The 57671-nt window shown below is 71.6% G+C and carries 43 protein-coding genes and 4 tRNA genes (1 of these 47 running past the window's edge); 19 read left to right on the top strand and 28 right to left on the bottom strand.

The annotated features are described in order from the left end of the window. A partial coding sequence (locus tag AB0B90_RS26490) for a sugar ABC transporter ATP-binding protein (RefSeq protein WP_362925315.1) occupies positions 1-1043 on the bottom strand: 1043 nt, incomplete at its 3' end. A 220-nt stretch (positions 1044-1263) separates the two neighbouring features. Next, positions 1264-2577 (bottom strand): ROK family transcriptional regulator, encoded by a 1314-nt coding sequence (locus AB0B90_RS26495; protein ID WP_350949030.1) that lies wholly within the window; start codon positions 2575-2577, stop codon positions 1264-1266. Positions 2578-2820: 243 nt separating this feature from the next. On the opposite strand from AB0B90_RS26495, the gene AB0B90_RS26500 reads away from it, so the two are divergent. Together AB0B90_RS26500 and AB0B90_RS26505 are read left to right on the top strand one after the other, a co-directional pair. Beyond that, on the top strand, positions 2821-4092 hold the full coding sequence (locus AB0B90_RS26500; RefSeq protein WP_350949031.1) for an ROK family transcriptional regulator: 1272 nt from the start codon (positions 2821-2823) through the stop codon (positions 4090-4092). 40 nt (positions 4093-4132) lie between these two features. After that, positions 4133-4636 carry an NUDIX domain-containing protein gene (locus AB0B90_RS26505; RefSeq protein ID WP_350949032.1) on the top strand — a complete coding sequence of 168 codons (504 nt, stop codon included), beginning with the start codon at positions 4133-4135 and terminating at the stop codon, positions 4634-4636. Positions 4637-4685: 49 nt separating this feature from the next. Here the strand turns inward: AB0B90_RS26505 and AB0B90_RS26510 are convergent. The 3 genes from AB0B90_RS26510 to AB0B90_RS26520 all read right to left on the bottom strand — a co-directional run bounded on the left by AB0B90_RS26510 (position 4686) and on the right by AB0B90_RS26520 (position 5188). After that, a tRNA-Leu gene (locus AB0B90_RS26510) sits at positions 4686-4758 on the bottom strand. 165 nt (positions 4759-4923) lie between these two features. Beyond that, a tRNA-Pro gene (locus tag AB0B90_RS26515) sits at positions 4924-4996 on the bottom strand. A gap of 120 nt (positions 4997-5116) precedes the next feature. Further along, positions 5117-5188 (bottom strand) — tRNA-Gly (locus AB0B90_RS26520). A 706-nt stretch (positions 5189-5894) separates the two neighbouring features. Here AB0B90_RS26520 and AB0B90_RS26525 point away from each other — a divergent pair. Continuing rightward, the gene (locus AB0B90_RS26525) at positions 5895-6866 is read left to right on the top strand and encodes an alpha/beta hydrolase (protein ID WP_350949033.1); all 972 of its coding nucleotides are present in this window, start codon (positions 5895-5897) and stop codon (positions 6864-6866) included. A gap of 25 nt (positions 6867-6891) precedes the next feature. Here AB0B90_RS26525 and AB0B90_RS26530 read toward each other — a convergent pair whose 3' ends face one another. Next, positions 6892-8208, bottom strand: a complete 1317-nt coding sequence (locus tag AB0B90_RS26530) for an FAD-binding oxidoreductase (protein WP_350949034.1) — start codon at positions 8206-8208, stop codon at positions 6892-6894. Positions 8209-8428: 220 nt separating this feature from the next. On the opposite strand from AB0B90_RS26530, the gene AB0B90_RS26535 reads away from it, so the two are divergent. Further along, positions 8429-9694: a glycosyltransferase family 4 protein gene (locus tag AB0B90_RS26535; protein WP_362925319.1), complete on the top strand. Its 1266-nt coding sequence runs from the start codon at positions 8429-8431 to the stop codon at positions 9692-9694. 247 nt (positions 9695-9941) lie between these two features. Next, positions 9942-13481, top strand: a complete 3540-nt coding sequence (locus AB0B90_RS26540) for a BTAD domain-containing putative transcriptional regulator (protein WP_362925321.1) — start codon at positions 9942-9944, stop codon at positions 13479-13481. Positions 13482-13516: 35 nt separating this feature from the next. Here AB0B90_RS26540 and AB0B90_RS26545 read toward each other — a convergent pair whose 3' ends face one another. Both AB0B90_RS26545 and AB0B90_RS26550 read right to left on the bottom strand, forming a co-directional pair. After that, on the bottom strand, positions 13517-14494 hold the full coding sequence (locus AB0B90_RS26545) for an aldo/keto reductase (RefSeq protein WP_362925323.1): 978 nt from the start codon (positions 14492-14494) through the stop codon (positions 13517-13519). Positions 14495-14569: 75 nt separating this feature from the next. Beyond that, on the bottom strand, positions 14570-14764 hold the full coding sequence (locus AB0B90_RS26550; RefSeq protein WP_350949038.1) for a DUF1918 domain-containing protein: 195 nt from the start codon (positions 14762-14764) through the stop codon (positions 14570-14572). A 163-nt stretch (positions 14765-14927) separates the two neighbouring features. Here AB0B90_RS26550 and AB0B90_RS26555 point away from each other — a divergent pair, with 163 nt between their 5' ends. After that, positions 14928-15344, top strand: a complete 417-nt coding sequence (locus tag AB0B90_RS26555; RefSeq protein ID WP_362925325.1) for a metalloregulator ArsR/SmtB family transcription factor — start codon at positions 14928-14930, stop codon at positions 15342-15344. 41 nt (positions 15345-15385) lie between these two features. On the opposite strand, the gene AB0B90_RS26560 is transcribed toward AB0B90_RS26555, so the two are convergent. From AB0B90_RS26560 to AB0B90_RS26575, 4 genes are read right to left on the bottom strand one after another with little or no spacing between them, the layout of a single operon-like run. After that, positions 15386-16312 carry an ABC transporter permease gene (locus AB0B90_RS26560; protein ID WP_362925327.1) on the bottom strand — a complete coding sequence of 309 codons (927 nt, stop codon included), beginning with the start codon at positions 16310-16312 and terminating at the stop codon, positions 15386-15388. Continuing rightward, positions 16309-17493, bottom strand: a complete 1185-nt coding sequence (locus AB0B90_RS26565) for an ABC transporter permease (protein ID WP_362925329.1) — start codon at positions 17491-17493, stop codon at positions 16309-16311. The genes AB0B90_RS26560 and AB0B90_RS26565 overlap by 4 nt, the downstream gene beginning before the upstream one ends. After that, complete coding sequence (locus tag AB0B90_RS26570; protein ID WP_362925331.1) at positions 17490-19217, bottom strand: ABC transporter ATP-binding protein; 1728 nt, start codon at positions 19215-19217, stop codon at positions 17490-17492. Before AB0B90_RS26570 ends, AB0B90_RS26565 begins: the two co-directional genes overlap by 4 nt. Before the next feature lies 1 nt (position 19218). Then, positions 19219-20328 (bottom strand): BMP family ABC transporter substrate-binding protein, encoded by a 1110-nt coding sequence (locus AB0B90_RS26575; protein WP_350949043.1) that lies wholly within the window; start codon positions 20326-20328, stop codon positions 19219-19221. Positions 20329-20731: 403 nt separating this feature from the next. Between AB0B90_RS26575 and AB0B90_RS26580 the strand changes: the two genes are divergently transcribed. After that, on the top strand, positions 20732-21217 hold the full coding sequence (locus AB0B90_RS26580; protein WP_350949044.1) for a ribosomal protein L7/L12: 486 nt from the start codon (positions 20732-20734) through the stop codon (positions 21215-21217). 152 nt (positions 21218-21369) lie between these two features. Here the strand turns inward: AB0B90_RS26580 and fdhA are convergent, their stop codons facing one another. From fdhA to selA, 3 genes are all read right to left on the bottom strand, one after another. Further along, on the bottom strand, positions 21370-22593 hold the full coding sequence (fdhA, locus tag AB0B90_RS26585) for a formaldehyde dehydrogenase, glutathione-independent (protein WP_362925334.1): 1224 nt from the start codon (positions 22591-22593) through the stop codon (positions 21370-21372). A gap of 174 nt (positions 22594-22767) precedes the next feature. After that, positions 22768-24768, bottom strand: a complete 2001-nt coding sequence (locus AB0B90_RS26590; RefSeq protein WP_362925336.1) for a SelB C-terminal domain-containing protein — start codon at positions 24766-24768, stop codon at positions 22768-22770. Positions 24769-24798: 30 nt separating this feature from the next. Further along, positions 24799-26097 (bottom strand): L-seryl-tRNA(Sec) selenium transferase, encoded by a 1299-nt coding sequence (gene selA, locus AB0B90_RS26595; protein WP_350949047.1) that lies wholly within the window; start codon positions 26095-26097, stop codon positions 24799-24801. A gap of 466 nt (positions 26098-26563) precedes the next feature. Between selA and AB0B90_RS26600 the strand changes: the two genes are divergently transcribed. Then, complete coding sequence (locus tag AB0B90_RS26600) at positions 26564-29866, top strand: glycoside hydrolase N-terminal domain-containing protein (protein WP_362925339.1); 3303 nt, start codon at positions 26564-26566, stop codon at positions 29864-29866. Between the two features lie 110 nt (positions 29867-29976). Here the strand turns inward: AB0B90_RS26600 and AB0B90_RS26605 are convergent. Continuing rightward, positions 29977-30069, bottom strand: a tRNA-Sec gene (locus AB0B90_RS26605). Between the two features lie 85 nt (positions 30070-30154). On the opposite strand from AB0B90_RS26605, the gene selD reads away from it, so the two are divergent. Next, entirely contained in the window at positions 30155-31201 is a 1047-nt protein-coding gene (gene selD / locus AB0B90_RS26610; protein ID WP_362925341.1) for a selenide, water dikinase SelD, read from the top strand. 150 nt (positions 31202-31351) lie between these two features. On the opposite strand, the gene nrfD is transcribed toward selD, so the two are convergent. The 6 genes from nrfD to AB0B90_RS26640 all read right to left on the bottom strand — a co-directional run bounded on the left by nrfD (position 31352) and on the right by AB0B90_RS26640 (position 39393). Next, positions 31352-32446 carry an NrfD/PsrC family molybdoenzyme membrane anchor subunit gene (nrfD, locus tag AB0B90_RS26615; protein WP_350949050.1) on the bottom strand — a complete coding sequence of 365 codons (1095 nt, stop codon included), beginning with the start codon at positions 32444-32446 and terminating at the stop codon, positions 31352-31354. Continuing rightward, positions 32443-33222, bottom strand: a complete 780-nt coding sequence (locus AB0B90_RS26620) for a 4Fe-4S dicluster domain-containing protein (protein WP_362925343.1) — start codon at positions 33220-33222, stop codon at positions 32443-32445. The genes nrfD and AB0B90_RS26620 overlap by 4 nt, the downstream gene beginning before the upstream one ends. After that, a complete protein-coding gene (gene fdh / locus AB0B90_RS26625; protein WP_362925345.1) occupies positions 33215-36406 on the bottom strand; it encodes a formate dehydrogenase in 3192 nt (1063 codons plus the stop codon). The genes AB0B90_RS26620 and fdh overlap by 8 nt, the downstream gene beginning before the upstream one ends. A gap of 38 nt (positions 36407-36444) precedes the next feature. Continuing rightward, positions 36445-36939, bottom strand: coding sequence for a flavin reductase family protein (locus AB0B90_RS26630; protein ID WP_362925347.1), 495 nt, complete (start codon positions 36937-36939; stop codon positions 36445-36447). A gap of 9 nt (positions 36940-36948) precedes the next feature. Further along, complete coding sequence (locus AB0B90_RS26635; RefSeq protein WP_362925349.1) at positions 36949-38172, bottom strand: styrene monooxygenase/indole monooxygenase family protein; 1224 nt, start codon at positions 38170-38172, stop codon at positions 36949-36951. A gap of 231 nt (positions 38173-38403) precedes the next feature. Continuing rightward, complete coding sequence (locus tag AB0B90_RS26640; protein ID WP_350949055.1) at positions 38404-39393, bottom strand: AraC family transcriptional regulator; 990 nt, start codon at positions 39391-39393, stop codon at positions 38404-38406. A 368-nt stretch (positions 39394-39761) separates the two neighbouring features. On the opposite strand from AB0B90_RS26640, the gene AB0B90_RS26645 reads away from it, so the two are divergent. Next, positions 39762-40691: a dienelactone hydrolase family protein gene (locus tag AB0B90_RS26645; protein ID WP_362925352.1), complete on the top strand. Its 930-nt coding sequence runs from the start codon at positions 39762-39764 to the stop codon at positions 40689-40691. 193 nt (positions 40692-40884) lie between these two features. On the opposite strand, the gene AB0B90_RS26650 is transcribed toward AB0B90_RS26645, so the two are convergent. Next, complete coding sequence (locus tag AB0B90_RS26650) at positions 40885-43029, bottom strand: glycogen debranching N-terminal domain-containing protein (protein ID WP_362925354.1); 2145 nt, start codon at positions 43027-43029, stop codon at positions 40885-40887. Between the two features lie 176 nt (positions 43030-43205). On the opposite strand from AB0B90_RS26650, the gene AB0B90_RS26655 reads away from it, so the two are divergent. The 6 genes from AB0B90_RS26655 to AB0B90_RS26680 all read left to right on the top strand — a co-directional run bounded on the left by AB0B90_RS26655 (position 43206) and on the right by AB0B90_RS26680 (position 49836). Further along, complete coding sequence (locus tag AB0B90_RS26655) at positions 43206-44420, top strand: LacI family DNA-binding transcriptional regulator (RefSeq protein WP_350949058.1); 1215 nt, start codon at positions 43206-43208, stop codon at positions 44418-44420. 50 nt (positions 44421-44470) lie between these two features. Further along, positions 44471-45742 carry an extracellular solute-binding protein gene (locus AB0B90_RS26660; protein ID WP_350949059.1) on the top strand — a complete coding sequence of 424 codons (1272 nt, stop codon included), beginning with the start codon at positions 44471-44473 and terminating at the stop codon, positions 45740-45742. A gap of 69 nt (positions 45743-45811) precedes the next feature. After that, positions 45812-46921 (top strand): sugar ABC transporter permease, encoded by a 1110-nt coding sequence (locus AB0B90_RS26665; RefSeq protein ID WP_362925356.1) that lies wholly within the window; start codon positions 45812-45814, stop codon positions 46919-46921. Continuing rightward, positions 46921-47808 (top strand): carbohydrate ABC transporter permease, encoded by an 888-nt coding sequence (locus tag AB0B90_RS26670; protein WP_362925358.1) that lies wholly within the window; start codon positions 46921-46923, stop codon positions 47806-47808. The genes AB0B90_RS26665 and AB0B90_RS26670 overlap by 1 nt, the downstream gene beginning before the upstream one ends. A gap of 100 nt (positions 47809-47908) precedes the next feature. Continuing rightward, the gene (locus tag AB0B90_RS26675; RefSeq protein ID WP_362925360.1) at positions 47909-48139 is read left to right on the top strand and encodes a zinc-ribbon domain-containing protein; all 231 of its coding nucleotides are present in this window, start codon (positions 47909-47911) and stop codon (positions 48137-48139) included. A gap of 167 nt (positions 48140-48306) precedes the next feature. Continuing rightward, a complete protein-coding gene (locus AB0B90_RS26680; protein ID WP_362925362.1) occupies positions 48307-49836 on the top strand; it encodes an N-acetylmuramoyl-L-alanine amidase in 1530 nt (509 codons plus the stop codon). Between the two features lie 20 nt (positions 49837-49856). On the opposite strand, the gene AB0B90_RS26685 is transcribed toward AB0B90_RS26680, so the two are convergent. Beyond that, positions 49857-50906: an aldo/keto reductase gene (locus AB0B90_RS26685; protein WP_362925364.1), complete on the bottom strand. Its 1050-nt coding sequence runs from the start codon at positions 50904-50906 to the stop codon at positions 49857-49859. Between the two features lie 100 nt (positions 50907-51006). Between AB0B90_RS26685 and AB0B90_RS26690 the strand changes: the two genes are divergently transcribed. Next, on the top strand, positions 51007-51450 hold the full coding sequence (locus tag AB0B90_RS26690; RefSeq protein ID WP_362925366.1) for a MerR family transcriptional regulator: 444 nt from the start codon (positions 51007-51009) through the stop codon (positions 51448-51450). Positions 51451-51670: 220 nt separating this feature from the next. On the opposite strand, the gene AB0B90_RS26695 is transcribed toward AB0B90_RS26690, so the two are convergent. Together AB0B90_RS26695 and AB0B90_RS26700 are read right to left on the bottom strand one after the other, a co-directional pair. Beyond that, positions 51671-52186 carry a hypothetical protein gene (locus AB0B90_RS26695; protein ID WP_350949066.1) on the bottom strand — a complete coding sequence of 172 codons (516 nt, stop codon included), beginning with the start codon at positions 52184-52186 and terminating at the stop codon, positions 51671-51673. A 37-nt stretch (positions 52187-52223) separates the two neighbouring features. Beyond that, positions 52224-52979 (bottom strand): transposase, encoded by a 756-nt coding sequence (locus tag AB0B90_RS26700; RefSeq protein WP_362925369.1) that lies wholly within the window; start codon positions 52977-52979, stop codon positions 52224-52226. A gap of 204 nt (positions 52980-53183) precedes the next feature. On the opposite strand from AB0B90_RS26700, the gene AB0B90_RS26705 reads away from it, so the two are divergent. Beyond that, the gene (locus AB0B90_RS26705; RefSeq protein ID WP_350949068.1) at positions 53184-54152 is read left to right on the top strand and encodes an aldo/keto reductase; all 969 of its coding nucleotides are present in this window, start codon (positions 53184-53186) and stop codon (positions 54150-54152) included. 13 nt (positions 54153-54165) lie between these two features. Here AB0B90_RS26705 and AB0B90_RS26710 read toward each other — a convergent pair whose 3' ends face one another. Together AB0B90_RS26710 and AB0B90_RS26715 are read right to left on the bottom strand one after the other, a co-directional pair. Then, complete coding sequence (locus AB0B90_RS26710) at positions 54166-56337, bottom strand: sigma-70 family RNA polymerase sigma factor (RefSeq protein WP_362925372.1); 2172 nt, start codon at positions 56335-56337, stop codon at positions 54166-54168. A gap of 48 nt (positions 56338-56385) precedes the next feature. Further along, positions 56386-56721: a YciI family protein gene (locus tag AB0B90_RS26715; protein ID WP_350949069.1), complete on the bottom strand. Its 336-nt coding sequence runs from the start codon at positions 56719-56721 to the stop codon at positions 56386-56388. Between the two features lie 660 nt (positions 56722-57381). On the opposite strand from AB0B90_RS26715, the gene AB0B90_RS26720 reads away from it, so the two are divergent. After that, positions 57382-57671 carry the 5' end (the start) of an SAM-dependent methyltransferase gene (locus tag AB0B90_RS26720; RefSeq protein WP_350949070.1) on the top strand. It continues 526 nt past the right edge of the window, so 290 of the gene's 816 nt are visible here — the first part of the coding sequence; its start codon is at positions 57382-57384; its stop codon lies beyond the right edge, outside the window.

The following is a 57671-nucleotide window of genomic DNA, read 5'->3' on the forward strand; positions in this document are numbered from 1 at the left end:
TCCTCGGGCGCCAACCCCATGCCCAGCCGCACCGCACCGGTCGTGCCACCGCCCCGGCGCACCACCTTGCCCTCCAGCATCACCTGCCCGGAGAAACGCCGCGCCCCGTACACCGCCTCGATGATCTCCGAACGGCCCGAGCCGACCAGACCGGCCAGCCCCACGATCTCCCCCGCCCGCACCGAGAACGACACATCGGAGACACGGCCGGGAATGCTCAGCTCGCTGACCCGCAGCACCTCCGCCTTGCCGTCGTGGGCGCCGGAGGCGGGACGCTCGGGGAAGACGTACTCGACGTTGCGGCCGGTCATCAGCGAGACCACCTTCGAGGTCGGCGTCTCCTTGGCCGGCAGGCCCACCGCGACCGTGCGACCGTCCTTCAGCACCGTCACCCGATCCCCGATCTCGCGGATCTCCTCCAGCCGATGCGAGATGTAGACCACCGCCACCCCCTGCGAGGTCAGCTCCCGGATGATCCGGAACAGGTTGCCCACCTCGTCATGGGCAAGCGCCGCCGACGGCTCGTCCATGATGATCAACCGGGTGTCGTGCGACAACGCCCGCGCCATGCTCACCACCTGCTTGGCCGCCGGAGACAACCGCCCCACCTCCAGCGACGGGCGGATCTCCGCGTGCCCCAGCCGCGCCAGCAACTCCCGCGTCGCCCGCGCCGACTCCCCCCGGCTCACGAACCCCAGCCGGGCCGGCTCATGCCCCAAGAACACGTTCTCGGCCACACTCAGCCCGTCCACCAGGTCGAGCTCCTGATAGATCGTGGAGATCCCGAGCCTGATCGCCGCGATCGGGCTCGACAGCCGCACCTCCTCGCCGTTCAGCGTGATCGTCCCCTCGTCGGGCTGGTGGGCACCGGCCAGGGTCTTGATCAGAGTGGACTTCCCGGCACCGTTCTGGCCGAGCAGACAGTGCACCTCGCCGGCACGGACCTCCAGGTCGACGCCGTCCAGGGCGCGCACTCCGGGGAACTGCTTGACGATCCCTCGCATTACGAGGAGGGGTGCCGAGTCGGTTGACGGCTCGGGCATGGGGGGCCTCCGTGGATCTTTACGACTGAATCTCGATGGGGACTTCGCTGGGAACTCGATAGAAGGGGACGATTGGGATCCCGCCCGTCCGGCCGGGCCGGACAGCACCAGCGTGGCGCCGCCGAGGTCGGCGTGAACGACGGCGTCACGAATCCGGTTCTCCAACCGGACGGACGGGATGTTCGTGGGGGCGATACCGGGTCTCACGAGATATGGCGTCTCATTCGCGCTCCTTCTCGGGTGCCGGTGCCGCCAGGCGGACGTCGATGGCAGTGGGGTTGGAGAGCACCCTCTCCGTGACGATCCCGGCGGCGCCGCGCGAGGCGGCGCCGAAGCCGAGATCGGAGGCGACGAATTCGCAGCGGGCGGCGGATCCCTCCACGCCCAGCCGCTTCAACTCCGCCTGCGCCACCGGGATGAGCCGGTCGGCGAGCTTGGCGAAGTAGCCGCCGATGACGATGACGCGCGGGTTGAAGAGGTTGACCAGGGTGGCCGATCCCCGCCCGAGCCAGCGTCCCACCTCGCCGATGGCCAGGTCGACCCGGGGGTCACCCGCGGCCCACCGCAGCTCGATCTCGGCCAGCCGCTCCTCCGGGTCGCGCATCACCCCGTCGTGCATGCCGTAGGCGTGGTCGGGGGTGGCCATCCGGACCAGCGCGGCCAGGCCGACCTTCGTCTCCCAGCAGCCGATCCGGCCGCAGCCGCAGCGCTCGCCCGAGGGGTCGACCATGACATGGCCCACCTCTCCCGCGAAGCCGTCGGCGCCGCTCAGCAGGCGTCCTCCGGAGATCACGCCGCCGCCGATGCCGACCTCGCCGGTGAGATAGACGAGATCGGACGTACCGGAGGCGATTCCGCCGGTGAACTCGGCGAGGGCCGCCAGGTTGGCGTCGTTGTCCACGCTGATCGGTACGTTCGGGGGAACTCCGGCGCGTACCAGCCACTCCGCCACCGGGACGCCGTACCAGCCGAGGTTGGGGGCGACGTCCACGGTGCCGGTGGCGGTGTCGACGAGACCGGGAACGGCCACGGTGATTCCGGCGACCTTGACCTCCAGGAGGTCGAGTTCGGCCATGGCCTCCCCGATCACCCGGGCCAACTCCGTCAGGGAACGCTCGGAGTCGCAGCCCATCGCGTCGAAGCTCACCCGCCGGTCGATCAGCACCCTGCCGCCCAGATCGGTGGCGAAGGCGGCGATGTAGTCGACGTTCACCTCAAGGCCGAGGGCTCCGACCCCCGCCCCGTCCAGCGCGAGGGCGAGCCCGGGGCGGCCGACGGCACCGGCGTGCTGGGGCCCGATCTCCTTGAGGAGGCCTCGGGCCTGCAGCTCGCTGACGAGGCTGGTGACCGTGGTCTTGTTCAGGCCGGTCTCCATGGCGACGACCGACCTGGACCGCGGACCGTACTCGCTGACGTGACGCAGCACCAGGGACAGGTTGGACCGGCGCACGGTGGCCTGGTCGGCGGGTGTACCGGCCGACCTGTTCGAGCTCGTCGAACCGCCGTTGCGACTGCCGGTCCAGCTACGGTGCACGTCACTCCCCTCAATTAATTTGCATGACTGGCCGAATTAAAGGCTCAGTCCAGGTTGGGGCGCAAGGTCCGAAACGTTTCGATCTGCGTAACGTTTTCGTAACACGGTCGCGCGTTTACGCGTGTACGTCACACGAACGACAGATACCGAGTCGTTACCGTCCCCCCCGGTGCGCGACAGGACACCTGTGTGTTACAAATCCAATTAATTTCTATCCGAGACAAATAAAAGCCAGGTGGCCGTGTGACCCAGGAGCAGCACCAGGCCCGCACGGTGGGCGGCACGCCTCAGGCCGCGGGTCCCGCCCTGCTCCGCAGGACGAACCTCTCCCTGGTCCTGCGCCACCTGCGCGAGCACGGGTCCACCTCCCGGTCCGACATCGCGGAGGCCACGGGCCTGCACCGGGCCACCGTCTCCAACCTGATGGTCGAGCTCCTCGACCGGCGGCTCGTCCAGGAGGTGGGCGTCGACCACGCCGGCACGGTCGGCCGCCCCCGGCGGGCGGTGGCGCTGCACGGCGCGCACATCGGTGCCCTCGGCCTGGAGATCAACGTCGACTACGTCGCCGTCCACGGCGTCGACCTCGGCGGCAACGTCCTGGTCGACCGCCGCCTGGGCTTCGACGCGGCGGGCAGCGGCGCCAGCCGCTCGCTTCGCGAACTCGGCCTGACGGCCCGCGAGGCCATCGAGGAGATGGCGCGCGCCGGGGCCGCGCCGGCGGGCATCGGAGTGGCGGTCCCCGGCCTGGTCGACGTCGACCACGGGGTGGTCGCCTTCGCCCCCAACCTCGACTGGCACGACGTGCCGCTCGCCGCCCGGCTCTCCTCCGCCCTCGGCCCGCTGCGCGTGCCGGTCACGGTCGACAACGACGCGAACCTCGCCGCTCTGGCCGAATACACCTCGGGAGTCGCCGCCGGTACGGCCGACATGGTCTACCTCACCGGCGAGGTCGGCGTGGGCGGCGGCATCGTCGTGAACGGCAGGCTGCTGCGCGGAGCGGACGGCTTCTCCGGCGAGGTCGGGCACCTGCCGGTCGACCCGAGCGGCGGGCGCTGCGGCTGCGGGCGGTTCGGCTGCTGGGAGACGAAGGTGGGCCTGGCCGCGCTGGTGCGCATGGCGACCCCCGAGCGGGCGTACGGGCTGGAAACGGTCCCGGTGCCCGATCCCGAGGAGCGGGTGGCCGAGATCGCCCGCGACCTGGCCGCCGGCGACCAGCAGACGCTGGTCGCGGTCGCGGAGGTCGGCCGCTGGCTCGGGCTCGGCGGCTCGATCCTGGTCAACCTCTTCAACCCGCGCGTGATCGTCGTAGGCGGTTACTTCGCCACCCTGGCCGCATGGCTGCTCCCCTTCGCCCAGGCGGAGCTGGAGCGTCTGGTCGTCGCCGGCCCCGCGGCCCGCTGTCGTTTCATCGCCTCCGACCACGGCTTCGGCGCCGCCTCCCGGGGCGCCGCGAACGTGGTGATCAACCAGATCGTCAACGACCCGGCCGCGATCATGCCGCCCGCCGGAGCCTGACAGCCCCGGCGGGCGGGCGGTCTCTTCTACGATCGAGGACGTGACCGCCCCGATCTCACGTCCCAGTGCCCGGATCCTGCTGGTCGACGCCGACGAGCGCCTCCTGCTGTTCCGCTGCCCGGCCCCCGCGCAGTGGCCCGCCGAGCACTGCTGGATCACCCCTGGCGGAGGGGTGCACGACGGCGAGACACTGACCGCCGCCGCGGTCCGCGAGATACGCGAGGAGACAGGGCTGGAGATCACGGAAGAACGCCTGGGGCCCGTCGTGGCCCGCTCCTCCGGCCTCACCTGGTTCGGAGACGTCCGGATCGCCGCGATCGACTCGTTCTTCTTCCTGCGTGTCGGCGAACACGCCGTCGACGTCTCGGGACAGGAGGAACTGGAGCGTTCGCTGATCTCGGCGCACCGCTGGTGGACCCGTCACGATCTCCTCACCACCGATGAGACGATCTTCCCCCTCAACCTTGGAGCCCTGTTGTCCGATCTCCTGGACGGAGACCTCCCCGCCGAACCCGTCCCGCTGCCCTGGCACCACGACGAGTAGTCCCCTGCCGACGGTGACGGGCGGGTGTGCCCGCCCGTCACCGTGTACGTGCCGCCCCGGGGATTCGAACCCCGAACCTCCGGTTCCTGAAACCGGCGCCTCTGCCGTTGGGCCAGAGCGGCCGGGCGTGCCGTACGCACGCCGATGTCACCGATGTCACCGATGTCACTGTGTCGCCTGTGTCGCCTGACCGTTCTCGCTCGACGTCCCGGAGCACTGCGCGTGGTGAGTGGTCGCGCCTCAGATCGTCGCGTCCGGGGTCGCCTTCGCTGGAAGTCACCGCTTCGTCGGAACGGCAGGGCTCGAACCTGCGGCCTTCCGGTCCCTGACCGGATGCTCTTCCTGCTGAGCTACGCTCCGTCACGCGTCCGGTCCGGTTGGCGTGGGCCGTACCGGACGCGCCGCGGGCCTGCGAACCGGGCGGGGGTCGCCACTCCCGTCGCCGAGTCCCAGTCCCATGCCCTTCTCCTGCCAGGGCAGAGCCGCAGCGGGGGTTCGAACCCCGTCCTGCCGGGTGGAAACCGGCTGCCTTACCGATTCGGCCTCTGCGGCGTGTCTTCCGAGATGAATCCTTTCCCCTTCCCACGAGAAGGCGTGAAAGCGTTAAACGTGCTGCGCCGTGAATTTATGGAGAGCGGGGAAACCGGCTTCCGCGCACGCTGGTCGAAGCAGCCTCCCATGGTTCAGGAAATGAAGAAGCCGCCTGGACCGATGTCTTGGGCGGCTCGGCGGTTTCCCTCGCAAGGACTAGCCGCCTGCCCCCTCGGGAGCCGGAGCACTGTCATTGAGCAGCGAAAACATCTCAAGGCTTCCCTGCCGCACCGATGACGCGCCGTACTTCATCGTCGATCCTTTCCGAGGTGCGGAGCGGATGCCCCGGCCTTTTCTCCATTGAAGTACAAAGGCGGCCTTCGATGCCAGTGGTTTTATCCGCGCTTTCCTCCCCCGAGGTTTTCGACGGCCGTTTTCCGCGGCTCGCGGAGAATTCGTCGTTCGTCGCGCGCCGGGCTTGCCGGGCCCGTACTCGCGTTCTTTCCGCCGCGAATCCGGGTGGCCCGATCCGTCCCGCCGATGCCCGGCCGCCCGAACGTCACCTCCTCACCGGGCTCCCACCGCGTGGGTGGCAGGCCGCGGAGCCGGGTGACGGCCTCTCGTCGCGACCACCTCGCGGTTGTGCGGCTGCGCGGGATCCCGTGTGATCGATGAGAGAGCCGATCGCGTGAACCGGCGTCCCTCGTCTTCTGGTTAGGTGAGCGACATGGCACTTCACCCCAATCTCGATCCCGGACTGGCCGCCGCCCTCGAGGCGAGTCCCCTGCCCGCCGCCGATTTCGGCGCCATGCGACTGGAGGACCTGCCCGACGTCCGTCTCCAGCTGGACGCGGCGCGTGCGGCGATGCCCCCGCTCGCTCCGGACGAGCGAGTCGTGATCGAGGACCGGACCGTACCCGGCCCCGAGGGCGATCCCGACATCCGGTTGCGGATCTACCGGCCCGCCGGGCAGGAGGGCGCCGTCCCCTGCCTGTACTGGATCCACGGCGGCGGGATGATCCTCGGCGACGTGGAGACGGAGGACGCGCGCCTCAACGAATACGTCGCGGCGCTGGGATGCGTGATCGTCTCGGTCGACTATCGACTCGCGCCGGAGAACCCGGACCCGGCTCCGGTCGAGGACTGCTACGCGGGTCTGCTGTGGACCGCCAAGAACTCCGCCGAGCTGGGCATCGACCCTGAGCGCCTCGCGGTGGGCGGGGTCAGCGCGGGAGGCGGGCTCGCCGCGGGCACCGTGCTGCTGGCACGCGACCGCGGCGGCCCGGCCCTCGCGTTCCAGCTCCTGATCTGCCCGATGCTGGACGACCGCAACACCACTCCTTCCAGCCACGAGTTCGTCGAGGCGGTCGTGTGGAACCGGTCGGCGAACCTCTTCGGATGGAGGGCACTGCTCGGCGAGCGATCGGGCGGCGACGATGTCTCCCCGTACGCGGCCCCGGCGAGGGCGACCGACCTGTCGGGGCTGCCCCCCGCGTACATCGACGTCGGCGAGCTGGAGGTCTTCAGGGACGAGTGCTTCGACTACGCCCTGCGGCTGGTGCGGGCGGGTGTCTCCACCGAGTTCCACCTCTACCCGGGGGCCTTCCACGGCTTCGACGGGATAATCCCCGAGGCGGAGATCAGCCGCAGGGCCGCCGCCGAACGGGTGGTCGCGCTACGCCGGGCCCTGCTGCGCTGACCGGGCCGGGGATCGAACGTCCCGCTCAGCGCAGCACCGGGTAGTTGGCGCGGATGAGGCCGTGCGGGTCGCGGGAGCGCTTGAGGTCGCGCAGCCGGGCCAGCACGTCGACGGGGAACGCGGCCGTGGCCCGCTCACCGGGACTCAGCGAGGTGTAGGGCTTGCGTCCGCTGCTCCACGGGACCAGGTCCGCTGAGATCTCGTCCTGGCGGGCCCGTACGGCGGTGGCCGCCTCGGGTGAGGGGGCGAGGCCCAGCATGGCCAGCATGTAGGGCTCGGCCAAGTGGCCGCAGGCACCACCGTTCGCGGCCGGGCGGGACAGGGCGCCGCCGAGGTGGCGGATCTGCACGCTCAGCAGCGGAGCGATCGGCGCGGTGAGCAGCGTCGCCACGACCTCGTCGGCCAGGTCGGTCAGCAGCTCTCCCCGGTTCACCCCCGCTCCGGGGGCGGTGGGCTCGGCGCAGACGGAGTCCAGCTCGGCCACCCGCAGCGGGCCCCTGCTGTCCGAGATCACTCCGTCGATCTTGTCCAGGCGGCGCAGCAGGTCCTGGGCCTCCCCCGTCTCTCCCAGGAACGTCGCGTCCACGGCGACCATGGGCGCCGCTCCGGGAAAGTGCAGCAGATCGAACCAGACGCTCAGCTCGTCGGGGGCGTCGGCGGTGATCTCCCGGAACGCCTGGAGCACCAGCGGGGCGCTCTCACCGGGCCACATGACGCGTCCCCCGTACAGGTGCGGCGCCGGGTGCAGGTCGAACTCGACGGCGGTCACCACGGCGAAGTCGCCGCCGCCTCCTCGCAGCGCCCAGAACAGCTCGGCGTCGGACTCGGCGCTGACCGTGGCCCGCACGCCGTCGGCGCCGACCACGTCGAAGGCGCGCACGCTGTCGGCGGCGAAGCCGTGGCGGCGGCCGAACCAGCTCAGGCCCCCACCCAGGGTGTAGCCCACCACGCTGGGGCCCGAGGAACTGCCTGCCAGCCCGGTCAGCCCGTGTGGTCCGGCGACGGCGAGCACCTCGCCCCACCTCACCCCCGCCCCGACCCGCGCGGTGCGCTGCCGCGGCCGTACGTCCACCCCGCCCAGCCGCCCGGTGCGCAGCAGGATCACTCCCTCCACGTCGCCGCTCGCGCCGTGCCCCAAGGGCTGGGCGGTCACGCACAGCCCGGCGAGGCGCGCCCAGGTGACCAGCGCGGCCACGTCGTCGGCGTCCTCCGCCTCGACCACCGCCGCCACCGGCTGGTCGACCGCGAGGTTCCACGCCCGCCTGGCCTGCTCGAACCCCTCGTCTCCCGCCGCCAGCACCGGCCCCCTGACCGCGCGCCGCAGATCGTCCCCGATCGTCATGATCGCCTCTCCCCTTTCACCGTTACCGATCCCCACTGTCGAACGAGTCGGCTGAGATCGAGCTGAGGTCGAGTTGAGATCCGGGATCCGCTCGCACCCGAGCGGATCCCGTGCAACCTTCCGTCTCGTCGCAGCGTCTATAGGGGTCAAAGCGGGGCATGCGCCACGGGGAGAGACAGGCGTGTGAGCCCGGAAGCCTGCGAGAAGGGGACCCCCACAGGTGCGTGCACTGACGGGCAAGGCCAAGAAGGCGATCTACCGGCTGTTCGAGGCGAGGAACCGAAGGCGTGAACGGACCGCGCCACCCCCGTCCACACACCAGATCAAGATCCTGATCCTGCACGCGTACGGCATGGGCGGCACCATCAGAACGGTCTTCAACCTGGCCGGCTACCTGGCCTCGACCGGACACGACGTGGAGATCGTCTCCATCCTCAAGGAGGCGGAGGAACCGTTCTTCCCCATCGACCCGAGGGTGAGGTTCCGCTTCCTCGACGACAGGCTGGTCCCGCCGACCGGCCTGCGCGGCCGGCTGTCGAAGATGCCGAGCAGGCTCATCCCGCCGCAGGAGGCCGCCTACCACCGCTTCAACGTGTGGACCGACCTGCGACTGGCCCGCTGGATCCGCTCGGTCGACACCGGCGTCGTCATCGCCACCAGACCCGGGCTCAACCTGGCCCTCGCCCAGCTGGCCCTGCCGAGCGTCATCACCATCGGCCAGGAGCACGTGGCCCTGCGGGGACAGTCACAGGAGGTACAGAAAGTCATCAGACGGCGTTACCGCAGGTTCGACGCCCTCGTCACCCTCACCAAGGCCGACATGCGCGACTACCGCGCGACGCTGCGGCGAAAGCCCCGGAAGCTGGCGAGGATTCCCAACGCCGTACCGCCCATGACCGGCGGGATCTCCAAGCTGGAGGACAAGGTCGTGGTCGCCGTCGGCCGCATGACCAAGCTCAAGGGGTTCCACCGCCTCATCGCCGCGTGGGAGACCGTGGCGGCCGCCCATCCCGACTGGACCCTGCGCATCTTCGGCGCGGGACCGCAGGAGGACAACCTGCGCACCCAGATCGCCGAGGCGGGACTGCAGGGGAGGGTCGAGCTGCCCGGTCCCACCTCCGACATCGGCGCCGAGTTGGAGAAGGCTTCGATCTTCGTACTCAGCTCCCGCCACGAGGGCTTCCCCATGACGATCCTCGAGGCGATGGCCAAAGGGCTGGCGATCGTGAGCTTCAACAGCCCGCACGGCCCCAAGGAGATGATCACTGACGAGGTCGACGGGCTGCTGGTCACGCCGCGCACCGAGGCCAACCTCGCCGCCGCCCTCAGCCGCGTCATCGAGGACGGGAAACTGCGTCGCCGGCTGGCCGAAGGCGCTCTGGCGACCGCCGTCACCTACGACGTGGAGTCGGTCGGCGCCAAGTGGGACGCCCTTTTAGCGGAGTTACTGGCCCGCCGAGACGGCACCTACGAACGGCCCTCCTGAGTCTTCGACCGATACGGTGCGGCTCGGATGCTCCTGGACTCGGCACGGCGGACGGCCGCACCGTTCCCGGCCTCCTCGGCACCGGGTACCCCGAGACCTGGTCGACATCACGCTCGGAGCCTTCCCTCCCCGGCGGGCCTGGGGAAGAGCGGAACGGCTCACTGCCTCTCGGGGCCGTGGGGCCCGCCGGTCACCGGATCCACCGGCCACGAAATTGACGGTGGGAGAACGTAGGCTTCCGGCTGCCATGAAGAAAGAGGACCCACCGACGCACCTGACCTTCCGGCTGCTGGGCCCGCTGGAGGTCACCGATGAGACCGGTCACCCACTCGACCTCGGCACCAGGAAGCAGCGTGCCCTGGTGACGATGCTGGCGCTGGAGCCTGGCAGGGTGGTCTCGCTGGACGGCCTGATCGACAGGCTGTGGGCGGGCGAGCCGCCCTCCGCCGCGACGAGGACCCTGCAGTCCTACATCGCGCACCTGCGCAGGGTGCTGGAGCCCGGCCGCAGGCCGCGCACCCCGCCGAGGGTGCTGCTCACCCGCGAGCCGGGATACCTGCTGGCCGTCGCCCCCGGTCAGGTCGACCTGGCGCGCTTCGCCGCGGGCGCCGAGGAAGGCAGCAGGGCACTGGCGCGCGGCGACCACCGGGAGGCACTCCGGGTGCTGGAGGAGACGCTGGCGCTGTGGCGAGGTGAGCCGCTGGGCGAGTTCGCCGATCAGGAGTTCGTCCGGCCCGTCCTCACGCGGCTGCGCGAGCTGCGGGCCACCGCCGTGGAGGACGGATTCGAGGCACGGCTGGCGCTGGGCGAGAGCGGCGCGTGCGTGCCGGACCTGGAGGCCCTGGTCGAGGCCCACCCCTACCGGGAGCGGCTCTGGGAGCTGCTGGTGCCGGCGCTGTATCGGAGCGGCAGGCAGGCCGACGCGCTCGCCGCGCTACGCCGGGTCCGTGCCCTGCTCGCCGACGACCTCGGCATCCAGCCGGGGCCGCGGCTGCGGCGCCTGGAGCGGGCGGTGTTCGAGCAGGCCGTCGAGCTGGAGACCTCCGGCCTCGCTCCCGGCCCGTCTCCGGGTGCGGACCCGGTGCCGTCTCCCGCCGCGCTCGTCCCGCCCGCACCGGCCCGCGCCGCGACGGGAGACGGGAGCGGTGACCTCGTGACCGCCGAGACCCTGGTCGCCAGGGATGCGCAGCTGCGCCTGGTCGCCGAGCGGCTGGCCTTGGCGAGGCGCGGGGAGGGCGGGGTGGTGCTGGTGACCGGGGAGGCCGGGATCGGCAAGACCCGGCTCGCGCGGGCCGCGGCCGACGAGGCCGCCGGGCGGGGTTTCCGGGTGGCCTGGGGGCGCTGCGTCGACGGCGCGGCCCCCGCGTTCCGGCCCTGGATCCAGGTGTTGCGCGAGTGCGGCGGGACGAACCCGTTCCACGGCGAGGCGACGTCACCGGTCCGCGGCCCGAGCCCCGAACCCGGCCCGGACCGTCCGGGCCCTGAGCCTCGCCCGGCCCTTCCGAGTTCCGGACCCGGTCCGGGCAGCGCGGGCTCCGATGCTCCCCTCTGTCTCGATTCCGGCCCCGGTCCCGACGGTGATGTCTCCGCGGGCTCCGATGCTCCCCCCGGTCTCGATCCCGACGCCGCCCTGTTCGAGTTGTACGAGCGGGTGACGGCGACGCTGACCTCCACCGGCGGCCCGCTCCTGGTGGTGCTGGAGGACCTGCACTGGGCCGACGCCTCCTCGCTGCGGCTGCTCACCTTCGTCGCGGGCGAGCTGGCCCGCCACCCGGTGCTGGTGATGGCGACGCTGCGTCCCGAACCGGGCGACCACCCCGCGCAGCTGCGCGACACCCTCGGCGCGTTGTCCGGGGAGCCGGGGACCACGCACCTGGAGCCGTCCCCGTTTCGCGCGAAGGACGTGTCGTCCTATCTGCGTCTGCGGCGGATCCCCGACGATCCCCTGCTGGTCGACGTGCTGCTGGAGCGGAGCGGCGGCAACCCCTTCTACCTGGGCGAGCTGCTGCGGCTGCGCGAGGGCGAAGGTGAGCACTGCCTGGTGGCGGGACTGCCCGCCGGAGCACGTGACGTCATCGAGCGCCGGGCGGCGAGGCTTCCCGAGGAGACGCGGGAGCTGCTGCGGGCTGCGGCGGTCACCGGGCGCGAGGTGGACATCGACGTGCTCGAAGCCGTCACGGGCATCCCCGCCGAGCGGGTGATGGCCCTGCTGGAACCGGCGGTGGCGAGCGGGCTGCTGGCCGAGCCGCCCGGCGGCCCCGACTACCGTTTCTCCCACGCCCTGGTGCGCGACGCGCTGCTCGCCGGGCTCGGCCGCCTGGCGCGGGCCCGGCTGCACCTGCGTACGGGCGAGTGCCTGGAGGCCAGGCCGAGCGCCGAGCCCGCCACCCTGGCCCATCACTTCGCCTCGGCCGCCAGGGTCGGCGGCGCGTCCAAGGCGGTGGAGTACGCCTCCCGCGCGGCCCGGCGGGCCACGGCCCAGCTCGCGTACACCGAGGCCGTCGAGCTGTGGGAGCTGGCTTTGAACTCACTGCCCGCCGACGGCGGCCGTGGCGACGACGGCAGGTCCAGGTGCGCGTTGCTGACGGAGCTGGGACAGGCTCGCCGTACGGTCGGTGACGCCGTGGCGGCCCGCCGGGACCTGGAGGAGGCGATCGAGCTCGCCCTGCGGCTTGGCGACAGGGAGGCCCTGATCTCCGCGATCACCGTCTCCGGCGGACTCGCCCTGTGGTTGTGGCGCCCCTACGGGGTGGTCGACACCGCGATGGTCGCCGTGCTCGAGGACCTGCTGGCCGGGCCGCTCGACGACCGCGACCGGGCCGCGCTGCTGGGCACCCTCGCCGTCGAGCTGCACTACGGCCCGCGTCGCGCCGAGAGCGAGCGGCACGCGGCGCGAGCCGTGGAGATCGCCCGCGGTCTGGACGACCCCGCGCTGCTGGCGCGGACCCTGAACAACTACCTGCTCGCCTGCTGGGTGCCGGGCCGCAACCCCGAACGGCTGCGGGCCGCGAAGGAGATGCTGTCCCTGCCGCACCTGCCGCGCGCCACCGAGTTGGTGGCCCGGGTCTTCCGGATGGCCTGCCTGATGCGCGCCGGCGACCTGACCGGCTGGGATCTCGATCTGGCCCGCTGCGAACGGCTGGTCGAGGAGGTACGCCGCCCCGAGCTGGAGGCCATGGTCCGCATCGCCCAGACCGCCAGGTGCACCCTCGAAGGCCGTTGGGCGGACGCGGAGTCGCTCGTCACCCGTTTCGGGAAGATGGGCTACGGCTCAAGCGTCTGGGGGCAGGAGTTCCGGCTGCTGCTCACGATGTTCACCTGCGACCGGGGGCGCGGCCGGGTCGCGGAGACCCTCGACGGGCTGCTCGCCTCGGCGGAGGACCCGTCGCTGGTGCCGCTGCGCCCGATCGCGGTGCTGGCCGCCCTCGACTCCGGCCGTCCGGATCTCGCCCGCGAGCTGGTCGCCCGCTGGGGCACCGAGGTCGCGGACGACTGGATCGCCGACTTCCTCATCCCCGTCTGGGGCCTGGTCGCCGCCGGGCTCGGCGTCCCCGACCCCGAGGAGCTGTACGACAGGCTCGCCCCGCACGGCGACCAGCTGATCGTCGCCGGGACGGGCAGCACGGCGTGGGGCTCCACCCACCTGGTCCTCGCCGAGCTGGCGGCGCGGCTGGGCCGCGCCGGCCGGGCTCGTGAGCACGCCCGCGAGGCGGTCGAGACGCACCGGCGGCTCGGCCTCTCCCACCTGGAGGAGCGGAGCCTGCGATTGCTGGCCCGCCTGAGCTGATCCGGCCGGTCACGGTCAGGTCACCGGCCACCGGTTCACCAGCGCTGGTGGACCTGCGGGCGGATCAGCTCGTCGTAGATCTCCCGCACTCTCGCGAGGGTCGTCTCGGGCAGCGCGTCCACGGCGGCGGCGGCCGCGTTGGCGCGGGCCTGCTCGGGATTGCGGGCACCGGGGATGACCACGGAGACACCGGGCTGGTCGATGATCCAGCGCAGCGCGAACTGCGCCATGCCGGCCTGCGGCGGCACCAATGGTGCCAGGCGGCGGACCGCCTCCAGGCCGGTGGCGAAGTCGACCCCGGAGAAGGTCTCGCCGACGTCGAAGGACTCGCCGTGCCGGTTGAAGGTGCGGTGGTCGTCCGCGCCGAAGACGGTGGACTCGTCGTATTTGCCGGACAGCAGGCCGCTGGCCAGCGGGACCCGGGCGATGATGCCGACCCCGGCCTCGGCCGCCGCCGGGAGCACCTTCTCCAGCGGCTTGAGCCGGAAGGCGTTGAGGATGATCTGCACGGTGGCCACGCCCGGCCGGGCGATCGCGGTGAGCGCCTCGTCGCAGGTCTCCACGCTCACCCCGTAGGCGGCCACGCGGCCCTCCTCGACGAGCGTGTCGAGGTCGTCGAAGACCCTGTCCGTCGCGTAGACCGGGGTGGGCGGGCAGTGCAGCTGCACCAGGTCGAGGGTGTCGACGCCGAGGTTGGCGCGGGAGCGGTCGGTCCACGCCCGGAAGTTGTCCAGGGTGTAGGCCGAGGGTTCCTGCGCGACACGGCGGCCCATCTTGGTGGCCACGGTCAGCCCGGGCCTGGCCTTGATCAGCCGCGAGACGATCCGCTCGCTGCGCCCGTCACCGTACACGTCGGCGGTGTCGACGAAGGTGACCCCCGCCTCCACCGCGGCGTCGAGGGTGGCCAGGGCCTCGTCCTCGCCGACCTCACCCCAGTCGGCCCCCAGTTGCCATGCGCCGAGCCCGACGACGCCGACCTGCCTGCCCGTTCTTCCCAATGCGCGCTGTTCCACATCAGTGATCGTAGCCCGCACGGCGCGGCGGGAATCACCCCGGGCGGAGCAGGTCGGCGGCGCGGTGTCTCCCTCCTACCGCGACACGCTCGGTATCACGTGGGCGTCGGGACCGGGGAAGACGAGGCTTTCGTGCTCGTCGCCCTCCCAGCGGACCATGTAGGGCGGGCTTCCGTCCTCGTTGCGCAGTTCGATGATCAAACCGACCTTGCGAGGATCGCCGTTGCGGGTGCCCTCCACGATCAGTTTGTCGCCTATGGTGGCCTTCATAGTGTCCTCCGGATGGGAGGATGCTGCCCCCGTGGCCATCCTCCCTTTCCATGGGATCACTCTGCGGCGCATTCGTCCAGGTGGCAGGCGCATTGAAGCCTGCCGGAGCATCCCGTCGGCGTCAGACTTTACTTATATAAGTCGATACTGAGACAGTGAGGCCATGCACGCGCTCGACGTTCTCGGCGACCCGGTCCGGCGCCGGATCCTGGAGTTGCTCGCCGACGGCGAGCGGGCGGCCGGTGAGATCAGCGCCGTGGTGCAGGAGGAGTTCGGGATCTCGCAGCCCGGCGTCTCGCAGCACCTGCGCGTGCTGCGGGACAACGGGTTCGCGACCGTACGCGCTCAGGGGACCCGAAGGCTGTACGCCGTCGACCCCGCCCCGCTGCGGGAGGTGGACAGGTGGCTCGACCGCTACCGGCACTTCTGGAACCAGCACCTCGACGCCCTGGGCACCGAGATCGCGCGGGGTAAGCGGGAGCGTCGTGTCAGGGAGGCAGAGTCCTCGCCGTCCTCGCCGTCCTCGCCGTCCTCGCCGTCCTCGCCGCCTCCGGGCGCCGGCGCCGACACCGGCCCGTGAGACCGGGCGCGCCGCTCCCGCCGTCCCTGCCGCCCGGGGGCTCAGGGTGAGCCACGTTCGAAGGGTCGTCCCAGCGCCCCGGGTTCGCGGCTCCGGTTCGTGAGCAGCAGCATCGCGAGCAGGGCCAGCAGGTACGGCGCCGCGATGAGCAGTTGCGCGTTCAACTCCACCCCCAGCGCGGGCAGCGCCAGGCGCATCGCGTCGGCGAGACCGAAGATCGCGCAGCCGAGCAGGGTGCGTCCCAGCCGCCAGCCGCCGAAGATCACCGCCGCGACGACGATGTACCCCCGTCCGGCCGTCATGTTCTGGTTGAACGAACCGACCTCGCCGACCGCGAGGTACGCGCCGCCCAGCCCGGCCAGCGCGCCGCACCACAGCAGTGCCTGACGGCGGCGCGCGTTGACCCGGATGCCGGTGACGTCGGCGGCACGCGGCCGCTCGCCGACCGCCCGCAGCTCCAGGCCCCACCTGCTGCGCTCGACCAGCCACCAGGTCAGCGGGACGACGACGACCAGCAGGTAGGCAGGCCAGCGCTCGACGAACAGCGGGGGGCCGATCAGCGGTATGTCGCGCAGCCAGGGGACGCTGACCTGTGACACCTGGTGGGAGTCGAAGTCGCTGACCGTGATCAGGTAGCCGGTCAGCCCGAGGACGAGGGCGTTGAGCACCAGACCGGCCACGAAGGTGTCGATCTCCAGCCGGTGGGAGAGGTTGCCGTGCACGAGGCCGATGAGGAGACCGACCAGCACGCCCGCGACCAGCCCCGCGGTGGCGCTGCCGGTGGCACTGGCCACGGCGATCGAGCCGAACGCGGCGCCCAGCATCATCGCCTCGACGGAGATGTTCATGGCACCGGCCCGCTCGGCGAGATACTCCCCGCACGCCGCGAAGGCGAGCGGCACTGTGAGCCGTATCCCGCTGGACAGGATGGTGGAGACGTCGTCCGTGCCGATCATGGGGCCGATCATGGGGCCGTCCTCTCCGCGACGGGCGCGGCCCCGTGCCCGTCGCGTGCGACGCGGACGCCGGTCCCGCGGCGCCGGAGCGCGGCGATGACAACGGGCGGGGCGACGAAGGCCAGCACCAGCAGGGCCTTCACCACGTCCACGACGAACGAGGGCACGCCGGTCGCGGCGAGGAAGCCGCCGCCGGAGCGCAGCGCGCCGAACACCAGGGCGACCGCCACGGCCGGCACCGGCCTGTTACGGGCGACGAGGGCGACGAGCAGGCCGTCCCAGCCGATGTTCATCGCCATGCCCGGCTGCAGCCGGTGGACGCCCACCGGGCTGGTCAGCAGCACGGCCCCGGCCAGCCCGGCGAAGGCACCGGAGACGGCCAGCGCCGCGCCGCCCAGCGCGCCGGCGCGTACGCCCGCGTGCCTGGCGGCGAGCGGGTTGAGTCCGAGCACGGTGAGCCGGAACCCCCAGCGGGTGCGGGTGATCGCCGTCGCGATGATCGCGGCTCCGGTCACCGCGATCAGCAGGCCACCGTTGACCTGCAGGTCCGGGTATTCCCCGATCGAGCCGAGCAGCGCGCTCGCCGGCAGCGGGTTGGACTGCGGCGCGACGACGGCGTCACCGACCCGCGACTCCTGCAGCAGCCACGGCGTGTTCACCGCGAACGCGACGAACTGCTGGGCGACGAAGGTCATCAGCAGCGTGCTGACCACGATGTTCACGCCCCGCAGCCGGTACATCAGCGCGCTGAGGCCGGCCCACGCGCCACCGGCCAGCGCGGCGACCGTGAGCACGACCGCCAGCAGCGCCGGGCCGGTGACCGCGAGGCGCAGTCCCACCCAGGCGGCGAAGAGCGCCCCGACGAGCACCTGGCCCTCCTGCCCGATGTTGAACACGCCGGACCTGGCGCTGACGCACGCGCCCACGGCGACGAGCAGCAGCGGCGCCGTGTACAGCAGGGTGGAGGTCCAGGCCGTCGGGTCGGCCACACTGCCCTGGAAGAGTGCCCGCACCGAGGAGAGCGGGGAGCCACCGGTCACGGCGATCAGCAGCGACGACAGGGCGAGCGCCACGACCACGCCCGCGACGGTCGCCACGCCGGTCCTCCAGCCGGACGCGCCGGGACCGAGGGTGAGGAGGGCGAGCAGGCGCCCGGACGGGTCCCGGCCGGCGTTCGGGGGGGTTTCTCTCACGCGCCCGCCCCGCCCACCAGCATTCCGAGCCGCTCGGCCGTGGCCTCCCCGCCGGCGAGGACGCCGGTGATCCTTCCCGCGGAGATCACCGCGATCCTGGAGGCTAGGGTCATGACCTCCTCCAGTTCCGTGGAGATCAGCAGTACGGCCACCCCTTCGGACGCTGCGTCGCGTAGCCGCCGGTGCATGTCCTCTACGGCGCCCACGTCCAGCCCCCGCGAGGGCTGGGCCACGACCAGGACGGCCGGGCGGGCCGAGAGTTCGCGGGCGAGCACGACCCGCTGCCGGTTTCCTCCGGAGAGGTCGCGCACCGGGGTGTCCGTCGACGGGGTGACGATGCCGAACTCGGCCACCATGCGGCGGGCGACGGCGTGCATCCTCCTCCGGTCGAGGAACACCCGGCCGCTCACGGCGTCCAGCGACTTCATGACCAGGTTCGCCGCGACGCTCATGTCCAGCACCAGCCCGAAACCGTGCCGGTCCTCGGGCACGATGCCGAGCCCGGCGGCGTGCAGCGCACCCGGGCGGTTCGGATCGACCGGTCTGCCGGAGATCTCGACCGTCCCCGAGTCCGGTACGGCGAGCCCGGACAGCAGGTCGCCCAGGCTCGACTGGCCGCTGCCCTCGGCCCCGTACAGGCCGACGATCTCACCGGGGGCGACGTCCAGCCCGAGATCGGACAGGACGGGCACTCCGTCGACGGTGAGGGTGAGGCCGCGCAGCCGTAGCGCGGGCGCCGGGGGGTCCTGGACGCCCGTGCCCGCCTCGTCCGCCTTGATCTTTTCTGCCCTGAGCTCCTCGGGCCTGAGCTCGGTCATCGTGGCTTTTCCCGGCCCGGCCTCCCCCGTCGCGGCTTCTGTGGCTCCGGTCTCGGGACCGGTCTCGGTCATCGCGGCCTTCCCGGGTCCGTCACCCCTCGCGGACCCGTACGTTCCCGGCAGCACGCCGAGGGCGGCCTCGGCTCCCGGGGAGACCTCCCTGCCGACCATCCACCTGGCCAGCTCCCGGGGACCCGTCCGCGCGGTCGCGCCACGGAAGACGACCTTTCCCCCGCGCAGCACGGTCACCCGGTCGGTGGCCGCGGTGATCTCGTCCAGCTTGTGGCTGATCAGGATGACCGCGCGGTTCTCCGAACGGACCGCGCGGCGCAGCACGCCGAACAGTTCGGCCGACTCCGCCCGGGTCAGCACGGACGTCGGCTCGTCGAGGATGAGCACCGACGGGTCCCCGCGCAGGCACTTGATCAGCTCGACCCGCTGCCGCTCGCCCGCGGAGAGCCCCGCGACCCTGGCCAGTGGGTCGACCGGCAGACCGTAGCGCCGGGAGACCTCCAGCACCTGGTCACGGGCGGCGGCCCTGTCGATCCTCCCGGTGTCGCCCAGGACGACGTTCTCCCAGACCGTGAGCGGTTCGATCAGGCTGAAGTGCTGGTGCACCATGCCGATGCCGAGCGCCGCGGCCTGTCTCGGGCTGCCGATGTCGACGGGCTCGTCATCGCGCAGGACGGTTCCGGCGTCCCGCCGGACGAGTCCCAGCAGGATCTTCATGAGTGTCGACTTGCCGGCCCCGTTCTCACCGAGCAGGCCGTGGATCTCTCCCCGGTACACGTCGAGATCCACGGTGTCGCAGGCCACCACCTGGCCGTAGCTCTTGCTCACTCCCCGCAGCCGCAGCGCGGGCACCGGCGGTGGGGAGAGCTCCCCGGCCTGTTCGTCTTCCCGCATCTCAGGAGCCGAGCCTCCGCACTTCCGCCTTGGGGTCGATCTTGCCGCTGCCGACGTCGGCGATGAACGTCTCCAGCCTCTCCCTCTGCTCGGGGGTGGGCTCGCAGATCCTCACGGTGGGGAACGGGTCGACGCCGAGCTTCCAGACCTTCTCCACGCCCATCCGCAGCTTCGCCGCGGCGAATTCCTCCAGTGCGGCCCTGAAGTAGTCTCCGGGACTGAAGAGCACCGAGATGTCGAAGGTGGGCGCGGTGGAGGCGCACCGGTCGGTGCCCGGGGTGAGGGTGAGCACGCCGTTGGCGTCGGCCAGCTCCGCCGACGCGTCGGTGGCGCCGCCCAGGTAGGGGTAGACGACCTTGACGCCCTGGCTGATCTGGGCCTGGGTGGCCTCCTTGGCCTTGGCCGAGTCGTTGAGGTCGCCGCTGTAGGTGACCGTCAGCGTGGCCTCGGGGACCACCAGCCGGATACCCGCCCTGAAGGCCCTCGCCGCCGCGGTGGTGAAGTCGACCTCCGGCCCGGTCACGAACCCGGCCTTGGTCTCGCCTTTCTCCTTCATCAGCAGGCCCGCCGCGTATCCGGCGGCGAGCAGGCTCTGGTCCGCCTCGTCGGTGGAAAGCATGATCCTCGGGGTCTGCGGGACGTTGTCCGAGGAGGGTACGTACCAGGCGGTGTTCGCGCACACCGGCTCCTCGGCGGCGGGGATCGCGTCCCTGAGGTCCGCGGCGCCCAGGGCCACCATGTCGACCTTCTGGCGGCACAGCGCTCGCGCGGCGTTGAGCGCCTCGCTGGTGTTGACGCCACCGCGTTTGATGATCGTCCAGCCCTTCGAGGTGGCGAACTCCTCCGCCGTGTCCACGAAGCTCTGGTAGTAGCCCTTGTCGTTGATGTCACCGGGGCTCAGCACCCCGATGACGACCCGGCCGTCGCCGTTGACGTCCGGCTGGCCCGGGAGCACGGTGCCGCCGTCCGTCCCGGCTCCCGTACCCGCCGGGACGGGGGTGGCCGCGCGGGGCGCCGTGGCGTCGCCGCTCGCGCATCCGGTGAGCGCCATCGCGGCGAGACAGGCGGTCAGCGTGGCCGTGACCCGGCCCGTTCGATGGTGTGCGGACATGACGATCCTCTCGATCCGATGCCCACGGGGCGCGGGTGGGGAACGAACCTTGGTCGCGGACAGGGGGTACGGGCTCGTTGGGGGGCAGGTTGGGACGCTGCCATGTGGACGCTGCCATTTAACCGCCGTCGGCGTCCATCGTGTTCACCGCCTGCCCAAGACCGCCTGCCCGAGAAGGGAGAACTCCCCGGCAGAAAAACCTCCCGTTCCGTCCCACCCGGCCCGTGCGCATCCCCGGCAGGCGAGCCACGCGCTCGTCGACACCCTCTTCGCCCGCCCCACCGCCGCCCCACGCCGCCCGCGCGGATCCTCGGGCAGGTGGGCCCGACGCTCCTCGGCACCCTCTTCACCCGACCCGTCATCGCCTCGCACGACCCGCGCGGATCCGGCGTACGATGCGGGCATGCCGAACATCGGGCCCACCGAGCTGCTGATCGTCGCCGTCCTGCTCGTGGTGGTCCCGGCGATCGTCGTCGGTGCCGTCATGGCGGCCAGGAAGGGCGGTCGCGCGGTCTCCGGCGGGGTGCCCGCCGCGCCGCTGACGCCCCAGGGGCTGCATGAGACCGTCACCGGGCTGACCCGCCAGGGGCAGAAGATCCAGGCGATCAAGGAGCTGCGCCGATACACCGGGCTCGGCCTGAAGGAGGCCAAGGATGTCGTCGACGCCGTGGCCATGGGGCGCGACCTGTGGAGCCATCCCCTCATGGCGCGCGCTCGCGCCGCCCATCCCGTGGAGTCCCCGCGCACCGTCGCGATCACCGGGCCCGACCTCGCCACTCGCGTGCGCGAACTCAAGGCCGCCGGCCGCGCGGAGCAGGCGATCCACCTGGTGCGCGGCGAGACGGGCATGGGCGAGCGCGAGGCCGAGCTCTTCGTCGAAGCGCTCTGACCCTTCCCGAGCCCTTCAAGCCTCCTTCCCCGGGTCCCTCCGGCCCTCTTTTTCCGGCCGCTGCGAACCGGGGCATTCCGCGGTGAAGCCCTCGGCCCAGGCCGGCGAACAGGATTCGGGCGCTGCCACACCTCAGGGTGTGGTGCGGGCGGTCAGCCGGATGTTCCGAGCATGCCGTTCGGGTCGAGCACGAACTTGGACGCGGCGCCCTGGTCGAACTCCTCGTACCCCTGGGGAGCCCGCTCCAGCGGGATCGGCACGGCGTTGACCGCCTGGGCGATCTGCACCCTGTCGTGCAGGATCGCCTGCATCAGGTAGCGGTTGTAGCGCATGACGGGGCACTGTCCCGTGGTGAAGGCGAGCGACTTGGCCCAGCCGAGGCCGAGCCTGATGGACAGCGACCCCTGCTTGGCCGCCTCGTCCGGAGCCCCTGGGTCGCCGGTCACGTACAGGCCGGGGATGCCGAGCGCGCCGCCGGCGCGGGTGATGTCCATGAGCGAGTTGAGCACGGTGGCGGGCTGTTCCCTGTCGGAGTCGCCACCGTGGCCGCGCGCCTCGAAGCCGACGGCGTCGACGCCGCAGTCGACCTCGGGCTCGCCGAGGATCTGCTCGATCTGGTCCTTCGGGTCGCCCAGCGACACGTCGACGGTCTCGCAGCCGAAGCCGCGGGCCTTTTCCAGCCGTTCCTTGTTCAGGTCGCCGATGATGACCACGGCGGCCCCGAGGAGGAACGCCGAGACGCCCGCGGCGAGCCCGACCGGTCCCGCGCCCGCGATGTAGACGGTCGACCCCGGCTTCACCCCGGCGCTGACGCAGCCGTGGAAGCCGGTCGGGAAGATGTCGGTGAGCATGGCGAGGTCGAGGATCTTCTCCATCGCCTGCTCTTTGTCGGGGAACGTGAGCAGGTTCCAGTCGGCGTAGGGCACCAGGACGTACTGCGCCTGCCCGCCGACCCAGCCGCCCATGTCGACGTAGCCGTACGCCGAGCCTGGCCGGTCGGGGTTGACGTTCTCGCAGATCCCGGTCTTGCCCTCCTTGCAGTTGCGGCAGCGGCCACAGGCGATGTTGAAGGGGACGGAGACGAGGTCGCCCTTCCTGACGAACTCCACGTCCGGGCCGAGTTCGACGACCTCGCCGGTGATCTCGTGCCCGAGGACGAGGCCGACGGGCGCGGTGGTGCGGCCACGGACCATGTGCTGGTCGCTGCCGCAGATGTTCGTCGCGACGGTCTTGACGATCGCGCCGTGCGGCACCTTGCGGCCCACGTTCGCCGGGTTCACCCCGGGGCCGTCCTTGAGCTCGAACCCGGGATAGTCGATGTCCCGGACCTCCACCTTGCCTGTCCCCTGGTACGAGACGGCCCTGTTGCTCGGCATGACGTCCTCCCTGTTCGTTTCCTCGTGGTGTGCCCTTCCGCGTGACGCCGGCGGAGCGGCCCGCCCGTCGAGGGAACCGTCGGGGGGACGGTCGAGGGGAACGGTGACCACCGCATCCGAACCAAAGATGATTTTTCGCCTTTTTTCACCATATACCTGCTGGTTGCGGCGATATCAGGAGCCATCCCCCTCCGGGATCCGCCTCCCGATCCCGCCGGATCCGGTGACCGGCGTGATACCGCGAGACCCCTGTCCCGCGTGGGGCCGGCAGCGGCGGTGGATCTCGTCGACCCGCTCGGTGAGTCCTCTTTCGTCGAGGTGTTCCAGGAGCGGCACCGCGACCCTGCGGCTGGTGCCGAGGGCCTGCCTGGCCTGACTGACCGTGAACGGCTGCGGCAGCCGGGCGAGCACCCGGCCCGCCAGGACGTCCGCGCCGGGCAGCAGCACGATCCCGTCCGCCACCCGGAGCAGCGCCCCCGCCCGTACGGCGGCCGCCAGCTCCCGGGGCCCCAGCCCCAGCTCGGCCAGCCTGCCCGCCTCAGGGGCCAGGAAGGGGCGCGCGGACAGCTCGGCGCCGAGCCGCTCGACGGCCCGGACGACCGGCACGGGCAGCACCGGGCGAGCAGAGGAGCCGCTCACGATCCGCCCGGCATCCAGGGCGAGCGGCGGGCGCAGGAGCGCCGCGACCAGCCGGCGGTCGGGCAGGGCCAGCTCGTGGCGGGCCGCCTCCACCGGCATGCCCGGCTCCAGCGGATGCGCCGAGGCGTGGCGCCGCACCACCTCGGGGAGACGCTCCTCCAGCATCGACCAGTGCGCCGGATCGGCGTGCCAGTCACCGCACACCGGCCTGCCCGGAGCACACCCCATCGCCACCAGATCCCTCGTACGCAGCAGCAGGTGGGTCCGCAGCAGGGAGGCCGCGTCCGGCGGGGCCGCCGCCAACTCGGCCGCCCGCTCCCGCGCCGCGCCCCGGCGGCGCAGGTCGGGCGGGCGAGGATCGAGCACGTTCGCCCGCGCGAGGACCCGCACCTCGCCCCGGTCGCGTCCGGGATCACGCAGCAGCAGCACGTCGCCCGCGTGCAGGGGGAGCCGTCCCGCCAGGCGCAGCCGGGCGATCCGCCCACCGAGCGGCCGCACGTCGCACACCACCGCCGCGGAGCCGATGTGCGCGGTCAGCCGCCCCGGAAGATCACCGGCGTCCCAGCCCTCGGGACGCCCCTCGCCTCCGAACGCCTCGGGGATGTGTTCCCAGGAGCCCTCCGGCCCGGTGTCCCCGCCGGGCACGCGTGAGCCACCGCCTCCGAGGCCGTCCACCTCGGGCTCACCAGGCCACCGCGGGCCGTCGCCCTCGGGTCCCGACGGGCTGAGGCGCACGTCGACCAGGTCGGTGTACGTCCACGCGTCCGGGGTGACCAGGGCGAGGCCACGGCAGGGATCGCCCCGGCCGCGCATGCCCCGCAGGTTGAGCGCCACCCTGGCCACGCCGGTCACCGAGGCCACCGGCTCCTTCAGGCACTCCAGCGCCCGCACCCGCGCGGGCACGCCGCCGAGATCCAGCTCGTCCCCCGCGGTGATCGTGCCCGCGGGCAAAGTCCCGGTCACGACCGTGCCACTGCCGCGTACGGTGAACGCCCGGTCGATCCACAGCCGAACCGGCGCCCGGTGATCGGGGGCGGGCAGTCCGGCCACCAGCCGGTCCAGTGCCCGGCGCAGTTCGTCGAGGCCCTGCCCGGTGCGCCCGCTCACGACCAGCGCCTCGGCACCGCCCAGGCCACCCGCCGCCAGACGGGCCCGCGCCCGCTCCATGGCCGCAGCCGGCTCCGCGAGATCGGCGCGGGTCACCACGAGCAGGCCGTGCCGCACCCCCAGGGTCTCCAGCGCCACCAGGTGCTCCTCGGACTGCGGCATCCAGCCCTCGTCGGCCGCCACCACGAACATGACGGCGGGCGCCGGACCGGCCCCGGCCAGCATGGTGGCGAGAAAGCGCTCGTGGCCGGGGACGTCGACGAAGGCGAGCCGCTCCCCCGAGGGCAGCTCCGTCCAGGCGTAACCGAGCTCGATCGTGAGCCCTCGCCGCCGCTCCTCGGCCAGCCGGTCGGGTTCCATCCCGGTGAGCGCCCGCACCAGGGTGGACTTACCGTGATCGACGTGACCCGCCGTGGCGACGACGTGCATCAGCCACGCGCCGACCGGCCGCCGTGACGGTCACCCACGGCGGTGCTCCACCTCGAGAACGGCGCTCAGCACATCACCGTCCCGGTCCGCGGGCACGGCACGCAGGTCGAGCAGGAGACGGCGACCCTCCACCCGGCCGACGACCGGGACCCGCCCGGTCCGCATCGGCACCGCGAACCGCTCGGGCAGACTGATCGCGGCGCTCGGCAGCCTCACGCCCGGTGCCCCGCCGCCGCCCACCGCCGCCTCGCTCGGCACGGCCCTCGCGTCGACCCCCGCCTCGGCCAGGCTGCCCGCGAGCGCGGCGGCACGCTCGCCGAGCAGCCCGGCATCGGCGTACAGGGCCTGGTGGACGGGGGTGGCGGGGCCTCGCAGGGTGGCCTCCAGCGCGGCCAGTGTCAGCTTGTCCACCCGGAGCGCACGGGCCAGCGGGTGTCTCGCGCACCGCTCGACCAGGTCGCGCCGGCCCAGCAGCAGCCCGGCCTGCGGGCCGCCGAGCAGTTTGTCGCCACTCGCGGTGACGAGATCGGCTCCGGCCTCCAGGGCGCTCGCCGCGTCGGGCTCGCCCGGCAGCAGTGGTTCCCGCGTGAGCAGGCCCGAACCGATGTCGGCCACCACGGGCACACCGAGCGCGGACAGCTCGGCGACCTCGACCGAGCCGGTGAAACCCTCGACCAGGAAGTTCGACGGGTGCACCTTGAGGACGAAGCCCGTCTCCGGTCCCACCGCCGCCCGGTAGTCGGCGTAGGAGGTGCGGTTGGTGGTGCCCACCTCGCGCAGCCTGGCGCCGGTGGAGACGAGCAGGTCGGGGATGCGGAACCCGTCGCCGATCTCCACCAGCTCGCCGCGGCTGATCACGATCTCCCGCCCGGCGGCGAGCGCGGTGGCGACGAGCACGAGCGCGGCGGCGTTGTTGTTGACCACGTGCACGCCCTCCGCGGCGGGGACGGCCCGCGCGAGCGCGTCCATCGCGCCCCGTCCCCGGCGGGCGCGGGCTCCGGTGGCGAGGTCGAACTCCACGTCCGTGCAACCCGCCGCGGCGGCCGTGGCCTCCACCGCCGCGGCCGAGAGCGGCGCGCGGCCCAGGTTGGTGTGGACCAGCACCCCGGTCATGTTGATCACCTGCCGCGGGCTCGCCGGATACGGCGGGAGCGCCGCCACGGCCGCGTCCGCGACCTCTCCCGGATCGAGCACGCCCTGCCGTACGCGCCGCTGTGCCCGCGCCACGGCGTCCTTGACGACCGTCCGCCCGAGCCGCCCCGCCGCCGCGACCAGCCGGGGGTCGGCGAGGACGGCGTCGGTACGCGGCACGAGCCTGCGTGGGTCCACTCTCCGAACATAGGCGAAGGCGGGAGGAAATCGAATCCGCCAGGCCGATGACCTGGGCCTTTGAAACCCGGCCTCCCATTCCTACCGCCGGGCGTTCCGGCGAGCGCGTCTCCTCTGGGCGTCGTCGGTCAGGACTTCCCGTCTCCGGTCTCGATGATGTGAAGCGCGCCTCACATGGCCAAATATTGCCGCCAGCGATCTCCGCACACCCTCGGTTCTCATTCTGAAACCTTGATAGGTCGGATGTCTAGGGGCGACGAACGACGCATGGGCGGATTTTCGTTGGCTTTTGTTACGGCTATTGACGCGATACATCAAATCTTTTAACTTGACCGAAACCCCCCCAGCCCCAAACCTCACCACGCTGCCGATTCGACCGGACTCCCGAGTTGACCTGTTGTCGAGTTCGTCGTCGCATGCGCGATTTCGGTTGCCGGCGAGGCTGCACCACGCTTGGAGAAACACCATGCCAGACCTGTCCCGCAGGCAGTTGATGTCGATCAGCGCAGCCGGAGCCGGAGCTCTGCTGCTCCCCATGCAATGGACGGCGGTGGCCAGAGCCGCTTCGGTGGCGCCTCCGGAAGTGCTCGCCGCCAACGACCTGGCCCTCTGGTACGACCGGTCCGCCGGCACCGACTGGCTGCGCGCGCTGCCCATCGGCAACGGACGCCTCGGCGCCATGGTCTTCGGCAACGTCGACCAGGAGCGGCTGCAGCTCAACGAGGACACCGTGTGGGCCGGCGGCCCGTACGACCAGAGCAACCCGAGGGGCGCCGCGGCGCTGGCGGAGATCCGGCGGCTGGTCTTCGAGGACCAGTGGGCTCAGGCCCAGAACCTCATCGACCAGGCGATGCTCGGGAACCCCGTGGGCCAGCTGGCCTACCAGCCCGTCGGCAACCTCAGGCTGAGCTTCCCCGGCGGCACCGGCTCGACGGAGTACAACCGCCAGCTGGACCTCACCACCGCCACCACGTCCACCACGTACCTCAAGAACGGGGTGCGCTTCCGGCGCGAGGTGTTCGCGAGCGCCCCTGACCAGGTCATCGCGATCCGGCTGACCGCCGACCAGCCCGGCTCGATCACGTTCTCCGCGACCTTCGACAGCCCCCAGCAGAACACGCGCTCCAGCCCGGACGGCGCGACGGTCGCGCTCGACGGCCGGTCCGGCAATCACCGGGGCATCACCGGCTCGGTCCGGTTCCAGGCACTGGCCCGGGCCTTCGCCGAAGGCGGCACCGTCTCCAGCTCCGGCGGCACGCTTCAGGTCTCCGCCGCCGACAGCGTGACGGTGCTGGTCTCCATGGGCTCAAGCTACGTGAACTACCAGGACGTGAGCGGCGACTACCAGGGCATCGCGCTCGGGCACCTCAACGCCGCCCAGGGCAAGACCTTCGCCGAGTTGCGCAGCCGGCACGTCGCCGACTACCAGAAGCTGTTCGGGCGTACGAATCTCGAACTCCCACGCACCTCGGCGGCCGACCAGCCGACCGACGTCCGGATCGCGCAGCACAACGCCGTCGACGACCCGCAGTTCTCCGCGCTGCTGTTCCAGTTCGGCCGGTACCTACTGATCTCCTCTTCGCGTCCCGGCACGCAACCGGCCAACCTGCAGGGCATCTGGAACGAATCGATGTCCCCGTCGTGGGACTCGAAGTACACCATCAACGCCAACCTGCCGATGAACTACTGGCCCGCCGACACGACGAACCTGTCGGAGTGCTACGAGCCGGTGTTCAGCATGATCAACGACCTCACGGTCACCGGCGCCCGCACGGCGCAGGCGCAGTACGGCGCCGGCGGCTGGGTCACCCACCACAACACCGACGGGTGGCGGGCCACCTCGGTCGTGGACGGCGCGTTCTGGGGCATGTGGCAGACCGGCGGCGCATGGCTGGCCACCATGATCTGGGACCACTACAACTTCACCGGCGACGTCGACTTCCTGCGGAAGAACTACCCGGCCATGAAGGGCGCCGCCCAGTTCTTCCTCGACACCCTCGTGGAGGAGCCGAGGCTCGGATATCTGGTCACGAACCCCTCCAACTCCCCCGAACTGGCCCACCACGCGAACGCCAGCGTCGCCGCCGGTCCCACCATGGACAACCAGATCCTGCGCGACCTCTTCCACGGGTGCGCCGAGGCGAGCCAGGTCCTCAGTGTGGACGCGAGTTTCCGCGCGCAGGTCCTGGCCGCCGCGGACCGGCTGCCGCCGATGAAGGTCGGCTCGCGCGGCAACATCATGGAATGGCTGTACGACTGGGTGGAGACCGAGCGGAACCACCGGCACGTCTCCCACCTCTACGGCCTGCACCCCAGCAACCAGATCACCAAGCGCGGCACCCCGGAACTGTTCCAGGCCGCCCGGCGGACGCTGGAGTTGCGCGGCGACGACGGAACGGGCTGGTCGCTCGCCTGGAAGATCAACTACTGGGCGCGGATGGAGGAGGGCAAGCGCGCGCACGACCTCATCCGCTTCCTCGTGACGCCGGCCAGGCTCGCCCCCAACATGTTCGACCTGCACCCGCCCTTCCAGATCGACGGCAACTTCGGCGCCACCTCCGGCATCGCCGAGATGCTGCTGCAGAGCCATGCCGGTGAACTGCATGTGCTGCCCGCGCTGCCGGAGGCGTGGCCGACCGGGCGGATCGAAGGCCTGCGGGGTCGCGGGGGTTACACCGTCGGCGCGGCGTGGAGCGATTCCCAGGCCGACGAATTCCTGATCACGCCCGATCGCGACGGCACGATCAAGGTACGCGGCCAGATGTTCGCCGGACGCTACCGGGTGCTCGACGCCACCCGCGGCGGCACCGCTCGCACCAAGCGGACCGACGAGCCCGACCTGCTCGAAATCACCGGACAGGCCGGTCACACCTACCGCGCGTACGCCTTGCAGAAGGTCAGGCTCGACGCGCCCGCCGAGGTCGCGCTGGGCCAGGAGGCGACGGTCACCTTCACGCTCCGTGCGATCGACATGCCGATCGCGCCCAGGACGAGCGTGTCCCTCGAAGTTCCGGACGGGTGGACCGTCACTCCGGCGCAGGTCGTGTTGAAGCCCTTGCGGCCTGACTCCGAGGCCACCGCCGAGTTCAAGGTCACCCCCGCCGCGACCGGCTCGGCGACCACCGTGGTCCTGACCGCCAAGGCGACCGGCCGTGACTGGACCGCCTCCGCCAAGACCTCGGTCCGGCTGTGGGACGGCCGGGAGACGCCGCTGGAGCAGAACTTCACCAACGTCGCCGTGACCGACAACGGCAACACCGCCGTCGGCACCTTCGACGGCAACGGCGGCAGCATCTCCGCCCAGGCACTGGCCCAGGTCGGCGTCACCCCCGGCAGCACGGTCAGCAAGGGCGGGATCGACTTCAAGTGGCCGGCCGTCCCGGTGGGCACCGCCGACAACGCCATCGCCTCCGGCCAGTCCATCAAGCTGAGCGGCTCGGGCGCGAAACTCGGCTTCCTGCTGACCGGAACGTACGGCGCGGTGTCCGGGCCGGCCACCGTCGTCTACAAGGACGGCACGAGGCAGACCTTCACCCTCAGCTCCCCCGACTGGTACGGCGCCCCCAGGCCGGAGGGCGATGCCGCCATCGTGGCCCCCTACCAGAACCGGCCGGGAAACCAGCAGTTCAACACCCCCGCGACCATCTACTACGTCGGCGTGGCACTGCAGGACAAGGAGGTCTCCCGCCTCGACCTGCCGAACATCAGCGCGAGAGCGCAGTCGGGCGTCGCGACCATGCACATCTTCGCCATCGCGATAGGCGGATAGCACCCCCGGACAACCGCCGAGCCTGACCGAAGGGCCGCGGCGTGGCCACACCCGGCCACCCCGCGGCCCTTCCTGACATGCCGGAAACGTCAGGCCCGCACGCTGAACGGCGGAGGCGGACGGGAATCGAACCCGCCAGGCCGAGAACCTCGGCCTCGACGATTTTGAAGACCGCGGGGGCCACCAGGCGCCCATACGCCTCCGGGGGAGAACATACCCCCGAGCGGGTATGTGCATCGGGGCGGCGTGCCGGACGGCGGCGTGCCGATCTACCAGGGGAGACGCGGCATGGCGGAGAGCACTGTGGAGCGAGGCGCCTCTCCTCCCCGGCAGGACGCGGTGCGGCTCACCCCGTACGCGCACGGGGGCGGCTGCGCCTGCAAGATCCCTCCCGGTGAGCTGGAGTCCGTCGTCGCCGGACTGCTCCGGGAGGCGGACGGGCCACGCCAGGACCTCCACGGTGAGCTGATCATCGGGTTGGACGACGGCGACGACGCCGCCGTGGTCCGCGTCGAGGGCGGCCGGGCGATCGTGGCCACCGCGGACTTCTTCACCCCCGTGGTGGACGACCCCTGCGACTGGGGGCGGATCGCGGCGGCCAACGCCCTGTCGGACGTGTACGCGGTGGGCGGGGAGCCGCTGGTGGCGGTGAACCTGCTCGGCTGGCCCCGGGACGTGCTGCCGATGGAGCTGGCCGGGGAGGTGCTGCGCGGCGGCCTGGAGGTGGCGCGGGCGGCGGGCTGCCACGTGGCGGGCGGCCACAGCGTCGACGATCCCGAGCCGAAGTACGGGATGGCCGTCACCGGGCTCGCCGATCCTGAGCGGCTGCTGCGCATCGACGGCGGCCGGGCGGGCCTGCCGATCTCCCTGACCAAGCCGCTCGGCGTCGGCGTGCTCAACACCCGGCACAAGGCGACCGGCGAGGTCTTCCCGCAGGCGGTGGCCGCGATGACCACGCTGAACCGGGACGCCTCCCGGGCGGCGCTCGCCGCGGGTGCCGGGTGCGCCACGGACGTGACCGGGTTCGGCCTGCTCGGCCACCTCTACAAGCTGGCCAGGGCGAGCGGCGTCACGGCGGTGCTCGACGTGGCGGCCGTGCCGTACCTGAGCGGGGCTCGCGAAGCCGTACGGGACGGCTACGTCAGCGGCGGCACCCGGCGCAACCTGGCGTGGGTGGCACCGCACCTGGATCCGGGCCGCTTCGGCGAGGAAGACCTGCTGCTGCTCGCCGACGCCCAGACCTCAGGCGGCCTGCTCGTGGCGGGTGAGATCCCCGGCGCGCCGGTCGTCGGCGAGCTCGTCCCCCGCGAGGGTTCGGCCCTGCGACTGCGCTGACCTGCCCGGACACGGCCCGGACAAGACCAGTCAGGCAGGGGCGGATCGGACTGGACTGGACTGGAGCGGACGACGGAGGTCTCTCCATACGACCGAGAACAGGCGGGGCCTCTCCATGCGACCGGGAACATCGGTAAAAGACGTCGTAGCTCAGGGGTTCTCACCCTCCCGTCTCCTCAGGCGCTCCCGTTGGGGCACCACCGTGTACTTCGGGTCGGCGGCCGAGGCCTTGCCCACGGCCAGGACGCCGAAGCGGGTGCAGAGGGCACCCGCGGTGAGGGCGAGACCGGACAGCGCGCCGAGGGCACGGCCGCGCCCGGCGACCGTGGCGAGCAGGGCGCCGCCCACCGTGAGGGCTCGGGCCGTCCGCATCAGGCGGCCCGGCCTGCCCAGCCGGTAGGGTTCGCCGACCAGGCCGAGCCGGTGCTCCATCACCGCGCCCGCGACCGTCTCGACGGCGGCGCCCAGCATCGCGGTGACGCGGGCCGGGCCCGCCTCACGGCGCGGGGTGGCCAGCATGCCCACGGCGCCCGCACCGGCCAGCGCGCTCCCCGCGAACAGGAACGGCAGCTCGCGGTGGGCCTCGTGCCAGGCGGGCACGGCGGTGTCGGCGACGAGCACGGCGGTGTACGTCGCCATCAGCGGCCCGGTCACCACTGCCGCCCAGGCGGCCGCGTCACCGACCGCGGGCAGGGCACGGGTGGCCTTCACCGGGAGCACCGGAATCCGCAGGACGAACCGGGCGGGGAACCGCGTGGCGAGCCCAAGGGTGCCCCCCGGGACAGGCCGGGCCGGAACCCGCAGGGCCGGCCAGGCGGGGAACCACGGGATGGACCGGGCGGGGATCTCCCTGACGGAGCCGGCGGTGACGAGCGCGGAGGCGGCCGAGACGGCCGTCAGGGCGCTGTGGGCGGCCAGGAGCCAGGAGCCGACGCTCATCGGCGAGGTGGGCTTGAACACGCGCAGCATGTTGAGGAACCGTTCCGGCCTGCCGAGTTCGGCGACGAGGAAACCGGCGCCGGCCACGGCACCGGCGGCCGCGGTGACCCTGGCGGTGAGCGCGAGCCGGTCACGCCCGGTGAGCGTCGCCACGGCGGAGATCACCGACGCGGCACCGGAGGTTCCGCCCAGATAGAGGTAGAGCGGCATGTGGGGCTCGTGCCAGATCGGGGCCTTGATGATCGGCTGCCCGTAGTAGGAGCGGAACTCGGCCCCGGGCACCATCGTCTCCTCGCCGCGCCTCACCGCGACCACCCCCGCCCGGAAAAGGACACCGCCACCACTGCGACCATGGAGAGCGCCGCCCCGGCCGCCCAGCGCCACATGGCGGGCAGATCCCTGGTCGTGACCACCGGGTCGGGAGGCAGGCCGTACACCTCGGGCTCGTCGAGCAGCAGGAAGAAGGCCCCGTCCCCGCCCACGCCGTCGCCGGGGTCCGCCCCGTACAGGCGCGCCCGCGGCCTGCCCTCGCCGCGCAGCAGCTCCACCCGTTCCTCGGCGCGGGCCCGCAACTCCTCCAGCGGTCCGAACTGGATGGAGTCGGTGGGGCACGCCTTGGCACAGGCCGGTTCCAGCCCGCCGAGCTGGCGGTCGTGGCACATGGTGCACTTGAACGCCCGGCCGTCGCGCTCCCTGCGGTCGATCACGCCGTACGGGCAGGCGGGCACGCAGTAGCCGCAGCCGTTGCAGACGTCGGCCTGTACCACCACCGTGCCGAACTCGGTGCGGAACAGCGCCCCGGTCGGGCAGACGTCCAGACAGGCGGCGCGCGTGCAGTGCTTGCACACGTCCGACGACATCAGCCATCCCTCGATGCCCTGCCCGCCGTCCCCGCCCGGCTGCTCGATGAAGGCCACGTGGCGCCAGGTGTCGGCACCGAGGCCGCCCGTGTTGTCGTACGAGGTGGCGCGGAAGACGAACCCGTCGTCGGGCACGTCGTTCCACTCCTTGCAGGCGACCTCGCAGGCCTTGCACCCGATGCAGATGCTCGTGTCGGTGAAGAACCCCATCCGCTCAGCCATCGCGGTACTCCTCGATCAGGCCGAGCAGCGCCCTGCCCGTGGGGCGCCTGCCCGGCCGCAGGTCGCAGGTCATGGCCTTGCCCTCCTGGATGTAGACGTTCGGGTCGAGCACGAGCGGCATCAGGTCGTTCACGACGTCGCCGGTGACCAGGCCGCCGCTGCCCCAGCCCCAGTGGTAGGGCAGGCCGATCTGGTGGATCGTCGCGTCCCGCAGGCGCAGCGGGCGCACGCGCGAGGTCACCAGCACACGGGCCTCGATCGCGGTGCGGGACGTCACGATCGTCGCCCACCCGCCGTTGACGAGCCCCAGCTCCGCGGCGAGCTCCGGCGACACCTCGCAGAACAGTTCCGGCTGCAGCTCGGCGAGATAGGCCAGCGGCCTGCTCATCCCCCCGGCGGTGTGGTGCTCGGTGAGCCGGTAGGTCGTGAGCACGTACGGGAAGCGCGGTGAGCCCGGCGGGTTGTAGGGGCTCTCCGGGCGCGGGTAGGTCTGGCGCGCCGGGTTCGCCCGCTGCTCGTACAGCGTGTTGCGCACCGGCGACTCGTGCGGCTCGTAGTGGGTCGGCAGCGGCCCGTCCGCCAGTCCCGCAGGGGCGAACAGCCAGCCCTTGCCGTCGGGCTGCATGATGAACGGGTCGGTCCCGGCCAGCGCGTCCTCGGCCAGGGCTCCCTCGGGCGGCACGTATCCGGGCGGCTTGTGCCGCTCGAAGTCCGGCACGTCGAGCCCGGTCCACTCCCCCTTCTCCTCGTCCCACCACAGGTAGGCCTTGCGCTCACTCCACGGGCGGCCCTCGGGGTCCGCGGAGGCCCGGTTGTAGAGGATGCGCCGGTTGGCGGGCCAGGCCCAGCCCCACTCCGGCGCGACCCTGTTCTGCTCGTTCCCCGGCCTGCGACGGGCCGCCTGGTTCACCTCGTCGGCGTACACCCCGCAGTAGATCCAGCACCCGCACCGGGTGGAACCGTCGGACTTGAGCTCGGTGTAGGCCGACAAGGTCCGCCCTTCGGGGCCGGTGCCGTTGATCTCACGCAGCACCGCCCGCGCCGACGGCTCGGCGTGTTCGCCCTCCTCCGGGTAGTCCCAGGTCAGCTCGCGTACCGGCCGGTCGATCTCGTCGTCGGTCATCCGCCGCCTGATCCGCTTGCCGAGGTGGTAGTAGAACGACAGGTCGCTGCGGCAGTCGCCCGGCGGTTCGACCGCCTTCTCCCGCCACTGCAGCAGCCGCTGGGTGTTGGTGAAGGTGCCGTCCTTCTCCACGTGGCTCGCGGCGGGCAGGAAGAACACCTCGGTGGCGATGTCCTCGGTGCGCGTCTCCCCGGTCTCCAGCTCGGGGCCGTCCTTCCAGAAGGTGGCCGTCTCCACCAGCGTCAGGTCGCGCACCACCAGCCAGTCGAGGTTGGCCAGGCCCAGGCGCTGTGCCCGGCCGCCCGAGGAGCCGACCGCCGGGTTCTCCCCCACCACGAAGTAGCCCTTGACGGTGCCGTCGATCTGCCCCATCACGGTGGTGAAATGGCCGTGGTCGCCGGTGACGCGGGGCAGGTTGTCGAAGCGGAAGTCGTTCTCCTCGGTGGCGGCGTCGCCCCACCACGCCTTGAGCAGGCTCACCATGTAGCAGCGTTTCCTGCCCCAGAAGCCGGTCTCGGCCCCGGCCTTGGCGAGGTAGTCGTCGAGCCCCTCGTGCCGGTGGGCGTGGGGCATCGGCAGGTAGCCCGGCAACAGGTTGAACAGGGTGGGGATGTCGGTGGAGCCCTGGATGCTCGCGTGGCCGCGCAGCGCCAGGATGCCGCCGCCGGGGCGGCCGATGTTGCCCAGCAGCAGTTGCAGGATCGAGGCCGTGCGGATGTACTGCGCGCCCACGGTGTGCTGGGTCCAGCCGACCGCGTACGCCCAGGCGGTGGTGCGTTCCCTGCCCGAGTTCGCGGTGATCGCCTCGGCCAGCTCCGCGAAGTCCTCCGGGGAGATGCCGCACAGTTCCGACACCGTCTGCGGGGTGTAGCGGGCGAAGTGCCGCCGCAGGATCTGGTAGACGCAGCGGGGGTGGCGCAGCGTCGGATCCGTGAGCGGCCTCGACGGCGCGGCGGCGCCACCGGAGCCGTACTGCTCGGGGCCCGCCGCCTCGGCGTGCCGGGGACCGCCCTCCATCCGCTCGCCGCCGACGTCGGACGCCTCATCCTCCTCACCGCGCTCGTAGGCCCAGCTCGACGGGTCGTACGCGCGTCTTTCCCGGTCGAATCCGGAGAACAGCCCGTCCAGGTCCTCGGTGTCCTCGAAGTCCTCGGAGATGATCGCCGAGGCGTTGGTGTAGGCCACCACGTACTCGCGGAAGTCCAGCTCGTTGGAGAGCACGTGGTTGATCAGCGCGCCGAGCAGCACGATGTCGCTGCCCGCGCGGATCGGCAGGTGGCGGTCGGCGATCGCGCTGGTGCGGGTGAAGCGCGGGTCGATGTGGAACACCTTCGCCCCGCGCGCCTTCGCCTCCACCACCCACTGGAATCCCACCGGATGGCATTCGGCCATGTTGGAGCCCTGGATGACGATGCAGTCGGACTCGGCCAGATCCTGCTGGAAGTCCGTGGCACCGCCACGCCCGAAGCTGGCCCCCAGACCGGGGACGGTGGAGGAGTGTCAAATACGGGCCTGGTTCTCCACCTGGATCGCGCCGAGGGCGGTGTAGAGCTTCTTCATCAGGTAGTTCTCTTCGTTGTCCAGCGTCGCCCCGCCCAGGCTCGCGATGCCCATGGTGCGCCGGACCGTCCTGCCCTCGTACTCCTGCTGCCAGGTCTCCCTGCGGGTCCGCACCACCCGGTCGGCGATCATGTCCATCGCCGTCTCCAGGTCTAGCGGCTCCCAGTCCGTGCCGTGCGGCCGCCGGTAGAGGACTCGGGTCTGCCGGCCGGGGTGGGTGACGAGCTGCTTGCTCGCCGCCCCCTTGGGGCAGAGGCGCCCGCGTGAGATGGGCGAGTCGGGGTCACCCTCGATCTGGGTGACCCTGCCGTCCTTGACGTAGACCAGCTGGCCGCAGCCGACCGCGCAGAACGGGCAGACCGAACGCGCGACGCCGTCGGCCTCCTCGGTGCGGGGTCGCAGGGCGTCGGTGCGCGCCGAACGCGCGGCGTCGCCCCTGCCGTCCTCTCCCATCAGCTGCCGGATCACCGGCCAGCGGGAGAGGCCCCTCCCCCGTGTCATCCTCGGGGCTTACCCCGGCTGACCTGCCCTAATCACCGTCAGGGTTCGCAGAGCGCCATCTCGCGGTCCGGCGCGGACAGCGCCCGGTAGCTCCCCGAGTGGAAGACCAGCGGCTCGCCCTCCTGTCTCCGGAAGTGCTCGACCTCCCCGACGAAGATCAGATGGTCACCTCCGTCGTACATGGTCACCGCGCGGCAGGCGAAGTGGGCGACGGTCCCGGCGAGGACCGGCACCCCGCCCGGCGCGAGACGGGTCTCCACCCCGGCGAACTTGTCGGGCAGCGGCGTGGCGAACCGCCGTGACAGGTGCTCCTGGCCGGCGGCCAGGACGTTGACCGCGAACCGCTCCGCCTCGGCGAAGGCCGGCGCGCTGGGGGCCCGCCGGGACAGGCACCACAGGACGAGCGGCGGGTCGAGCGAGACCGAGGTGAAGGAGTTGACGGTCACGCCCAGCCGGTCACCCCGTGGGGTGACGGCGGTGACCACCGCCACCCCGGTGGCGAACTGCCCGAGGGCGTCGCGCAGGGATCTCATGGCGCCGCCTCACTTCCCGGCCCGCGCCAGGTACTCGGCCGCGCCGGCCGGGTCCAGGAACCAGTCCGCGTAGTCGGACGGGTCGTCGAAGCCGTTGACGAAACGGGAGGCCACCTCGGGCAGCCCACCGGCCGCTCCCAGGAGCTCCAGCACGTGCGGCGGCGGGGGCGCGAGCAGCGCGTTCGTCCAGGTGGTGGCGTGCCGGGCGTCTCGCCAGTAGCGCTCGAAGACCCGCTCCATCCAGGCCGCGTCGTACGGCAGCTCGCCGCGCTCCAGGATGTCGGACAGGTAGGAGGCCGCGCACTTGGCGGCGTTGTTGGACCCCTGCCCGGTGATCGGGTCGTTGAGCACGACCACATCCGCCACGCCCAGGACCGGGGCGCCCGACGGGAGCGTCGCCACCGGCCTGCGCACGACCGGCGTGAAGCGGCCCGACAGGACACCGCCGGCGTCGGTGAGTTCGACGTCCGCGGCGCGCTCGGCCTCCCACGGCAGGAAGGTCTCCAGGATCCGCCTGCTCATGGCCAGATGCTCGGCCGGGGTGGCGACCTCCGCCCAGCGGTCCATCGGCCCGCCGGGGACGCCCTCGAACACCATGATCTCGCAGGGGCCGGTGACGGTGAGGGCGGGGAACACGAAGTACTCGCCGACCCCGGGGATCATGTTGAAGCACACCGCGGAGTGGTCGGGCCGCGGAGTGAGGCCGTTGACGTAGGTGAGGGCGAGGGCCCGCTGCGGGGCGTGGTACGGCGAGCGCGACGCGTCCCGCTCGAAGAGCGAGGCGATCGCCCCCTTGCCCGCGGCGACCATGACCAGGTCGTACTGGGCGGCGTAGCCCTCCAGGTCCTCCACGGTGGCGTCATGGATGACGATCTTCCCGCCGAGCCGCTCCACCTCGGCCATCCAGGCGGGCATCTTCAGCCGCTGGTCGACCGAGCGGGCGGGGGCGTCGAGCCGGGCGGCCCAGCGGATCACCGGGTCCCCGTCGGGGCCGGCCACCGCGAACTGGATCCCGTCGATCGGCGGGCAGCCGTCCGCCCACAGGTCCAGGCCGAGGTCACGCTCGTGGCCGAGGGCGGTGCCGAACATGGCCTGGCTGGACATGACCCGGCCGTCGCGGATGTCCTCGGGGGTCCGGTTGGAGACGACGGTGACGTCGTAGCCGTTCCGCAGCAGGCCGAGGGCGAGGTGGAGTCCCGCCTGACCGGCGCCGACGACAAGGATTCTGCGCATGGTGCGGTGTCCTTTCGAGGAGGTTTCGAGAGCTTCGGGGAAGCCTTGAGAGGGCTTCCCCGAAGCGGGGAACGATCGAGCGGCGCCTGGTGAAAAGGTACGACGGCCGCCACCGCCCATGCCATCCGCTCAGCGCGGGTTCCATCCGTCTGGCGCGGGATCCTCCCCCGCCCCTCCCCGATTCGTCCTCACCTCGACGTCACGGCCGTCCGACCGCCGGGCCGAGCGCCGTCAGTCGCCGCGTAGCGTCTGGGACGGCGTCCGGCCGTAGCGCGCGCGGTAGAGGGCGGCGAAGCGCCCCTGGTGCGGGAAGCCCCAGTGGGCCGCCACCTTCGTCACGGTGCACCTGGCCGGATCGCCGGCCGCCAGTTCGTCGTGCACCCTGCCCAGGCGCACATCCCTGAGGTAGGTCATCGGGGTCAGGCCGAGATGGCGGCGGAAGCCCTCCTGGAGCGAGCGTCCGCTGACCGCCACGGCGCTCGCGACCTCGTCCGTCGTGAGCGGCAGGTGGGCGTGGTCGTCGATGTACCGCATCGCCCGGCGCACCACCTTGGGCAGGGCGGGAGGCCGGGGGGCGTTCAGCCGCTCCAGGTAGTTGGACGGTTGCCCGGTGAGCAGGGAGGAGAGCATGGCGTTCTCCAGGTGGGCGATCGCGAGCGGCTGCGCGGCGAGCCCGTCGCCGTACTCGGCCTCCCTGACGATCAGGTCGGCCATCGCCTTCCAGGCCCTCGCCCAGCCGGCGGTCATGTCCATGCCCAGGTCGAAGACGATCGGCCGGTCGAGCCGCTCCCCGAGCATCCGCTCCATGGCGTCCTCGACGACCGGCCGGTCGAATTTGACGATCAGCTGGGGGCAGCCGGCCGCCCAGCGCATGTCGAGGTGTTCCGACGGCGACGGCAGCGAGGCCAGGTCCGGCGTCGACACGATCTCCTGGCCGCCGCACCGGATCAGGCTGCGCCCGGCCAGCGGGATCTGCACCAGGAAGAAGGATTCGAGCTCCCCGGGCTCGATGCGGACGTCCGCCCCGTAGTCCAGGTAGTTCACCCGCACGGTGCCCAGCTGGACCGAGTTGAGTCGCGCGGCCAGCCGGGAGGTGCCACCGGTGAGCTCCAGCCGGTGGGGGCAGAACACTCCGGCCACCAGTTCGCGGGCCTCGTCGAGGTCCGCGGTGTCGAAGACCGGCCGGTTACCGAGCGGGACCGGCGCTCCACCCTCGCCCATCGCCCCTCCAACCCTCCGCAACCCTCTATAACCGTCTGTAACCATCTGTGCTCGTGCATCTCCGCACGTGCCGCCGCGTGCGTACGACGACGCGAGGTCGCGCACGGCCGGTCCTCACATGATCTACGGATCGGAACCGGCCGACCATGGAGAAATACGCAAAAGTCCGAGGGAGCGTGTCCAGTAGTGGACAAGGTCTCGCGGGCGAGGCCGGCGGCGTCCTCACGGGCACGTGGAATCCGCGTGGGTCACCGCGGAGGAGGCATTCGGGAGACCCTCGTCGGAGGCCGCGCGCTCCCCGGTTTTCGGGTGGCGGCACGTGGTCCGGCTTTGCCGTGGCTTTCATCCGCCGGTCCTACCGTGTGCTGGTGACGTCTTTTCACCGGTACCTCGCGGAGGAGGTCGCGGTCGACCACGCGGCGGGGCTCGTCCCTCGGCACGAGGCGCTGCACCGCCTCACCCTCCTCGGGCTGGAGGCACCCGCCGCCGTCGCCCTGCTCTCGACCTGGGAAAGCGGCGGAGGGAACGCGACCGCGCCGTCCGCCACGGGATCCGACACGGCGACGGCGTCCACCGTGCCACCGGGCGGCGAACCGCCCCCGATCTCCTCGCCCCTGCCGACCGAGGAGATCATCTTCCCCGGCACCGAGAGCGGCGTCACCCTCAGGGGCGCCTGGGCGGCGCCCGCGGACCCGCGAGGCGCGGTGCTGGTGATCCACGAGAACCGCGGGCTCACCGACCACATCCGGTCGGTCGCCGGGCGCCTGGCGGCCGACGGCTACTGCGCGCTCGCCATCGACCTGCTCTCCCGCGAGGGCGGGACCGCCTCCTTCGAGGACCCGGCTCAGGCCACCGCGGCGCTGGGCGCCCTCTCCCCCGAGCGCCTCGCCGCGGACATGAAGGCCGCCCTGGGCGAGCTGGAGCGGGGCGCCCCCGGCAAGAGGCTCGGCGTCATCGGCTTCTGCCTCGGCGGCGCCATGACCTGGCTGCTGCTCTCCTCGGACGAACCGCGCCTGTCGGCGGCCGTCCCGTTCTACGGCCCGTTTCCCGGCGACGCCGACCTCTCGGGGGCGAGGGCCGCCGTCCTCGCGATCTACGCCGAGCGGGACGACCGGGTCAACGCCACCCGCGAGGAGGCAGGAACCGCCCTGGAGAGGGCGTGCCTGGAGCACGAGATCGTCACGTTTCCCGGCGTCGGCCACGCCTTCTTCAACGACACCGGCCCGCGCTACGACGCCGGCGCCGCCGCCGAGGCCTATCGGCGTGTCCTGGACTGGTTCGGCCGCCACCTGGGCTGAGCGTCCCGTCCGGCGGCCGACGGACCGTGCTGCGGCGGTCGGCGAACGCCCTCTCCGGGAAGCCTCCCGCCGCACGTCCCGCCCATCCGCGTGCCCCCACCCGCCTGCGCGGTACGGTGACACGCCCGGCTCAGGTCCAGGCACGCCCGGCTCAGGTCCAGGCACGCCCGGCTCAGGTCCAGGCACGCCCGGCTCAGGTCGAGGCGCGCTCGGTGAGGATCCCCTCGGGCAGACCCGTCACGACGACCTCGCCCTCCCGGTCGACGGCCGCGCTCACCTCCGCTCCGGCGACCCGCAGACCTCCCGCGAAGACCGCACCCAGGGGGGCACCGGCGAGCGGGCGCAGCAGCATCCGCCCCTCGGGCACGTCGGGATAGAGGCCGAGTGCCGCGTGCACGACGGTCACCGCGGCGGCGGCGGACCACGCCTGCGGGCGGCAGGCCGCCGGGTAGGGAACCGGACGCCCCAATGCCGACCGGTCATCGCCGCCGAACAGCTCGGGCAGCCGGTAGCCGAACGTCTCGCCCGCGGTGAGCAGCCCTTCGGCGAGGGTCGCCGCGTGCGTGGCGAACCCGGCGCGGGCCAGTCCGGCGACCACGATCGCCGTGTCGTGCGCCCAGATCGACCCGCAGTGGTAGGACAGCGGGCTGAAGCCGCCCGCGTCCGCCGACATCGTCCTCAGGCCGAAGCCACCGGCCATCTGCGGGGAGACGAGGAGGTCGGCGATCTCCGCCTCCTCCGCCCCGGTGAGCAGGCCGGTGCCGAGCAGGTGCCCGATGTTGCTGGTGAGCGCGTCGACGGGGCGCTTGTCCCGGTCCAGGGCGAGGGCGGGGAACCTGCCCTGCGGTCCCTCCACCCAGAACCTGGCTCGAAAGCGCTCGGCCAGCGCCGCGGCGTGCTCGCGCCAGCGGGCCGCGCCGGGGCGGCCGAACGCCTCCAGCAGGTCGGCTCCCTGCCTGGCCGCCTGGTGGGCGTAGCCCTGCACCTCGACCAGGGCGATCGGCGGCTGGGCCTGGCGGCCGTCGTGGAAGCGCAGCGCGTCGCCGGAGTCCTTCCAGCCCTGGTTCGCCAGGCCCCGGCCGCTGGTGTCGATGTACTCGATGAAACCGTCCCCGTCGGGGTCGGCGTGGTGGCCGAGCCAGCCGAGGGCGGCCTCCAGGTGGGGCAGCAGCGCGGCGACCTCCGTGGCGGGGGCGCCCCAGCGCCAGGCGTCGTGCAACAGGGCGATCCACAGCGGGGTGGCGTCGATCGTGCCGTAGTAGGCGGCGGGCAGGTGCAGGTCGTTGCCCTCGACCGTGAAGTCGTGCCGGCGCAGCTCGTGCATGATCTTCCCGGGGGCCTCGCCGGAGCCCGGATCCAGCCTGGTTCCCTGCCTGCGGGCCAGCACCCGCAGGGTGCCCATCGCCAGTTCCGTGCCGAGCGGCAGCAGCATGCGGGCGGCCCAGATGCTGTCGCGGCCGAAGAGGGTGAGGAACCAGGGCACTCCGGCGCCGAGGAAGACGTCACCGGGGGCCGCGGTCTCGGCCAGTCGCAGCGAGCGCAGGTCGTCCATGGACTGCTCGAAGAGCCTGCTCAGCCGATGGTCGGCGGCGACGACGCGGGGAGTTCCCTCGCCCGCCCACTCGGCGGGGCGATCGGGCGCGGTCACCACGGCCTGGGGGTCGCGCACCTCGACCCGCCACGACAGGGTGACCCTGGCGCGGGGCGCCAGCTCGACCGGCCAGCGCAGGAAAGCCGTGCGCGCGGACCCGGTGGACCCGGTGGACCCGGCCCGCGCGCCCGTACCGGTCGCCACGACGCGGACGCCGCCGGAGTTCCAGGAGATCTGATCGGGCGCGGTGCGCTCGGCCGCCGCCTCCGCGGTGTCGCCACCGGACTTGACCACCTCGATGGGGGCGAAGTCGCAGCCCAGCTCCAGGCTCACGACAGCGGCGACGGGAACGGTCGCGCTGGAGACTATCTCGACGCGTTCTTCCATGCCACCCGGTGTGACCTGCCGGAACCGCTCGATCCGTACAGTGGGATCGGGGACGGGGTCGCCCAGCCATCGGGCCAGCGTGACGAACCCGGTGGCGCCAGGCCCTCTCTGGGCGTGGCCCACGGCCTCGGGCTCTCGGCCGTCGATCGTCAGGACGGCCCGCGACAGAGCGCGGGAGTCCGCGTGGAACACGCCCTGGACACCGGCCGGGCGGATCTGCCCGTCGCCCCCGCTCAGCGCGACGGTCGGCGCCAGCACGGTGCTGACGAGATCGTGCAGCAGGGGCTGGAGGCGGTAGGCGTCGGCGGAGCCGCCCACCGCGACCGCCTGTGGGCTGGGGGATGAGGCGTCGTCGAGCACGACTGACTCCCTGAGATCGTGTCGAGCCGGTGACGTCTTGACAGAAGACGGCCGGGGGGTACACATTGCGAAACACTCTCTTTACTTGAACGATCCAACCATTACGCTCCGTTTACTTGAACGATCCAATCATGCCTCATACCCCTTTGAACGTTCAAACCCCTAGAAGGGTGCAAATGGCTGCAAAAGTGACGATCACCGACGTCGCGCGCCGTGCAGGGGTGTCGCGCCAGACGGTGTCGAACGTGCTCAACAGCCCCGAACTCGTCCGCGAGGAGACCCGCGACCGGGTGCGGGAGGCGATCGAGACGCTCGGCTACCGGGCCAGCCAGGCCGCCCGGCAGATGCGAACCGGCCGATCACGGCTGATCGCGACGCGTATCGAACCCGACCGGGACGGGATCAACGGCTCGGTCCTGGACCGCTTTCTGCACGGGCTGACCGCCTCGGCGGCCCGTGCCGGATACCGGATCCTGCTGTACGCGGCGGGCGACGAGCGTGCGGAGATCGACACCTTCGACGAGCTGGTCGGAAGCCACGAGCCGGACGCCTTCGTGCTCACCAGCACCTACCACGGCGACGGCCGCCCCGCGTGGCTGCGCGAGCGGCGGCTGCCGTTCGTCACGTTCGGACGGCCCTGGGGAGACGCGGGAGACGCGGGAGACGCGGCGGACGGCGACGCCGCTTCCGGCGGGACGACCGCGGATCCGGGGTACCCCTGGGTGGACGTGGACGGCGCGGCCGGCACCGCGGCGGCCACCCGCCACCTGCTCGACGCCGGTCACCGGCGGATCGGCTTCCTCGGCTGGCCGCGAGGCTCCGGTGTGGGCGACGACCGCAGGTCCGGCTGGGCGAGGACCCTCGCCGCCGCCGGGATCGACCCGGCCGGCCTGGACCAGGCCACGGACGACGGGGTGGCCGACGGCGAGAAGGCGGCCCGTGAACTGCTGCGTGCCGAGCGGCCGATCACCGCGCTGGTCTGCGCCAGCGACTCGCTCGCCCTGGGCGCGCTGCACGCCGTCCGCTCCCTGACCGCCTCGGGACAGCTGATCGCCTCGGGACGCCTGACGGCCGAGGGGCGTCTCACGGTCGCGGGACGGGCCGGCGACGAGGAGGGCCTCCCGGTCAGCGTGATCGGTTTCGACGACACGCCGGTGGCGAGGGCGGTGGGGCTGAGCAGCGTGAGCCAGCCGCTCGCCGAGGCCGCGGCCGGCTGCGTGGGCCTGCTCACCCGGCTGTTCGACCCGCCCTCCCCCGGCGACCCCGGCACCTCTGCGGCCTCCGTGATCTCCGCGGCCTCCCACACCCCCGAGGCCGGCGCGCACCTCCTGCTCCAGCCGTCCCTCGTCCTGCGGCAGTCCTCGTGGCCGCATGACCACCCGGCCGGATGAACACCTGACTCCTTTCCGGATCACCCCCCCAGAAAGATTGGAAAAGCACGATGAAACAGCCGACCAAGCGACACGGCCTCCGGAGCGCGGCGCTCGCCGCGCTCGCCGCGGGCGCCCTCGCCACCACGGCCGCCTGCGGCAGTGGTTTCGACGACTCCGCCGGGCAGAGCAGCGCCCCGCAGAGCAGCGGGCCCGCCAACCTGCAGGTGCTCTTCGGCTCCTCCGGCGACGCGGAGACGAACGCGTTGCGCGAGGCCGCCCAGGCGTGGTCGGCCTCCTCGGGCAACACCGCGACGATCACCCCCGCCCAGGACCTGACCCAGCAGCTCGGTCAGGCCTTCGCCGGGAGCAACCCGCCGGACGTGTTCTACGTCGACGCCGCGCGCTTCGCCGACTACGCGAGCGTCGGAGCCCTGGAGCCGTACGCGGACAAGATCTCCGAGGCGGCCGACTTCTACCCGAGCCTGCGCGAGACGTTCACCTACGACGGCACCTTCTACTGCGTGCCCAAGGACTTCTCCACGCTGGCGCTGATCGTCAACGACGACCTGTGGAAGAAGGCCGGGCTCACCGACGCCGACGTGCCGACCACCTGGGAGCAGCTCACCTCGGTCTCCAGGAAGCTCAAGGAGAAGGTTCCGGACGTCACACCGCTCGTCATCGGCGACACCCGCGACCGGCTCGGCGCGTTCATGGTGGAGGCCGGCGGCTGGATCGTGAGCCCCGACGGCAAGAAGGCGACCGCCGACACCCCCGAGAACGTCGAGGCCCTGAACTACGTACGGGGCCTGCTGAAGGACAAGCTCGCCCAGTTCCCCAAGCAGGTTGACGCCGGCTGGGGCGGCGAGGCCTTCGGCAAGGCCAAGGCCGTGATGACCATCGAGGGCAACTGGATCAAGGGCGCGATGAAGGCCGACTACCCCGACGTCAAGTACAGCGCCCACGAGTTGCCGGCCGGCCCCAAGGGCAAGGGCACCCTGTCCTTCACCACCTGCTGGGGCATCGCCGCCAAGAGCAGATACAAGGAGCAGGCGATCGCCTTCGTCGAGGCGATGACCAAGGCCGACCAGCAGATGACCTTCGCCAAGGCGTTCGGCGTGATGCCCTCGCGCCAGTCGGCCAAGGACGCCTTCACCCAGGCCTTCCCCGACGACGCGCCGTTCGTCGACGGCGCCGAGTACGCCCAGGGTCCGGTCAACGCCCCCAAGATGGACAGCGTGCTCGCCGACTTCGACACCGCGATCCAGCAGCTGCCCGCGGGTGACCCCAAGAAGATCCTGGCGAACCTGCAGAAGAACACCCAGGCCGCGCTCGGCGACTGAGTCAGATCGGTGCGCGGCCCCGGCCCGGGACAGGGCCGGGGCCGCGCACCGGGCATGAGGGAGACTTACGTGGCCGAGACAACGACCGCATCACGGCGACCCGCGCGCCGCCTTGGTGACAGGACCAGGGAGAACATCGCGGGCTGGCTCTTCGTGGCGCCGGTGGTGGTGATCCTCACCCTTTTCATGCTGCTGCCGATCCTGATGGCGCTGTGGGTGAGCCTCACCGACTGGAACGGGCAGGGCAGCCCGTTCCGGGCGCAGGTGCCGTTCGTCGGCGTGGACAACTACACCGAGCTGTTCGCACAGGACAACCTGACCCGCCTGAACTTCATGACGAGCCTTCGCAACAACTTCTACTACGTGCTGATCGTGGTGCCCGCCCAGACGATCCTCGCGCTCGGCCTGGCATTGATCGTCAACCGCCGGATGCTGAGGGGAAAGACCTTCTTCCGCACCGCCTTCTTCTTTCCCTCGGTGACCAGCTCGGTGGCGATCAGCGTCCTGTTCCTGTTCATCTTCAGCAACTCCGGAGCGGTCAACAGGCTGCTCGCGTTCGTCGGCGTGAGCGGGCCCCCGTGGTTCTCCGACGCGCGGGGCGTGCTGCATCTGCTGCTGGGCTCCGTCGGCCTCGTCGATCCGGAGGCACCTCCCGAGGCGCTCACCGGCGGTGGCCCGTTCGGGCTCTCATGGTGGGACTGGCTGTCCGGTCCCAGCGTGGCCATGTGCACGATCATCATCCTGGTCGTCTGGACCACCTCGGGCACGTTCATGCTGATGTTCCTCGCCGCGCTCCAGGACATCCCGGTGACCCTGGAGGAGGCGAGCAAGCTGGACGGCGCCACCTCCCGTCAGCGCCTGCGCCACGTGACGCTGCCGATGCTCAAGCCGACCCTGTTCCTCGTTCTCACCCTCGGACTGATCGCCACCTGGCAGGTCTTCGACCAGGTGTACGTGATGAGCCAGGGCCAACCCGCGAAGACCACCCTGACCCCGGCCTTCCTGTCGTACCAGACGGCTTTCAAGGAGCTCGACTACGGCTCCGGCGCCGCCATCTCGTTCGTCCTGTTCGTGCTCATCGTGGTGCTGGCGGCGTTCCAGCGGTGGGTCATGCGCGACAGGGACGCCGGGAGCGGCGGGGTCGCGAAACGCCGCGCGCCGCACCGAAGGAGGGCATGATGTTCGCGGTCACGACTCGTCCCACCCGCGCCGAGGATCCGCCGAGGCCGGGCGGCCTCCGCTCGCTGTTCTCCACCTTCAGCGGGTACGCCGTCCTGGTCTTCTTCTCGCTGGTCTTCCTCTACCCGTTCGTCATCCAGGTCGCCAGCTCGTTCAAGACCGAGCCCGACGCCGCGGCGAACCCGCTCTCGCCGATCCCCGACCCGGCGACGCTGGCCGGCTTCGAGCGGGTGTTCGTCGACACCGGCATGCCGCTGTGGCTGGGCAACTCGCTGCTGGTGACCGCCGTCATCACCGTCGGCCGGGTGTTCTTCGACTCCCTCGCCGGATACGCGCTCGCCCGGCTGCGCTTCCGGGGACGCAAGGCGCTCTTCACCTCCATCGTCGCGATCATGGCGGTCCCCGGGGTGGTGCTGTTCATCCCGAAGTTCCTGGTGCTGAACCAGCTCGGCATCTACGACAGCTACACCGCGCTGATCCTGCCGATCATCGCGGACGCGGCCGGGGTCTTCATCATGAAGCAGTTCTTCGAGTCGATCCCGGTGAGCGTGGAGGAGGCGGCGCGGATCGACGGCGCGGGCCGTTTCCGTACCTTCTGGTCGGTGGTGCTGCCGATGGGGCGGCCCGCCGTGATCACCCTGACGATCATCTCCTTCCAGAGCAGCTGGAACGAGTTCCCGCACACCCTGGTGGCCGTCCAGGATCCCAGCCTGTTCACCCTGCCGCGGGGCCTCGCCGACCTGGTCAGCGGCTCCCTCGGCAAAGGCAGTCAGTATCCGCTCAAACTCGGCGCGGCGGTGCTCGCCACCATCCCGGTCGCGATCATCTTCGTGATCTTCCAGCGTTACTTCATCCGGGGCGCCAACGAGGGCGCGGACAAGGGGTGAGGAGGCGGGACGGGGAGTCTGCCGGGCGCTCAGGCCCGGCGGACTTCGTCGGGTGACACGGGGCGAGGCGTAGCACGCTCGTACCGGGTATGTCTGGATGATGCTCATCTTCGGTCTGCGTACGGTGGCCCATCGGCTCGGGGTGGTAACCCTGACCTGTCGCAACTGCGGCAACACGGCGGCACAGGTGCTGTCGCGTCGGGTCACCAAGTTCAGCCTGTTCTTCGTCCCGCTGTTTCCGGTACGGACGAGATACGGGATGCAGTGCACCTTCTGCGCGGCCTCGTACGCCATCACCAAGGACGAGGCGAACCGGCCGGCAATCCACTGACCCCCTTCTTCACCTGCACATATATCGACCTATCAGATGAAAGAAGAGATTTGTCTGAAACAAACAAAGAAGTGTTAATTATTTACACTTGTCGCGTTTCTGCTTTACGGTGCCGAATCAGCCGGTGTCCGAAGGGGACCCGGACCCCCGATTCCTGAGGAGACTCCGTGCAGAACGCCCGGCCGCGCCCGCACCGCCGGTCAGCCGCGATCCTGTCCGCCGTTCTCGCCTTCCTGCTCCTCGCGCCCGCCCAGGCGGCGAGCGCCCGGTCCGCGGGCCCCCTGGCGGACGCCTTCGCCCGAGCCTCCGCCGGCTACGACGTGCCGCGCGACCTGCTCGTCGCCCTCGCGTACGCGGAGACGCACCTCGACGGGCACGGCGGCGAGCCGAGCGCGAGCGGCGGGTACGGGGTGATGCACCTTCTCAGCACCCCCGCCGTACGAGTCCTGGAACGCGCGGCCGAGCTGACCGGCACACCGGCGGCGACCCTGAAGAGGGACGACGCGGCCAACATCCTCGGCGGCGCCGCGGTGCTGCGCTCCTACGCCGACGCGCTCGGCCTCGACGCAGGCGCCAGGAAGGACGCCGGACTGTGGTACCCGGCCGTGGCCAGGTACGGCAACGCCTCCGGTTCGGAGACGGCCAGGCTGTACGCCGACACCGTCTACGACCTCCTCGGCAAGGGCCTTGTGGCAGGCGTCGCGGGCGGCGAGGTCGTCACGGTCGCGGCCGTGGAACTGCAGGTGGATCGCGGCGCCTACGAGGGCGTGCGGGAACTCGCCGCCAAGGCCCCGAGCCCCGACTACTCCGCCGCGAGCTGGGTGGCCGCCCACGCCGGCAACCGGGCCGTCGCGAACAGGCCGAAAAGCTCAAAGATCGATCGAGTCGTCATCCACGTCACCCAGGGGGCGTACGCGGGCACGATCTCCTGGTTCCAGAACCCCGCCGCGAAGGTCTCCGCGCACTACGTCGTCCGTTCCTCCGACGGTGACGTCACCCAGATGGTCCGCGACAAGGACGTCGCCTGGCACGCGGGGAACAGCTCGTACAACGCCAGGTCGATCGGGATCGAGCACGAGGGGTTCGTCAACAACGCCTCCTGGTTCACCGACGCGATGTACCGCGCCTCGGCGGCCCTGACCCGCGCCCTCTGCGACAAGTACGGCATTCCCAAGGACCGCTCGCACATCATCGGGCACAAGCAGGTTCCCGGCGCCACGCACACCGACCCCGGCTCCCACTGGGACTGGGCCAAGTACATGCGCTACGTCACCGGGGACACCGCGCCCTGGTCGGCGACCGTCGACAACTCCACCGCCGGCGCGTTCACCGCGAGCGCGAACTGGACCACCTCCACCCAGGCGGCCGGGCGCCACGGCCCCGACCACCGCCAGACCACGCCGGTGACCTCCAGTGACGTCGCCTGGTACCGGTTCACCGTCCCCGCCGCGGCCACCTACCAGGTCGAGGTCTGGTATCCGGCCACCCCCGGCCACAACGTATCCGCCCCGTACATCGTCGCCACCTCCTCCGGCAGCAAGACGGTCTACGTCGACCAGCGCGCCGGGGGCGGCGCCTGGCGGAGCATCGGGACGTTCGCCCTGAAGGCCGGGACGTACAACACCGTCGGCGTCAGCCGGTGGACCTCCGGCACGGGACTGATCGTCGCCGACGCCGTACGCCTCACCCGGCTCTGAACTCCCCGGGGCTCCCCTTGCTAACCCGCGGCGCGTTCCGTGAGCGGGCGCCGCCGCCGCGCGGTGTCGGTCAGCGAGGGCGGGCGCCAGGCTCCGTCGGGCTGGTACAGGTTCGTCCCCGGCGGCACGATCTCGTCGATCCGGTCGAGGGTCGCGTCGTCGAGGGTGAGCGAGGCGCCCTTCAGCAGCCCCTCCAGCTGGTCCATGGTCCGCGGCCCGGTGATCACCGAGGTGACGGCGGGATGCGCCGCGGCGAAGGCCACGGCGAGCTCGGGGAGCGAGCAGCCGATGTCCGTCGCGAGCTCGACGAGCTTCTCGACGACGTCGAGCTTGGCGGCGTTCTCGGGGATCGAGGGGTCGAAACGGGCGGGCGTGAGCGAGGCGCGGCCGGTGGAGAGGTCGACGGGCTGCCCCTTCCGGTACTTGCCGGTGAGGAACCCCGAGGCGAGCGGGCTCCAGGTCAGCACCCCCATCCCGTAACGCAGGCAGACCGGCAGGACGGCGGCCTCGACTCCCCGGGCGATCAGCGAGTAGGGCGGCTGCTCAGTCCTGAAGCGCTGCAGCCCGCGGCGCTCGGCGACGTTGTGCGCCTCGACGATCTCCTCGGCCGGGAAGGTCGAGCAGCCGAAGGCGCGGATCTTCCCCTGGTGCACGAGGTCGCTCAGCGCGGAGAGCGTCTCCTCGATGTCGGTCGAGTGGTCGGGGCGGTGGACCTGGTAGAGGTCGATCCAGTCGGTTCCCAGCCGCCGGAGGCTCTCCTCGACCTCCTTGATGATCCAGCGCCGCGAGTTGCCGCTCCGGTTGGGGCCCTCCCCCATCCGGAAGTGCACCTTGGTGGCGAGCACGACGTCGTCACGGCGCCCCTTGAGCGCCTTTCCCACGATCTCCTCGGACTCTCCGGCGGAGTACATGTCCGCGGTGTCGACGAAGTTGACGCCCTGGTCGAGGGCGGCGTGGATGATGCGGACACAGTCGTCGTGGTCGGGGTTGCCGACGGCGCCGAACATCATGGCTCCGAGGCAGTGGACGCTCACCTCGATACCGGTGCCGCCGAGGACGCGATAACGCATGGGTCGTGCTCCCTTGATGGTCGTTCCGGACGTGGTGTCGCGACGCCCCGCATCGTAGGATCTAGAGTCGACTCTAGGTCAAGTCCGTATTCTGGTCGGCATGGGCACAACGGGGCTGAGCATCGGGCAGGTCGCCGAGCGCACGGGGTTGAGCGTTCACGCGCTGCGTTTCTACGAGCGCGAGGGCATCCTGGCCAATCCCGTCCGGCGTGACCCCGGCGGGCGCCGCGTCTACGGCGAGGACGACGTGGAGTGGCTCACCCTCTGCGTCATTCTCCGTGCCTCCGGCATGCCCCTGCCCGCGATCCGCCAGTACACGGAGATGGTGAGGCGGGGAGACGGAAACGAGGAGGAGCGGCTCGCCCTCCTGTGCCTGCACCGGGAGCGGGTGACAGCCCAGATCGACCAGCTCTCCCGCTGCCTGGACCTGATCAACCACAAGGTCGGGGTGTACGAGGACATCATCGACCGGGGAGGCGCCGGCCACGAGTGCGTCGCACCGCCGTCATCGGAGAACAAGCCGGGGCGCGCGGAACGGTCCTGAGGGAGAGCGGTTCCGAGGAAATTCCGGGGAAAGGGAAAACAGGGCGAGGAACAGCTCCCGCGCGTGAGAGTTCGCGCGCATGATGGCGTACGTCCACCACCACCCCGGCTCGGCCCCTCCCGCGCGTGACAGCTCGCGAGCACGATGGCGTACGCCCCGCCCCGGGAGCGTCCTCCCGGGCCGTCCGGCGACACCGTGCCGAGGAGCCGCTCGGGTCCGGTCAGTCCGTACGCCGCACGCGGATGCCGTGGGCGTCGGCCCGCTGGACACCGCCCGCGTCCACGTTGGAGATCCGGATCAGGCCCTCGACCGTGCCCTTCTTACCGTTGCCGGTCAGTTTGAGGATGAGCATCCCCGGGTCGCTCCCGTGGGAGGAGTGCGGGTCCCCGGAGAGCGGGTTCGGCCCCCGCGTCGAGGCGAAGGCCCACTTGTGGTCCGGGGAGACGGCGAAGAGGTCGACCGTCGGATCCGCGCTGAACGGCGAGACGAGGTCGACGGTGCCGACGTGGGCGCCGCTCGCCCCGTCGAAGACCTCCGCGACGTTGGCGTCACGGTCACCGGCCCACACGTGACGCTCCCCGGCGGAGGCGAGGACGCCGTGGGCGTCGCGCTCGGGCGAGTCGTCGTCGAAGAGCGCCTGGACCGCCGGGGTGTTGGGCGGGTTGGCGGGCGAGTAGCCGCCCATCGGCAGCCTGAAGACGGTCAGCTTCTCGGCCGTAAACGACCGAGCTTGCAACTCCTCGCCGTCGATGGCTTCGACGGTCCGGTCCGCGTCAGGCAGCGTGACTCACTGCCCAGCCCGTCTCACCGCGTGCGGCGATGTTGCGGGCTGCGTTGACGTCCGCGTGCTCAGCGAAGCCGCACGACGTACACGAGAAAGAGGCTTGATCGAGCCGGTTCCTGCGGTCCACCTGCCCACATGAGGAGCACTGCTGGGAGGTGAAAGCCGGATCGACGTGGATGACGGCGACCCCGGCCCGGGCCGCCTTGTAGCCGATGAAGCTCCCCAGCTGGTGGAAGCTCCAGGAATGCAGCGTGACCCGCTGGGGCTTGCGAAGCCGTACCCGGTCCCGGATGCCCTGGAGGTCTTCCAGGGCGATGCCGGAGCCGGTGCGTTCTGCCTCGGTCACGATCTGCTTGGCGATGACATGGTTGGTGTTGGCGGCGAACCGCGCTTCTTTGCGGCGGCGCCGTTTGAGCAGCCGCTTGGCGGATTTGGTGCGTTTGGACTGCAGGCGGCGGCGTAGCTCGCGCCGGCGGTGCCTGACCGCGTTCAGCGCTTTGCCGCAGTGACGGGTGCCGTCGCTGGTGGTGGCGAGGTTGACGATGCCCAGATCCACCCCCAGGAAGGCGGCCGGGTCCTTGACGTGGGGGGCGGGCACCTCGCAGGTCGCGATCAGGAACCACATGCCGTCGCGGTAGGTGAGATCGGACTCGCCCCTGCGGTGGGCCGACAGGGTCTTGAGCTGTTGGGCGGACGCGGTGAACCGAAGGTTCTTCAGCCTCCCGGCCACCGACCAGATCGACACCGTCCGCGCGTCGAGCTGCCAGGACAGGCAGCGGTCGTCGAACGGCTGGGCGGCCTCGGCGATGACAACCGCCGCCGGTGCGATGGAGACGGCGGCCGATGACCCGGCGCGCCGCGGTTCGGGGCGGCGTGCCGGAGATCGTGGACTCCCCGTGCCCGAACGCTCCGAAAGCCCCCGAGCGCCGTGGTCGCTATATTGGGTGCAATGAACGCGCTGGTCCGACGCCCTCTGGGCCAGACCTCCCTGTCCGTGACGCCGCTCGGCCTGGGCCTGGCGGCCCTCGGCCGCCCCGCCTACATCACGCTCGGCCGCGCCGAGGACCTCGGCGAAGGGCGGGACGTCGCCACGATGCGGTCACGCACCTGGGCCGTGCTCGACGCCGCGTGGGCGGCGGGCGTGCGCTACCTCGACACGGCGCGCTCGTACGGGCGGGCCGAGGAGTTCCTCGCCGGGTGGCTGCGCGAGCGCGGGATCGCCCCGGGAGAGGTCGTGGTCGGCTCGAAGTGGGGATACGCCTACGTCGGCGACTGGCGGCTGGACGCCGAGCGGCACGAGGTGAAGGAACTCACCGCCGACCGGCTCCGCGCCCAGCTGGACCAGACGCGCGCGCTGCTCGGTGAGCACCTGTCGCTCTACCAGATCCACTCGGCCACGATCGAGAGCGGGGTGCTCGACGACGAGGGCGTGCTCGACGGTTTGCGCACACTGCGGGCGGAAGGGGTCGCGGTCGGGCTGTCGACGAGCGGGCCGCGCCAGGCGGACACGATCGAGCGGGCGATCGGGGCCGGGCTGTTCGACACGGTGCAGTCGACGTGGAACCTGCTGGAACGCTCGGCCGGCGAGGCGCTCGGGCGGGCGCACGAGGCGGGAATGGGGGTGATCGTCAAGGAGGGCGTGGCGAACGGCCGGCTGACCGCTCGCGCGGCACCCGCCGCGCTCGCGGCCGTCGCGCGTGAGCGGGACACCACGCCGGACGCGCTCGCGCTGGCAGCCGTACTCGCCAGGCCGTGGGCGGGCGTGGTGCTGAGCGGCGCGGTCTCGGCCGGGCAGTTGCGCGACAACCTCGGCGCGGCCGAGATCGAGTGGGACACGGAGCTGGACGAGCGGCTCGCCGGCCTGGAGGAAGACCCCGAAGGCTACTGGGCACGGCGCGGCGCACTGCCCTGGAGCTGACGGCGACGGAGCGCTATCGGGTCCTGAGCTGGTTGAGGGTGTAGCCGGTGGCCCGCTTGAACAGGTATTCGGCCCGTTCGTAGGAGAGCCTGCGGCGACCGGTCTCCGGGCACAGGTCGGCGGGTGCGGGAGGCCGGCCGGGGCCGGGTCTGCGGTCGGACAGGAACAGCGGGCCCCGGCGCCGGCCCGCGACGAGGGCGGGGATGAGTTCGGCGGTGCCGGAACGCCAGTGGATCCAGCCGGACCCGGTGGCCACCTTGCCGCGCATCCCCGCCAGGTCGAGGTCCTCGACGTTGAGCGAGAGCGCCGGGCCCGCCCCGGCCCCGCTCTCGTACAGCAGCGACCACAGGGCGCGTTCGCGCGGAGCGATGTCCGGGCGCTCCCAGAGCGCCTCGACGTGCGGCCTGTCGATGGGACGGGTGCGCCCCCTGGGCTCGGGCCTGCGCCCGAGCGCGGCGGCCAGGTCGCGGGGCACACCGCCGGTCAGGTCGCCGGACTGCCCGCTCCCCGCCTGACCGGCCGGCCCGCGATCCGGCCCGTCGAGCGGGCCACGATCCGGGCCGTCCCCCGGGCCACCGACCGGCGTGCCCCGGGCGGCGATCCAGGTACTGAAGGAGCGGACGGCCCCGCGGTGGCGGTTCCACGTGGCGGGGGCCGCGTTGCCCCACGCGTCGGTGAAGACCTCCGCGACCCGCGCGGAACTCACGTCCGACAGCGGGATGTCGTCTCCGAGATCTCGGCGCAGCCGGTTCATGGTCTGACGGTAGGAGCGGACGGTCGCGGCGTCCAGGTCGCCACGGGCGAGGAAGGCGATGGCGGCCTCGGCCAGGGTGAGGCCCGCTTTCTGCCCGGCTCCTCCCGAGGTCCCGGCCGGGGTGCCGGCCGCCCCCTGCGAGCCCACCGTTCCGGGTGTTCTCCGTGCGGCGATGTCGGCGCAGGCCGCGGCGCGTCGCGTGAGGATCGTGCGTTCCGGCACGTTGAGGGTGAGGGCCGCGGCGCGTTCGAACTCCCGCCGCGCCTCCTCGTGGCGGCCGAGCCTGGCCAGCAGGTCGCCGCGCACGCTGGGCAGGCGGTGGTAGCCCTTGAGCGCGGGTGCTCCGACGAGCGTGTCGGCGAGCGCCAGACCCGCTTCGGGGCCGTGGGCCATCGCCAGCGCGACCGCGCGGTTGAGCTGCACGACCGGAGTGGGCAGCACCCGGACGAGCGCCGCGTACAGGGCGGCGATCTGCCGCCAGTCGGTCTCCTCGGCCGTACGGGCCTGCGCGTGACATACGGCGATGGCGGCCTGCAGCACGTACGGGCCGAGAGGCGCCTCACACCGCCTGGCGCGCAGCAGGGCCGCGATCCCCCGGTCGATGAGGAGACGGTCCCAGCGTCCGCGATTCTGCTCGTGCAGCGCGACGGGCTCTCCCGACGGCCCCGTCCTGGCCGCCGACCGCGATGCCTGGAGCTCCATCAGCGCGACCAGGCCGTGCGCCTCCGCCTCGCCCGGCGCGAGTGCGGCCAGCAGGCGGCCGAGGCGCAGCGCCTCCTGGCAGAGGTCCTGGCGCATCCAGTCGTCACCGGCGCTCGCCGCGTACCCCTCGTTGAACACCAGGTAGACGACCTCGAGGACCGACGACAGGCGCGCCGCCCGGTCCGGACCCTCCGGGACCTCGAACGGGATCCGGAGGGCGGCGAGGGTGCGCTTGGCCCGGACGACGCGCTGCGCGACGGTCGATTCCGAGACGAGGAAGGCACGCGCGATCTCGTCGGTGCGCAGGCCGCCGAGCAGTCGCAACGTCAGAGCCACCCGGGACTCGGCGGGCAGCGCCGGGTGGCAGGAGACGAACATCAGGCGCAGGACGTCGTCACGCACCTCGTCGTCGAGGGCCGCGTCGACGTCGGCCCCGGCGGTGTCCTGCCGGGTGGCGAGGTCGTGGGCGAGCTCCTCGTGCCTGAGGTCGAGCCGCTTCTCCCGGCGCAGGTGGTCGACGGCGCGGCGCTTGGCGACGGCCATGAGCCAGGCGCCCGGATTGTCCGGGACGCCGGCCCCCGGCCACTGTTCGAGGGCGGCCAGGAGCGCGTCCTGCGCGAGCTCCTCGGCCATCCCCACGTCGCCCACCATCCGGACGAGCCCGGCGACGATCCTCGCCGACTCCATTTTCCAGACCGCGTCGACCGCGCGGTGGGCGTCCCCGGACATCACGCGCTCGATCAGAGCATTCGCCCGGCCGGGTACGCAAGCATCCGATCAGTCCTCCGGGCCGAAGACCTGCTGGATGTCTCCCTCGCCGTCGCCGACGATCTTCCAGAAGCGCCGGGACAGCTCGATCGCCTCCTCCTTGGAGCGCACCTCGACGAGCGCGAAGCTGACGATCGCCTCCTTCGCCTCGGTGAACGGCCCGTCGGTGACGGTGATCTCCCCGGCGGAGGAGGAGATGTGGGTGCCGGCCGGGTCCAGGCCACCGGTCGCGAGCACCACTCCCGCCTGGATCATCTCCTGGACGAAGGCGGCCATCTCGGCGTGCATCTCCTCGGTCGGAGGTGCCATGTCGTCGCTGCCCCTGGTCGTCATCAGAAATCGCATCGTCATATCTCCTTCGGGTGGTCAGGTGACCGATCCTTGCCGGTCCTCGGCTACGCGTCGAACGGATCGGCGGGAAATCGACACGCACCCTCTGACCAGGACAGTAGCCCGGATGTGACAGGGAATGCGATGCGGCGGTACGGGGAGGCGCGGGCCGATTCCGTGTTCGCGACGTGTTCGCGACGTGTTCGCGACGTGTTCGCGACGTGTTCGCGACGTGTTCGCGACTCGGGCGGCGGCGCGCTCACCGGTCGGCTGCCGGCGAATCAACGCCTCCACCCCTTGGTCCGCCTGGCCCACGCATTCGTCTTGGGGAAACCTCAATAAAGTCATAAGCTTTTTAACGATCGCGACATCGGCGTATTCTCCCCGGATATCCTGCACCTCCGCGGTAAGAGAACGGGACCTCGCGACGAGGCCCGGCAGAAACGGGCACACGTTCCGCGACGAGCGAATTCCCGCCCACGATCGCCGCGTTTCCGTCTCAGCGAGGACGCCGCGAGGGTGCCGTCCACCTTCCGGTCACCCGCGTTCCGGAATCGTGTGGATCACCTCGGTGACCGCTATGATCCCTGGGAGATTTGCCGTGAACATCACCATTGTGATCAACTACCTACTGTCTCATTCGATGCGAATTCCTCATGAACGGACCTGACCCCCATGAGCACCTCTCGCGAATCCGGCTGGCAGCCCGTGGAGCTCGATGCCGGTCGGCCACATTCGGCCCGTATCTGGAATTACTGGCTGGGCGGAAAGGACAACTATCCCGCCGACCGCGAGGCCGGGGACATGGTCGAGCAGCTCATCCCCGGCATCGTCGACTCGGCGCGGGCCGACCGGGCGTTCCTCGGCCGCTGCGTGCAATATCTCGTCGCCGAGGCCGGGATTCGCCAGTTCCTCGACATCGGCACAGGCCTTCCCACCGCCGACAACACGCACGAGGTGGCTCA

The sequence above is a fragment of the Streptosporangium sp. NPDC049078 genome, from assembly GCF_040648855.1.
Taxonomy (GTDB): domain Bacteria; phylum Actinomycetota; class Actinomycetes; order Streptosporangiales; family Streptosporangiaceae; genus Streptosporangium.

Bases quoted from the DNA above. Each gene is read 5' to 3' on its own strand.
- AB0B90_RS26525 (WP_350949033.1), top strand. From the start codon at position 5,895: ATGGCACTTCACCCCAATCTCGATCCCGGACTGGCCGCCGCCCTCGAG.
- AB0B90_RS26530 (WP_350949034.1), bottom strand. From the start codon at position 8,208: ATGACGATCGGGGACGATCTGCGGCGCGCGGTCAGGGGGCCGGTGCTG.
- AB0B90_RS26540 (WP_362925321.1), top strand. From the start codon at position 9,942: ATGAAGAAAGAGGACCCACCGACGCACCTGACCTTCCGGCTGCTGGGC.
- AB0B90_RS26550 (WP_350949038.1), bottom strand. From the start codon at position 14,764: ATGAAGGCCACCATAGGCGACAAACTGATCGTGGAGGGCACCCGCAAC.
- AB0B90_RS26555 (WP_362925325.1), top strand. From the start codon at position 14,928: ATGCACGCGCTCGACGTTCTCGGCGACCCGGTCCGGCGCCGGATCCTG.
- AB0B90_RS26560 (WP_362925327.1), bottom strand. From the start codon at position 16,312: ATGATCGGCCCCATGATCGGCACGGACGACGTCTCCACCATCCTGTCC.
- AB0B90_RS26570 (WP_362925331.1), bottom strand. From the start codon at position 19,217: ATGCGGGAAGACGAACAGGCCGGGGAGCTCTCCCCACCGCCGGTGCCC.
- AB0B90_RS26575 (WP_350949043.1), bottom strand. From the start codon at position 20,328: ATGTCCGCACACCATCGAACGGGCCGGGTCACGGCCACGCTGACCGCC.
- AB0B90_RS26580 (WP_350949044.1), top strand. From the start codon at position 20,732: ATGCCGAACATCGGGCCCACCGAGCTGCTGATCGTCGCCGTCCTGCTC.
- fdhA (WP_362925334.1), bottom strand. From the start codon at position 22,593: ATGCCGAGCAACAGGGCCGTCTCGTACCAGGGGACAGGCAAGGTGGAG.
- AB0B90_RS26590 (WP_362925336.1), bottom strand. From the start codon at position 24,768: ATGCACGTCGTCGCCACGGCGGGTCACGTCGATCACGGTAAGTCCACC.
- AB0B90_RS26600 (WP_362925339.1), top strand. From the start codon at position 26,564: ATGCCAGACCTGTCCCGCAGGCAGTTGATGTCGATCAGCGCAGCCGGA.
- selD (WP_362925341.1), top strand. From the start codon at position 30,155: ATGGCGGAGAGCACTGTGGAGCGAGGCGCCTCTCCTCCCCGGCAGGAC.
- AB0B90_RS26620 (WP_362925343.1), bottom strand. From the start codon at position 33,222: ATGGCTGAGCGGATGGGGTTCTTCACCGACACGAGCATCTGCATCGGG.
- AB0B90_RS26630 (WP_362925347.1), bottom strand. From the start codon at position 36,939: ATGAGATCCCTGCGCGACGCCCTCGGGCAGTTCGCCACCGGGGTGGCG.
- AB0B90_RS26635 (WP_362925349.1), bottom strand. From the start codon at position 38,172: ATGCGCAGAATCCTTGTCGTCGGCGCCGGTCAGGCGGGACTCCACCTC.
- AB0B90_RS26640 (WP_350949055.1), bottom strand. From the start codon at position 39,393: ATGGGCGAGGGTGGAGCGCCGGTCCCGCTCGGTAACCGGCCGGTCTTC.
- AB0B90_RS26655 (WP_350949058.1), top strand. From the start codon at position 43,206: ATGGCTGCAAAAGTGACGATCACCGACGTCGCGCGCCGTGCAGGGGTG.
- AB0B90_RS26660 (WP_350949059.1), top strand. From the start codon at position 44,471: ATGAAACAGCCGACCAAGCGACACGGCCTCCGGAGCGCGGCGCTCGCC.
- AB0B90_RS26670 (WP_362925358.1), top strand. From the start codon at position 46,921: ATGTTCGCGGTCACGACTCGTCCCACCCGCGCCGAGGATCCGCCGAGG.
- AB0B90_RS26675 (WP_362925360.1), top strand. From the start codon at position 47,909: ATGCTCATCTTCGGTCTGCGTACGGTGGCCCATCGGCTCGGGGTGGTA.
- AB0B90_RS26685 (WP_362925364.1), bottom strand. From the start codon at position 50,906: ATGCGTTATCGCGTCCTCGGCGGCACCGGTATCGAGGTGAGCGTCCAC.
- AB0B90_RS26690 (WP_362925366.1), top strand. From the start codon at position 51,007: ATGGGCACAACGGGGCTGAGCATCGGGCAGGTCGCCGAGCGCACGGGG.
- AB0B90_RS26705 (WP_350949068.1), top strand. From the start codon at position 53,184: ATGAACGCGCTGGTCCGACGCCCTCTGGGCCAGACCTCCCTGTCCGTG.
- AB0B90_RS26710 (WP_362925372.1), bottom strand. From the start codon at position 56,337: ATGTCCGGGGACGCCCACCGCGCGGTCGACGCGGTCTGGAAAATGGAG.
- AB0B90_RS26715 (WP_350949069.1), bottom strand. From the start codon at position 56,721: ATGCGATTTCTGATGACGACCAGGGGCAGCGACGACATGGCACCTCCG.